Raw genomic sequence first — 57,671 nt, 5'->3', positions numbered from 1 at the left:
GACACGTTCTCGCCACCCGAGATGATCACGTCCTTCTTGCGGTCCGCGATCGTCAGGTACCCGTCCGAGAACGTCCCGCCGTCGCCCGTGTGGAACCAGTTGCCTTCCTGCACGCGCGAAGTCTCCGCGGGGTTCTCCCAATACCCGTCCAGGTTGTGGTTCGACTGCGCGAGCACCTCGCCGTCCGTGTCGACGGCGATCCGGACGCCCAGCGCCGGCGTTCCCGCGCGGCCCAGCAGCTTGGCCTGCTCGTGCGGGTCCAGGTCCGCCCACTCGCTGCGCATCCGGTTGACCGTCAGCAGCGGCGCCGTCTCGGTCAGCCCGTAGATCTGGATGAACTCCCAGCCCAGCTCCGCCCGCACCCGCTCGATCGTGCGCGTCGGCGGCGGGGCGCCGGCCACGACGATCCGGACGCGGTCGCGGCCCGGGATCTCGCCCTCCCAGGTCGCCGCGCCGTCCAGCGCCGCCGTGACCACCGCGGGCGCGGCACACAGGATGGTCACGCCGTGCTCCTCGATCCGGCGCAGGATCTCCGTGCCGTCGACCTTCCTCAGCACGATGTGCCGCCCGCCGAGGCCGGTCACCGCGTACGGCATGCCCCAGCCGTTGCAGTGGAACATCGGCAGCGTGTGCAGCAGGACGTCGTGGTCGCTCAACGTCGTGTGCAGGCCGAACACGGCCGCGTTCAGCCAGATGTTGCGCTGGGTGAGCTGCACGCCCTTCGGCCGCGCGGTGGTGCCCGAGGTGTAGTTGATCGTCGCCGTCGCGGACTCGTCGCCGGCCCACGGCTCCGGCGTGCCGTCCCCGCCCCAGATCGCCTCGTCGTCGCGGCCCAGGACGAAGACGTGCTTGGCCGTCACCGTGTCCAGCAGGTGCGCCAGCTCGGGGTCGACGATCAGCACCTCCGCCCCGGAGTGCTCCACGATGTACTTGACCTCGGCCGGGGCCAGCCGGAAGTTCACCGGCACCAGGACCCGCCCCCAGCCGGACACCCCGAAGAACGACACGAGCAGCCGCGCGGCGTTGTGCGACACCATCGCGACCCGCCCGCCGACCGGCACGCCCAGCTCGTCGAGGTGTGCGGCCTGCGCGCGGGCCCGTCGCGCGACCTCGCGGTAGGTCAGCGAACCCCAGCTCGGCGCCGGCTGGTCCGGCTCGTCGACCACCGCGACGCGGTCCGGATACACCGTTTCCGCGCGGTCGAGGAAGTCCCGGACACCCAGATCGAAGAACATGCCCCCGATGATGACTCTTCGCAGGGTGCTCGCACCAGTCCGATGTGGTTCGCTGGAGCGCGATGGACTTCGACACGGTGGCCGGCGAGCTCTACGGGGGTGACCTCGCGGAGTTCGTCAGCGCGCGCAACGCGGCGGCGAAGGCTGCGAAGGCCGAAGGGGACGCCGAGCTCGCGGCCCGGATCCGGGAGCTGCGGAAGCCGACCACGGCTGCGGCGATCGTCAACCGCCTGGCCCGGGAAGACGCCGCCGAGCTGCGGGAGCTGGCCGAACTCGGCGACGAGCTGCGCGACGCCCACACCCGCCTGGCCGGCGACGACCTGCGGGCCCTGACCCGGCGCCGCGGCGAGCTGGTCCGGCGGATCGTCCGCGGGCTGCCGTCGATGAGCGACACCGTCTCCCGCGAGGTCGAGGCGACCCTCGAGGCCGTCGCGGCCGACCCGGAGACCGCGCGGCTCGCCGTGGCCGGCCTCCTGACGTCGGTGGCGCACCAGGACACCGACCAGTGGTTCACCCTGGCCGCGACCGCCCCGCCGTCCACCGGCAAGCGTCCGGCGAAACTGGTGGACAAGGCCGAACCGGCGAAGCCCAAAAAGGACCATCGGCGCGAGGAGGAAGACCGCAAGGAACGCGAACGCGCGCGGGCCGAGCGCGAGCGCCTGCGCAAGGAAGCCGCCGAGCTGGCCAAGGAGCGCGCGGTGGCCGAGCGCGACCTGGTCCGCACCGAGCGCGCCGCCGAGCAGGCGACGGCCCGCGTCGAGGACCTGCGCACCCGCCTGGCGGAGGCCGAGGAACGGTCCGAGCGCGCGACGGCGGAGTTCGAGAAAGCGAAGGAAACCTACGAGCAGGCCGACGCGGCCGCCGAGGAAGCCCGAAAGGCCGCCGAAGCGCGCTGACTCCGTGCTATCGTGGCGATGCGCCCCGGATGGGCCTACGCACGGAGGTAGTGGCTACTCAGCCCCCTTGAATCGACACGTTCTGCCGACCCTGGCAGAAGTGTGCCCTCCGCGCGCCCGTTCCGTGTCGCTTCACGGCCTCCGGCGATCACTTTCCTCGCCGAAGGAGCAGCTTGATCCAGCTCACCACGACCGGTGCCCGCACGGGCCGGCCGCACCGCATTCCCTTGGGTGCCTTGGACATCGACGGCCGCCTGGTCGTCGTCGCTTCGGCGATGGGCTCGCCGAAGCACCCCGCCTGGTACCACAACATCCGCCACAACCCGTTGGTCACCGTGGAAACCGAAGCCGAGACGTTCGAAGCGATGGCCGCGCTCCCGCCCGATCGCGACGCGTTGTTCGCCGAGGTCGTCGCGCGCGAACCGGGGTTCGCGGACTACCAGGCGAAGACGACCCGGGTGCTGCCGGTCGTGGAGCTGCACCGCCTCGACGCCGTGCGCCGCATGGGCGACTGGCTCGTCGAGGTGCACGACTGGCTGCGCGCCGAGCTGCGGAACCTGCGTGACGGCGGATCGCACCGCCTGAGGACGCGCTGCTCCGGCTTCTGCGCCGCCCTCACCCGGCACCACTCCGGGGAGGGCGCCGCGATCTTCCCCATGCTGGCCACGCGGTTCCCGGCCCTCGCGCCCACGCTGGACAAGCTGGGCGAGGAGCACGTCGTCGTCGCGCGGTTGCAGGAGGAGATCCAGCGTCTCGTCGACGAGGAAACCGATCCCGCCCGGCTGCGGACGGAGTTCGACCGGCTGGCGTCCGCTTTGGACGACCACTTCGCCTACGAGGAACGCACGATCGTCACCGCGCTGAACGCCCTCCTGCCCGCGCCCGGCTGATCAGAGCAGCACTTCGGCCATCCGCCGGTGGTTCTCCGCCTCCACTTCGGCCGACCGGCCGATCACCTGGAGGGCCACGTGGTCGGCGCCCGCGTCCACATGGGACCGCAGACCCTTCGCGATCTCCTCGGGGGTCCCGTGCAGCGCGAGGTCGTCGATCAGCCGATCGCTGCCGCCGTCCGCGACGTCGGCGTCGGTGTACCCGTGGCGCAGCAGGTTGTTCACGTAGTTGCGCAGCCCGAGGTAGGGCTCGCGGATGAAGGCACGGCCGACTTCGCGAGCCTCCTCGGCGGTGCCGACGACGACTTTCTGCTCCGGGGCCAGGATCTTGCCCGCCCCCAGGACCGACCTCGCGTGCCGCGTGTGCGCGACCGGCACGAGGTAGGGGTGCGCGCCCGCCGTGCGGTCGCGGGCCAGGCGCAGCACCCGGTCGCCGAGCGCGGCGAGCACCCGGGCGTCGGCGGGCACCCCGGCCGCGTCGAGCCGGTCGAGGAAGCCGACGAGCGTGTCGTACGGGCTGTGGTAGCCGGTGACCGACTCGGGGTGGCCGACGCCGATCCCCAGCAGCAAGCGCTTTCCGTACCGCTGGGCCAGCCGGTGGTACGACTCGGCCAGCGGCTCCGGCTCGTCGGCCCAGACGTTCACGATCGCCGTCGCCACGGTGATCCGCTCGGTCGCGGCCAGGATGTCTTCGACCAGGGCGAGGTCGCTGATCGAGGCCCGCCCGGTGCCGAGCCAGGCCGTGCCGTAGCCCAGCTTGTCCGCCGCGATGGCGTGCTGCTTGCGGGTCGGGTCGTCGCGGTGCGGGGACAGGAACACGCCGTAGGTGCCGAGGTTCACTACATTTGCCATAGGGATCAATGTAGCAAATGTAGCGTCGTCAGTTCGAGAGGCGGTGCAGCCACTCCCGCAGCAGGTGCCGCTCGGTGGTGGTCAGCTCGTCGACGTCGTCCTCGAGCGCGGTCGACAAAGCGACCGCGAGCGCGCCGACGGACGAGCCCTCGGCCGGCCGCTCGGTGAGGAGCCCGGCCAGCACCGCCTCCCTGACCTGCGCGGACATCGCCAGGTCACGGCGCTCCTCGGGCTCGGCGATGAGGCTGAGCGTGACTCCGCTGTTCGCCGCCGCGAACTGCCGCGCCGCCTCCGCCGCTTCGACGCGCAACCGGCCGTCACGCGCGAGCGGCGTGAACAGCTCCAGCAGCATCGCTTCGGCACTCGAGGTGAGGTTGCACGGCACGCCCGGCTCGATCTGGCCGTAGAGCAGCACGTAGAACTGCGGGTTCTCCAGGCCGTACCCGACGTGGCGGTCCCAGCCCGCGCGGATCCGGTCCACCGGGTCGCCGCCCGGCTCGGGAGCCTGCACGTACTGCGTGAAGCCGTAGTTGACGACGGCGTCGAGCAGGCCCTGCTTGCTGCCGAAGTGGTGGTACAGCGTGGGGGCCTGGACGCCGGCGCGCTCGCAGATCGCCCGCGTCGACACCGGGCCGCCCTGCGCCTCGTGCAGGAGCTGCCCGGCGGCCAGCAGCAGGCGGTCGCGGGTGCTGGTGGCGTTGCTCGATCGTCCGGCCATGTAGCAATTGTAGCGCCGGTCTGTAGCGTCAAGCTCGCAGGCGCAGCTGGATCCGGCGGAGCCCGGCGAAGGCGTTCAGCACCACCGGGTCGGTCGTCGCCGCGTCCGGGCGCACCGACCGGTAGCCGTCCAGGAGCGCCTCCCGCAGCTCGTCCCGCTGCGGCAGGTGCTTCAGCTCGTCGAGCGCCACGGCGAGGTCGTACGCGTAGTGCCCGTACCCGCAGTCGTCGAAGTCGATCACCCGGACGCGGCCGCGGTGGAACAGGTAGTTCTCCTGGCGCAGGTCACCGTGGACCAGGCCGAAGACGTCGGCGCCGCACCCGAGGCCGGCCCGTACCGCGCGGACCCGCCCGGCGGCGGTGCGGACCCGTTCGTCGCCGCCGGCCTGCGCAACCGCCCGGTCGAGCACGGCGTCGGAGAAGCCGTCGACCTGCGAGCGGCCGAACTCGGTCAGGTCGTCGACGCGGCCGCGGTCGAGGCCGTTCATCCGCGCGCCGTGCAGGTGCAGCCGCGCGGTGAACTCGCCGACCGCGTAGAGCTGCGGCGCGCTGAGCCGTTCGTCGACGAACCGGCCGTCGACCCAGTGGCACAGCACGCAGGTGCGCGGCTCCGGCACCGCCGGGTCGGCGACGACGGTGACCAGGTCCCGCGTCCGCGTCGGCACCGGCCGCGGGACGACGAGGTCGGTTTCGCGGCCCAGCGCGGCGAGCCAGGCCATTTCGGCCCGCACCTGCGCGGCGCCCGGGCCGTCCGCGCGCTGCACCCGCAGCACGTACCGGTGGCCGTCGGCGCCGTCGACGCGGAACGTCGTGTTGAGCCCGCGGCCCAGCGGCGTCAACCGGGCCACCGGCACGTCGTAGTCGGTCAGGGCGGCTTCGGCGAGCCGGCGCAGGCGTCTGGTGCGGCCGGAGCGGTCGAGCCCGGCGAACGGCCGTTCGTTCGCCGTCGAGCCCGCCATGGCCCACGTGCTCAGCTGATCGACCGTTCCGGCTCGCGGGAGTGCGCGACGAGCTCGATCGTCGGCGTGTGGCGCCCGCCGCCACCCAGCCGCTCGACCCCGCGCAGTCCCTCGACCAGCCGCTCGACCTCGGTGTCCGGCCGCACCCCGAAGCGCATGAACTGGCTGGTCATGCCGATCTTGTTGCCGCACTGGCGCACCAGCAGGTGGTGTTCGGCGAGCAGGTAGTCGCACAGCTCGGCGCCGTCGACCGAGCCGGGCAGCTTGACGAGCAGGAAGTTCGCCTGCGACGGGAACACCGTCAGCTCGGGGAACTGGTTCAGCTGCGAGTTCATCATGAACCGGTCGAGGGCGAGCTTCTTGAGGCTGTCCTCGTACTCCGCGCGGCGCTCGGCGAGCATGAAGATGACGGTTTCGGCGAGCGAGTTCAGGTTCCACTTCGGCAGCGCGCCCGACAGCTTGCGCGTCAACGCCGGGTTCGAGACCTGGTAGCCGAAGCGGATCCCGTGCAGCCCGAAGTTCTTGCCGAGGCTCTTCAGCACGATGACGTTCGGCCGCACGACGGCTTCGGCGGCCACCGACGGGTTCATCTCGGCCTCGACGAAGTCGATGAACGACTCGTCGACCACCACGAGGTCGAGGTCTTCGAGGGCGTCCATGAACCGGATCACCTCGCGGCGCGGCAGGTACCCGCCGTCGGGGTTGTTCGGGTTGCACAGCACCGCGACCCGGGAGCCGCGGCGCTTGATGAAGTCGACGTACTCGTCCACGCGCAGCTCGAAGTTGTCGGACTCCTTGAGCAGGAACATGTCCACGCGCTTGCCGGTTTCGAGCGGCTGGTCCGTCCAGCGGCCGAACGTCGGGATCGGCACGGCGATGCTGGCGTCGACCAGCAGCCGGTCGATCCAGGTGATCAGCTCGGTCGAGCCGTTGGCCAGCGAGATCGTCGACGGGTTGAGCCGCAGCACGTGCGCCAGCTGCGCGGTGATCGCGCCCGCGTCGCTCGGGTAGAACTTGAGGATCGTGCGGAGGTTGCGCTCGAGTTCGCCGAACATCTCGTCGGTGGGGAAGTACGGGTTGCAGGGGATGCAGAAGTCCGCGAGGTCGTCGGCGTGCTGCCCCATCGCCCTGGCCACGGAGAAGAACGACGGGCTGTGGGCCGCACTCTGCTGGAAAAGGCCTCTGGTGGTCATACCGTGCCGCACGCGTGGTCTCCGTCCGCCGCTTTACCGGCCCCTTGCCTTCCCGATGGGGATACGTGTGAATCGGACGAACGGTTCACCGGCGGTCACGGCGTAGATCCCGGTGCCGGCCAGCGCGGCGCCGGCCAGCACGGACAGCGCCAGCAGGGGGAGCGGTGCGGTCAGCGGGTCGATGCCGGCGAAGGACTCGACGCCGATGACCGCGGTGAGCACGGCGTCGGCGACGACCGCGATGGTCACGACGCGCAGCCGGTGCGTTTCGGGCCAGCGGGTGAAGCGCAGGACCCACGCCAGCGCGGGGAGCACGAGGATCGCGTGCATGGCGACCGCGTGCAGCGGCTTGAGCGAGCCGGCGGTGGTGTACGCGCCCTGGGGGTTGCCGCCGCGGGCCTCGACCACGCCGCGGGCGATCATCACCGCGCCGGTGGCCAGTGCGACCAGGAGGACGACCAGGCCGGCGCGGACGGCCAGGCGCAGGCTCGCCGCCTCCGGCCCGGGCTCGACCAGTGCCGCGGCGGTGAAGCCGATGATCGTCAGGATGAGCACGCCGCCACCCGCGGCGAGCGTCATCGACACGACGTTGTCGAACGGCGTCTCGAAGTTGAAGTGCGACGGCACGCCGCGCCACGCCTGCATGCTGACCAGCACGACCTCGGCGACGCTCGCGGCCGTGAACGCGCCGAGGAGGATCGAGCGCAGCCGGGGCCGGACGGTGAGGAACGACGTCGCCCAGGCGACCGACGCGAGCGTCAGCCCGAACGACAGGCCGAACGTGACGGCCTTGCGCATCGACAGCGGGCCCAGCCACGAGCCGCCGGTGGCGAGGAGCACGATCGCGTGCCCGACGCCGCTCACGAACAGTGCCGCGCCGATCGCGTAGGCGATCCGCTCGGCGCGTCGGCCGTCGTGCCGGATCCGGGTCAGTGCGTTCATGGCGCCGAGTGTCGCGCCCCGGAGGCGGTCACCGCGTCGGCCCGGTGGCGGCACCGCGGCGTACGACGACGGGCGTACGGCAATCGCGGAGAAATGTCGAAAAGTGTTGGTAAAGGAATTGCGTTGTTCTTGACCGAAAAAGGGGAATCGCGTGTGCCGCGACACTCGCCAGGCGGATGCGCCGCGGCCGGAAGAGTTCTACCATCGAATCATGTACATCGCCCTGCTGACCTACACAGCGCCCGAAACAGAAGTGGACTACGCGCTTCCGGACCATTCGGACTGGTTGCGCAAGCAATTCACGAAGGGAGTCTTCCTCGTTTCCGGAAAGGGGAGCGGCACGGCCGACCACGTGATCCTGACGCGCTCGGTGCTGCGCGGCAGGCTCGACGCGATCCTCGCCAGTGATCCGTTCGTCGTCCGGCGCCTCGCCCGCTACGAGGTCATCGAGTTCACCGCCACGCGCACCGCGCAGGAGCTGCTGGCGATCAACGAGGCCATCGCCTCCTGAGGAGTTCCGCCACGGTCGGGTGGCCCGGCGACGAGGCCCCGCCACCTGCCGGCGAAGAGCCCCTGTTCAGGGGCTGCGCACTTTCCCTTGCGGCACAAGGAAAATAGCCTCCGCCATCTGAGTTCACCCGATTCAGCGATGATCTTTCGCACGCATGTTCGGTAGCTTCGGAGGCATGACCACCACTCTTTCCCCGCCCGTCCACCGAAGACCGTCGCCGCACCCGCGGCGATCACAGCAGCCGGCGAAAATGCTCCGCCATCTCGAGCCGCCCGGCTTCGTGTGGCGTGAGCCAAGCGAAGTCGTCGTGCTCTTCCGGGTTGAGCACGACCTCTCCGGTGCCGTCTTCTTCCACCCGGTAAACGCAAGCGTGGATCTCCATCGCGCGCCCGGCGACGTCCGGCCAGGAATCGCGAGCGAGCTCATCCGTGACCCGGACCCGCAATCCCGTTTCCTCCGCCACTTCCCGGACCGCGGTGGCTTCGAAGGCCTCGCCCGGCTCGACCGTCCCGCCGGGCAGTTCCCACCGCCCCGCGAGGAAGACCCCGGGCCCGCGCCGGAGGAACAGCACGCGGTCACCGCGGGCGATCCAGCAGTACGCCAGGTGCTTCTGCGCGATCTCCGTCATGTGCGCGATTCTCGCTCAGTTGGTCTTCGACGTCGGCAGGTGGGCGCCGAGATACCCGACGTACACCGTGCCCGTGCGGTCGGTGTCGTCGAGGAAGTGCAGCCGCGGCGCCGGCGACTTGAAGCGCTCCAGGGCGATGTGGGCGCCGAAGTAGTCGCGGCCGACCGGGTTGGTCCGCGGGTCGACGCGGAACGTCCGGGCCTGCCGGAGCCGTTCGTTCGTGGTCACGGTGTCCGACTCGGCCAGGGCGATGATGTTGGCGCTGATCAGCGAACCCGGCTGGCCGGTGCGGGCGAACGCGAGCACGTCCGAAAGCTCGGGTCCGGGATCCTGGCCCGCGTCGAGCAGCGTGGTCCGCGCGCACGCATAGGCGTCGAGGGTGCGGAGCGCGTCCCAGGCTTTGCGGCGCCAGGCGGCGGCTTTCGGGTGGTGGTCGAGGATCGCGGCCGGAGCCGGTTCGGCCGTGATCGCGAGGTGCTTGAGCGTCGCCGTCGCGACGGCGATCAGCTCGGCGAAACTCGGGAACTCCTCGGGCGGCCGCTCAGCGGCGGCGACCGCGTCGTCGGCGTCGTGGTACCGGGCGAGCGTGCCCGCCAGCAGCCCGTTCACGCGCCTGAGCTCGTCGCGTTCGGTCTCCGTCTCCTCGAACGCGCGCGCGTAGTCGTCCACCTCGCCCTGCAACTGCGCGAGCTGCGTCCGCAGGCACGCGACGTCGATCGCGGAGAGCTCTTCGAGCCGGTGGCGCAGCACCTTGGCCTCGCCGGCGTGCCGGTCCCGGTCCGCGGCGTCGGCCTTCGACTGCTTGCGCAGGATCGTGATCACGCCCCGCGCCTCCGCCAGCTCGCGCTCGGCGCGGTCCAGCTTCTCCGTCAGCTCCGCGTCCGGTTCGCGCTCCGGCGCGTCGAACGGATCCGCGGCGTACCAGGCTTTCACGCTCGGCACCTCCGCCCATTCCTCGGGCAGTGGCGTCCGGCCGCGCGTCTGGAGCAGCCGCGTGATCGCGCCCTGCAACGCCTCGCCGGACACCGGGCTGGCCGTCTCGACGAAGTCCGGGAGCTGGTCGCACAGCGGCGCGTACAGCCGCGCGCCCTGCGGCACCTCGTAGCCGAGGGGCACGTGCTGGTTGAGGGTGCGGCGGAAGCGGTCGTCGACGTCGAAGACGTTGACCAGGCCGGGCCAGCCGTCGACCGGGACCGTCGGCGGTTCGGTGAGCATCAGCACCGCCGACGTCCGCCACGGCGCCACCAGCGCTTCGCCGAGCAGTTCCGCGACGCGGTCGCACTCCTCGCGAGACCATCCGCGCATCGCGAGAACCGGTGCTTCGATCGGGATTTCGTCACTCCCGCTCGCGCCGAGCTCCTCCAGCCCGATCCGGTGCGCCGGCGCTTCGTGGCAGCTGCGCCAAGGCCGCGAGCACGCGGCGGCCAGCAACCACGCCACGCGGTCTTCGCCGGCGTGGTAGCACAGCGAAAGCAATACCTGAACGGAGTAGCGCCCCTCGCCGCCCGTCCACCCGAACTTCAGGTCGCAGCGGCGCGAACCGCCGTCGTCGGAGAAGCCGAGATCGGCGATCGTGTAGTCGTCGTGCTGCCGCTGGCGGGCGATCAGCCTGCCGCGCAAGGCGTCCAGGGGGCGTTTTCCCTCGGTGGGGACCAGTCCGTGGTGCCAGATCCGGTGCACCCCCACAGGACTCAACTCCGTTCGCCGGGAACAGGACCTCAAGCGAACATAGCGGATCCTGTGATCGGGCGAACGCGGGGCGTCACCTCAAGTGCGCGTCCAAAAGCAGAACGGGTGCCCGGCCGGATCGAAGCAGACGCGGACGTCCGCCTGCGGCTGGAAGTCCGCGACCACGCCACCCGCGGCGGTCGCGGCCGCCGTCGCCGCGTCGAGGTCGTCGACCTCGATGTCGAGGTGCATCTGCATCTGCTGGGCGCCGCCGGCGGGCGGCCACACCGGCGGGAGGTGGTCGGTCTCGAGCTGGAACGACAGCCCGGCACCGCCGTCGTCCGGGCGCAACGTCACCCAGTCCGGCTCGTCGGTCTTGATCGGCCAGCCGAGCAGTTTCGAGTAGAACTCGGCGAGGACACGCGGTTCCGGCGTGCCCAGCACCGTGGAGGTCAGCTTCATGATCCGGTGGTACCCGCCGGCGCGGGACTTCTACCGGGCCGGACCGGTCTGGGTGTCGAAGTAGGCGACGGGCGGGCCGACCTGCCGCCACGACGTCGTCGCGAACACCGCGGCCCCCGACAACGCGAGCAGCGCGGTGACGACGGCGAGCGTGGCGCCGATCCGGCCCGGACCGGGCCGGGTGCGCGCACCGGCGTGGACGCCGAAGACCAGCGCCAGCACGCTGATCGGCAGCAACGCGAACCACAGTGCGCCGAGGACCAGCACGAACGCCTGCGCGACCCAGGAGTACACCCACGCGGTCACGACCGGCGGCCGCACGATCAGCCAGGCCGCCCAGGTGGCGACGGCGAGCGTGAGCCCGGACGCGCCGATCGCGAGCGACGCGATCGCCAGGCCACGGCCGGGTCGCGTGGTTTCGGCCGGTTCGGCTTCGAACTCCGGTTCCCCCATGCCGGGAACATCTTGGCGAACTGCTTCGGCGTTACGTGGAATACCCCGCCGCTGCGTAGGTTGGTTCCAGGCACAGGCGAAAGATCACTGAGGGAGCCGCCATGTCGTCCGAGCACATCCAGGGGACCGTCGCCGACGGGTTCGAGTCCGTCCGAGAGGAGTTCGCCGCCGTCGCGACCGGTGAAGGCGGTGACTACGCCGCCCAGCTCGTGGCGCACGTCGACGGCGAGCGCGTCGTCGACCTGTGGACCGGCCCCGAGATCACCGCCGACTCGCTGACCGGCGTGTTCTCCTCGACGAAGGGCGCGGCGCACCTGGTGGTGGCGCTGCTCGTCCAGGACGGCGTGCTCGACCTCGACCAGCGGGTCAGCCACTACTGGCCGGAGTTCGGCGCGGCGGGCAAGGCCGCGATCACGCTGCGGGAGCTGCTCGCGCACCGCGCCGGCGTCGTGGGCGCGGACGCGGGCTTCACGGCCGACGAGATCGCCGACGACCGCGTGATCGCCGAGCGGCTCGCCCCGCAGCGGCCGTACTGGCGCCCCGGCACGCAGTTCGGCTACCACGCGCTGGTGATCGGCGCCCTGACCGGCGAGGTCGTGCGGAGGGTGACCGGCCGCAGCATCCAGGAGCACTACGAGGAGCGCATCCGGCAGCCGTTCGGCTTGGACTTCTACCTGGGGCTGCCGGACGAGCTGGAGCCGCGGTTCCTGACGACGCAGCCGATGCTGCCGACCCCGGAGCAGCTGGCCGAGCTGGAGGCGAACGCGACGGGCCCGGACAGCATCAGCGGCATCGCGTTCAACCGCAACCACCCGAAGGGACCGGAGCTCTGGGACCTCCCGAACCTCAAGGTGGTCCGCAGGCTGAGCCCGGCGTCGGTGGGCGGCGTGGCATCGGCCCGAGGCCTGGCAGGGATGTACGCGGCGGCGATCACGGGCCCCAACCGCCTCCTGAACCCGGAGACGGCGGCGGAGTTCGCCCAGATCCATTCGATCGGAGCGGACCTGTCGACCCGCAACCACAACGCATTCGGCCTGGGTTTCGCAGTCGTCTCGGACGACTACCCGGTCCTGGGGCAGGGAGCATTCGGCCACAGCGGCGCGGCAGGTTCCCAGGCATTCGCCGACCCCCGCAGCGGCTTGGCCTACGGCTACAACCGCCGCAGGTTCGCATTCCCAGGCGGAGCGGCCCCGGAGAACGTGAGGCTGGTAGCAGCAATCCACAAGGCGGTGACAGACCAGCGGGCGTGACGAGTAAGGGTCCACAAAGGACTCTCCCGGCCGGACGGCGAGGAGAGCACTGGTCTCGCCAGCAGGGATCGCCGAGCGCGAGGCCGGTGCGGACAGGCGAGACGCAGAGCCGGCAAGAAGCGCCGGTCGGCGAGGGGCAGCCCGGCGCGTAGTCGGAAGGGGAGGGGCTGGTCGGCGCGGGGCGGGTTGGTGCGGGTTGGTGCGGGGCGGTTAGGGGCGGGCGGGGCCGGAAGTGGAGCAGACCGCCCGCAACCGGCCGCCGCAATCGGGCGGCCGGCGGTGGAGCGGACCGACCGCAAGCGGGCGGCACAATCGAGTGCCCGAAGCAGGCGTGCGCAGGTTCGGCGACCGTCAGCCAGGGCCAGGGCCAGGGCCAGGGCCAGGGCCAGGGCCAAGGCCAAGGCCAAGGCAGGTCCGGCGCGTAGCCGGCACCGCCGGCCCCAGGCCATCTCCAGCCAACGCCGAGCAACCCGACCAAAGCCCACACCTCCGGCCGAACCAGACAGCCGCCGGCCGAGGGCAAGGGTCGCCGTGTGCACCCGGCTTAACCCCTCACCCCGGACGGCCCCGGCCCGCACTCGGCCACCCGGCGGGATGCACGTCCGCAATGGACGTCGTTACAGAGTTCACTCGTTAGGACGTTCCGGCCGAGACGTTTGGCCTGTTCACGCGGCCCGGGCTGACTTTCAGTAGCGAAAACTCTCCCGATCATTGCTCCGTTGTGGAACTATTGGCCCATTCGCGGGGAGAGGGCCCCGCGACGGGGACTCACCGTCACGGCGAGCGGCCCCATGCAGATCCCCAGGGGAGAGGAGATCGACCATGTCGACGCCCACGGACACCAAGCCGGAGGAAACCCCGGAGCCGGTCGAGAAGGCCGGACCGGTGGTCCCGCACCCGGAGGCCGACGAGCACGGCTGGGTGCACATCGACCACCCGCCGCTCAAGGACGGCCCGGTCGTGACTCCGAACTGCGGGTCGCCCTGCTACCAGGTCGCCCGCTGAGCTTCATCAAGCTGTGATCGCCCGCCTGCCGATCTTCGACCGGTAGGCGGGCGTCATTTCGTCACGAGCTGTGCTGTCATAGGGGAGTGCCTGTGACAAACCTGGACCCGCCCGGTGTCATCGACAGGGTCCGCGCCCTTCAGAAAGATGCCACCGATGCCTCGTGCGTGGGGCGCTATCGCGAGGGTGTCAGGCTGCTGCGCCGCGGGATGGGCATGCTGGACTCCATCCACCCGGTGCCGGACGAGCACCGCACCGACTGGCTGGTGACCCGCATCCGGCTCGCCAGCACGCTGGCCGCGATGTCGACCGAGATCACCGGGGACGTGCCGGCCGGGCTGGCCGGGCTGGATGACGTGCGCTTGCTGGTCAGCACCGTCTCCGAGCCGGTCCTGCGGGCCGAGCTCGACGGCTCGCTCAACCACAACTACGCCGTCAAGCTGATGACCGTCGGGCGCTACGAGGAGAGCATCGGGTACTTCGACGAGTCGATCACGCACCACGAGTACCGGCTGGAGCACGGCCCCGACCCGGAAGTGCGGATGGGCGCCTTCGTCCAGACCCTTTCCACCCGAGGGTGGTCGCACACGAAGCTCGGCAACGTCGCCCTGGCACGGGCGGATCTGACCCGATCCATCGAGCTCGCCGAAAAGTACGAGCTGGGTTCCGTCGCCGCGGATGTCCGGCGGACCCTCGGCGGGCTGGCCCATCGAACCGGTGACGTGCCGGAGGCACTGCGGCTGTACGAGGAGAGCGAGCGTACCTACCGCGCCCTGGACCGGGAAATTCCGCCGCTGCTGCGCCTCGAACAGGCGGAAGCGCTCCTGGCCGCGGGGCTGGCTGAGGAAGCCGCCGGCCACCTCGACGAAGTGCTCGAACTCATGCGGAACGAACAGGTCATCACTCGCGAGCTGGCGTTCGCGGAGCTCCACCGGGCGTCCGCCGCGCTGCTCAACGACGAACTCGAACTCGCCCGGCAGATGGCGTCCTCCGCGCGCCGGGGCATGCAGCGCGCGGGATGCCGCACGTGCACGGCCAACGCGACCGTCGTCGGCTTGCACGCGGACACCCGCGAAGCGTTGCGTGCGGACCACATCCCGGCCGCACTGCCGACCCGGGCGATCAACACGGCCGACAAGATGCCGACCCCCCAGCTCGCCGACCAGGCTGCCACCGCTCGAATGCTGGCCGTCCGGTTGGACATCCGGCGGGGCAACCTCAAACGCGCCGTCGAAACCCTCCGGAAAGTCCCGCGCCCCGGGCAGCTGACCCCCATCGACTACCGGATGCTGCGCCGCCTCTGCCGGGCCGAACTCGCCGTTGCCCAGGACAACCGGGCCAAGGCGCTCACCGAGATCCGGTCCGGGCTCACCGAGCTCGACGCCGTTCGCGACCGGATGGGCGGGCTCGACCTCGTCTCCGGGACCGCGCTCCACGGCCAGGAGCTCGCCGATCTCGCCGTCAAGCTCGTGCTCGAACGCAACGATGCCCGGCGCCTCTTCGTCTGGCTCGAACGGACCCGCGCGCAGACCTACCGCTACGAACCGCTCTCCGCCGGGACCGATCCCGAGCTCGCCGCGCGCGTGGCCGAGGTTCGGGGCCTCGGGCAGGCCATCCAGGAAGCCCAGCACGACGGCCACCCCATCGCCGGGCTGCGGGCCAAGTACACCGAACGCCTGCGCGAGGCCCAGCGGCTCGGCTGGCACACCGGGCGCTGGGGACGGCCGCGGCCGGTGGCCGGGCTCGGGGAGGTCGTCGCGCAGCTCGGGGAACGGGCTCTGGTCAGCTTCGCCGCCTCCGGGGACGAGCTCGTCGCCGTCGTCGTCGCCGGGGGTGAGTGCCGGCTCGTGCGGCTCGGGTCCGCCGAGGCCGCCGCCGAGTCCGCGCGCGTGCTCAACGTCGACCTCGACGCCCTCGCGCCCGACAACCTGCCCGAACGGCTCGCCGAGGTCGTCATGGCCTCCGCGCGCAAGCAGGCCGACAAGCTCGACGCCCAGCTCATCCAGCCGCTGGCGGACCTCCTGGGCGACCGCCGGCTGGTCATCGTCCCCACCGGGCCGCTCTACGCCGTGCCGTGGGGCGTCCTGCCCGGGCTGCGCGGGCGGCCCACCGTCGTCGCGCCGTCGGCGACCGCCTGGCTCGCCGCCGAGCTGACGAAGTCGCCGCGGGCCCGCAAGATCGTGCTCGTGCGCGGCCCCGGGCTCGCCGGTGCACGCGGTGAGCTGGAGAAGCTGACCACCCACTACCGCACCGCGACGACCATGACCGGCGCCAAGGCCACCGTGAAGTCCGTGCTGCGCGCGATGGACGGCGCCAAGCTCGCGCACTTCGCCGCCCACGGCGCGCACGAGCCCGAGAACGCGCTGTTCTCCCGGCTCGAACTCGCCGACGGCGCGCTCTTCGGGCACGAGATGGCCGGGCTGCGGCAACCGCCGCGCCAGGTCGTCTTCGCCGCCTGCGAGCTCGCGCTCAACCGGATCCGGCCGGGCGACGAAGCCCTCGGCTTCGCCAGTGCGCTGCTCGCCAGCGGCTCCCGCACGGTGATCGCGCCGCTGTCCCGCGTCGGCGACCTGGCCTCGGCGGCCGCGATGGACGACTACTACCGCGCGCTGGCCGTCCGGGACAGCCCCGCCCTGGCGCTGGCCGACGCGATCGCCGTCGACCCGTTCCGCCGGCCCTTCGTCTGCCTCGGCTCGGGCTAACGCCCCGAAAACGCCGGTGGGGACCACACCAGCCGCGGATCGGTCTGGACGAAGCTGCCGAGCAGCTGGTCGACCCGGGTCAGCACGTCGAGGTCCAGCCGGACACCGGCGGCCTTCGCGTTCTCCGTGACCTGCTCCGGCGTGCTCGCCCCCACCACCGTCGAGGCGACGGTCTCGTGCTGCAGCGTCCACGCCAGCGCGAGCTGCGCCATCGTCAGGCCCGCGTCGTCCGCGACGCCGCGCAGCAGCTCCACCCGTTCCAGCAGCTCCGGGATCAGCAGCGGCCGCGCGTGCGCCGGCCCGGCCCCGCGCGAGCCCGCCGGGACGCGCCCGTCCCGGTACTTGCCGGTCAGCACGCCCTGCGCCAGCGGCACCGACGCGAACTGCCCGACCCCGATCCGCTCGCCCACCGGCATCACCTGCGCTTCCGGTACCCGCCAGAGCATCGAATAGTGCGGCTGGTTGGCGACGAACGGCACGTCGTACCGGGCAGCCGCCTCGTGGGCCTGCAGCAGCTGCTCGGCTGTCCACTCCGCCGTGCCGACGTACCGGATCTTCCCCTGCCGCACCAGATCCGAGAGCGCGAGGAACGTCTCCGCGACCGGCGTGCGGTAGTCGAAGCGCAGCAGCTGGTAGACGTCGACGTGGTCGGTGCGCAGCCGCCGCAGCGAGCCTTCCAGCGACGCGAGCACGTGCTTGCGGCTCAGGCCGGCGTCGTTCGGCCCCGGGCCCTCGGGCCAGAACACCCCGGTGCACAGCACGATCTCGTCGCGGCGCACCCCGGAGAACGCCTCGCCGAAGGACGCTTCCGCCGCGCCGCCGTCCCACGCCGCCGCGGTGTGGAACGTCGTGACGCCGGCGTCGAGCGCCGCCGCGACGCAGCCGGGCCGGGAACCGTTCTGCCAGTTGCCGTAAGCGATCTCGCTCACGGCGAGCCCGCTCGCGCCGAGCCTGCGGTACTCCACGTCAGCCTCCCTGGACGGCCATCTCGTCGATCCACGCGTCGACCGCGCCCGCCTTGCGCACGAACGACTCCCGCACGCAGGCGTGCGGCAGGATCAGGAACTCTTCGGTGCCGAGGCCGCGCACGACCGCGTCGGCGACGTCCTCGGGCTCGAGCAGCGGCGCCGCCGCGGCGATCGCCAGCGCGGCCGGGTGGCCGGCGGCGATGCCGGGTTCGAGCAGCGCCGTCCGGACACCGAGCGGGCACAGTGCGCTGACCCGCACCCCGCGCGGCCGGTAGGTGATCGCCAGCCACTCGGCGAGGCCGACGGCCGCGTGCTTGGTGACCGAGTACGGCGCGTCGCCGGGGGTGCCGAGCAGCCCGGCGCCCGACGCCGTGATCAGCAGGTACCCTTCGCCGCGCGCGAGCATCGCGGGCAGCACGACCTGCGCGGCGTGGACGTGCTGCATGACGTTGATCTCCCACGACTTCGCCCACTGCTCGTCCGCCGCGTGGACGCCGGTGCCGAACGCCGCGCCCGCGTTGGCGCAGAACAGGTCCACCTCGCCGAACTCGGCGCGAGCGGCCGCGACCAGCGTCTTCAGGTCCTTTTTGGACGTCGCGTCGGCGGTCACGGCGACGGCGCGCCCGCCCGCGTCGGCGATCTCGTCCGCCACCCGCCCGGCGCCCGCGGCGTCGACGTCGGACACGACCACCCCGGCCGCGCCCTCGGCGGCGAAGCGCCGCGCCATGGCGGCCCCGATTCCGTGTGCGGCGCCGGTCAGCACGACGACCCGTCCGGTCAGTTCCACGCGGGCTCCAGTAATTCGGGGTGGCATTGTCATCCACGTGCGAAAAATGTATTTCCCGATTGCTATGCAAGTGATAAAAGTGCTGGTCAGGACGCTAACTGCGCGCTGTCTGACACTTTCGCAGCCTAGCACGAGTATTGCTTTCCACGGGCTCGGTACGTTATTCCTGGAAACGGTTCGGTGAAGATCACCCACCCCGCTCACAGGAGGTCAGCCGATGGCCGAACTCGTCCCGCCGTCGCACGCCCGACGGCTGCGGTGCCTGGGCTTCGGCGACCCCGGCGTGGTCGCCGCGGTCGCGCGCGGCGGCGGCCTCGGGGTGCTCGACGGTGCCGATCCGGCCGCGCTGCGGCGGGTCGCGGCCGGGGTCCGGGTGCCGTACGGGGTGCGAACGGACGGTTCGCTGCCCGAGGGCGTGGCGTTCGCCGTCCGCACGAGAGCGCCGTGGACCGGGGCGCTCGCCGAGGTCGCGGACGTCGTCACGGCGGCCGAAGCGGTGAACGGCGGTGCGCTCGGGCTGGTCGCGCGCGGTGGTGAGCTGAGTGATTTCGTTCTGCTGCAACAGCTCTTGACCGCCTTCGACGTTCCGGTGTGGGGAACCGCCGCCGGGCCGCGCACCGCGGTCGGTGCGCTCGCCGGCGGTGCGGCGGGCGTGGTGCTGCCGTCCGCGACGGAAACCGGCGTGCGCCGGGTCGTCGGTGCCGAAGTTCCCGCGGCCGGGCCGGCGACGCGGTTGTGCCGGACCCTGGGCAGCGCGCTCCCGGTCGTCCAGGGGCCGATGACGCGGGTCAGCGACCAGCCGGGGTTCGCGGCCGCGGTCGCCGAAGCGGGCGGGTTCCCGTTCGTCGCGGTGGCCACGGCGAACGGCACGCGCACCACCGAGTTGCTCACGCGCACCGCCGAACGCCTCGGCGACCGGCCGTGGGGCGCGGGCATCCTCGGGTTCGTGTCCGACGCCCTGCGCGTCGAACAGCTCGCCGCGATCCACGCCGCGCGGCCGCGGTGCGTGCTCGTCGCAGGCGGGAAACCGGGGCAGGTCAAGGCTTTGGAGGCCGAGGGGATCGCGACGTTCGTGCACGTCCCGTCGCCGATCCTGCTCGGCCAGTACCTCGACGCCGGGGTCCGCCGGTTCGTCTTCGAGGGCGCCGAATGCGGTGGGCACGTCGGCCCGCTGGCGAGTTTCGAGCTGTGGGAGGAACAACTGGCCGTCCTGGGCGCGGCCGAGGACGTCGAGGTGCTGTTCGCCGGCGGGATCCACGACGCCCGGTCGGCCGCGATGGTCACGGCGATGGCGGCGCCGCTCGACGCCGTCGGCGTCCTGATGGGCACCGCGTACCTCTTCACCGAAGAGGCGGTGACGCACGGCGCGATCACCGGCCTGTTCCAGGAACGCGCACTGGCCGCCGAGGCGACCGTCACGCTCGAGACCGCGCCGGGGCATCGCACGCGGTGCCTGCCGAGCCCGTACACGGCCGAGTTCGAGCAGGTCAAAGCCGGTTTGCGCGACGTGCCCGCGCAGGAAGCGTGGCAGCGGCTGGAAGAGCTGAACACCGGACGGCTGCGCGTCGCGAGCAAGGGCGTCCGGCGTGACGGCGAGCGGCTCGACGACGCCACCCAGCTCGCCGAGGGGATGTACATGGCCGGTCAGGTCGCCGTGCTGCGCGACCGCCGGACGACGATCGCCGGCCTGCACGCCGACGTCACGTCCGGGAAAACCTTTGCCCGCGCTTCGGAAGCCGCTTCGGAACCGGACATAAAAGACATCGCCGTGATCGGCATGGCCTGCACCTTCCCGGGTGCGCCCGACCTCGAAGCGTTCTGGTCGAACGTCCTGCGTGGGGAGGACGCGGTCACCGAGGTCCAGCCGGAACGCTGGGACCCGGCGGTCTACTTCGGACAGTCGACATCGAAGTGGGGCGGGTTCCTGCCGCCGCTGGAGGTCGATCCGCTCGACCACGGCATCCCGCCGTCGGCGATGGGCCGCATCGATCCCGCGCAGCTCGTGTCGCTGGAGACCGCGCACCGGGCGCTGGCCGACGCCGGCTACGCCGAGCGTGACTTCGACCGCGAGACCACGAGCGTCGTGTTCGGCGCGGAGGCGGGCGGCGACTTCGCCAACGCGGGCACGCTGCGGTCGCTGCTCGACGGCTACCTCGACGAGGTGCCGCCGGAGCTGCTCGCCCAGCTGCCCGCACCGACGGAGGACACGTTCCCCGGCACGCTGGCCAACGTCATCTCCGGCCGGATCGCCAACCGGCTCGACCTCGGCGGCGCGAACTACACGGTGGACGCCGCGTGCGGGTCGTCGCTGGCCGCGCTCGACCTCGCGGCGAAGGAGCTGCGGGCGGGGACGAGTTCGCTGGTGCTGTGCGGCGCGGTCGACCTGCACAACGGCATCCACGACTACCTGATGTTCACCTCGGCGGGGGCGTTGTCCCCGACGGGCCGCTGCCGCCCGTTCGACGCGGCGGCCGATGGAATCGCGCTGGGCGAGGGCGTCGCGTGCCTGGTGCTGAAGCGCCTGTCCGACGCCGAGCGCGACGGAGACCGGATCTACGCGGTGGTCAAGGGCGTGGGTGCGGCGAGCGACGGCAAGGCGCTGGGGTTGACCGCACCACGGCCGGAGGGGCAGCACCGGGCACTGGAGCGGGCGTACCGGGACGCCGGAGTGTCCCCCGTGGACGTCGGATTGGTGGAGGCGCACGGAACCGGGACGGTGGTCGGCGACGCGACCGAGCTGCGGACGTTGACGGGGTTCTTCGCCGCGGCCGGTGCTTCGCCGGGTTCGTGCGTGCTCGGGTCGGTGAAGAGCCAGATCGGCCACACGAAGTGCGCGGCGGGGTTGGCGGGGCTGATCAAGGCGGCGCTGGCGCTGTGGCACGAGGTGGTGCCGCCGACGTTGCACGTGAGCCAGCCGAACGCGGCTTGGGATCCGGAGACGAGCCCGTTCACGTTCACGACGGCGGCCCGGCCATGGGCGAATCCGGCCCGGCTGGCGGGGGTAAGCGCGTTCGGCTTCGGCGGGACGAACTTCCACGCGGTACTGGGGGCGGGACCGGTGGCCCCGGACCGCCGGCACGGACTGCGGGACTGGGCTCCGGAAGCGGAGGAAGTGCTTGCCGAGATCGGCCGCGGGGCCGTGCACGCGGGCCCGGGCCAGGCCGGCGCAAGCGGCGTCGGTGTGCGCAAGGCCGATCCGGGCAAAGTTGCCTTTCTCTTCCCCGGCCAAGGCAGCCAGCGCACCGGCATGCTCGCCGAGCTCTTCGTGCACTTCCCCGAACTCGCCGATCTCCTCAAGCTCGCCCCCGACGTCGCCGCGAAAGCGTTTCCCCCCAACGCCTTCGACGCCGACACCGCCGAAGCGCAAGAACGAGCCCTCACCGACACCCGCGTCGCCCAGCCCGCGCTGGGGCTCGTCGAGACCGCCGTCGCGAGGCTGCTGCAGCAAGTCGGCGTCGAGCCGGACTTCCTGGCCGGGCACAGCTACGGTGAGCTCGTCGCCCTCTCCGTCGCCGGTTCCTTCGATACCGAGACCCTCCTGCGGCTGAGCCGGGCCCGCGCGAACGCCATCGCCGACACCGCCCGGCCCGGGACCATGGCGGCGGTCAAAGCCCACCGTGACCTGCTCACCCCGACTCTCCTCGGCCCCGACGTCGTGATCGCCAACCACAACGCGCCCGAACAGGTCGTCCTTTCCGGACCGATTCCAGCCATCGAACGCGCGATCCGGCGGCTGCGCGAGACCGGTGTCGCGGCCCAGCGGATCCCCGTCGCCTGCGCCTTCCACAGCCCGCTCGTCGCCCGGGCGGGAGACGTCTTCGCACGAGAACTCGCCCAAGAGCCCATCGGGGACCCACAGCGAACCGTCTGGGCCAACCGCACCGCGAAGCCCTACGAAAGCGTCAGAGAAGAACTCGCCGCCCAGATCGGCGCCCCCGTCCGGTTCCTCGACCAGATCGAAGCCATGTACGCCGCCGGCGCCCGGACGTTCGTCGAGGTCGGCCCGGGCCGGGTGCTCACCCGGCTGGTCGGGGAGATCCTCGGCGACCGGCCGCACACCGCCGTCGCCTGCGGTCCCGACCTCACCGCCTTCCTGACCGCTCTGCGCACCCTCGCGCGAGCCGGTGTCGACGTCCGCACCGAACGCCTGCAACGGGCCGAACCTCCCGCGCCGTCCCCGACCGCCTGGGCCGTCGACGGGCGGTCCGCCCGCGCGCCCGGCGCCGAGACCCCGTCCCTGCCCCCGGCCCGACGAATCCGGAGTTCCGCCATGACCCAGCCCGCTCCCGGCCGCGACCAGGCGGTCGTCGACTTCCTGCGCACCACCCGCGAGCTCGTCGCCGCCCAGCGGGAGGTCATGCTCGGCTACCTCGGCAGCGCGCCCGCCCCCGCACCCGTCGTGATCCACGAGCCCGAACCACGACCGGAACCGGAACCGCAGCCCGAGCCGGCCGAAGCCGACGTCCGCGCCGCGGTGATCGGCGTGATCAGTGAACGCACCGGCTACCCGGCCGAGATGATCGCCGGCGACCTCGACCTCGAAGCCGACCTCTCGATCGACTCGATCAAGCGCACCGAGATCGCGGGCACGCTGCTCGCCCGGCTGGGGCTCCCGGCCGACGACCGCACCGACCAGCTCAGCCGCGACCGCACCGCCGACGCGCTGGCCGCGCACCTGGAGGCCTGGCTGAACCCCGTCCCGGCGGCCGTCGCGCCCACCCGGTACCGGCTCGACCGGGTGCCCGTCCCGCTGGACCCGGATCCCGGGCGGCTGCGAGGGAAGACCGTCGCGGTGCCGGACGACGCCGTGGGAGCCGCGTTCGCCGCGGCCGGGGCGGAGGTCGTCACCGGGGACGCCGACCTCACCGTGCTGTTCGCCCGGGATCTGACGGACGTGTTCACCCAGCTCAAGGCGGTGCGGGGGACCGTGCTCGTGGCGGCGGAACCGGACGCCGTGCCCGGGCTGCGTGGCCTGGTGCGCTCGGCCGCGCTGGAACGCGACGGTGTCACCCGGCTCGTCGAAGCCACCCAAGACGTCGCGAAGGTGCTGGTCGACGAAGCCCTCAGCGACGGCCCGGCGGTGGTCGGCCACGACGACGCCGGCCGCTTCACGATCGAGCCGCGGCCCGCGGACCTCGGGTCGATCGCGTACTCGGGTGCCGGGCCGGGCGGGGGTGAGCTGGCCGCACTCGGCCTCGGCCCGGACTCCGTCGTCCTGCTGGTCGGCGGGGCCCGCGGGATCACCGCGCACACGGCCGTCGCGCTCGCCGCGTCCGGCTGCCGGATCGAGCTGGCCGGCCGCACGGCGTGGCCCGGCGAGCCGGACGACCTGCCCGAAGACCCCACCGCGATGCGCGCGGTGCTGGCCGGGCGCGGCGGCCCGGTCGCCGGCATCGAACGCCGTGTGCGGACCGTGCTGGCCCAGCGCGAAATCGGGCGCACCCTCGACGAGATCCGCGCTGCGGGCGGGAAGGCGGGGTACACGTCACTCGACGTGCGCGACCCGGACGCCGTGTGCCGCCTCGTCAAGAACCTGCCGAGCCGGCTCGACGGGGTCGTCTTCGCGGCCGGCGTGATCGACGACAAGCTCATGGCCGATAAGGACGAAGAGTCGTTCCGGACCGTCTACGAGACCAAAGTGGACGGTGCGCGAGCCCTGCTCGACGCGCTCGAAGCCGAACCCGGGTTCGTCGTGTTCTTCGGCAGCATCGCCGCCGTGCTCGGCAACCGCGGCCAGACCGACTACGCCGCCGCGAACGACGCCCTGGAGGCACTGGCGGCGAGCCGGCCCGGCCGGGCCGTGACCGTCCACTGGGGACCGTGGGCACCCGCGGACGACCACAGCGGCATGGTGTCGCCGGAGCTCGCGCGCGAGTACGAGCGCCGTGCCGTCGGCCTGCTCGACCCGGCCGAGGGCACCGCCGCCCTGCTGCGCGAACTCGCCTACGGCACCGACCGCGCGGTCCTGTACACGGCGTCGCTGTGGTGACCCAGGAGCGGGTCGCGATCGTCGGCATGGGCGTGTTCCTGCCCGGCGCGTCCACAGTGGACCAGTACTGGCGGAACCTCGCCGAGGGCGTCGACGCCGTCACCGAGATCCCGCCGCACCGGCGCGACCCGGCGTTCCACGGCCACGACGCCACCGCGCCGGACCGGACCCACGGCCGCCGCGGCGGGTTCGCCCCGGACACGCTCGAGTTCGACCCGGTCGCCCACGGGGTCCCTCCGACGTCGCTCGAAGGCACCGAGCCGGACCAGCTGACGGCGCTGGCCGTCGCCGTGGCCGCGGTCGACGACGCGGGTGGTCTCGGCCGGCTCGGCGACCCCGAACGCATCGGCGTGGTGCTCGGCCGCGGCGGCTACCTCTCGCCCGGGTTGCGGGGCTTCGACCAGCGCGTCCGCACTGTCCGGCAGATCACCCGCACGGTCGGCGAGCTCCTGCCGTCGGCCGGGCCGGACGTCCTCGACCGGCTGCGGACGGCGCTGCTGGAGCCCCTCGGCGAGTTCCGGCCGGAGACCGCCGCCGGGCTGGTACCGAACCTGGCCGCGGCCCGCGTCGCGAACCGGCTCGACCTCGGCGGCCCGGCGTACACAGTGGACGCCGCCTGCGCGTCTTCGCTGGTCGCGGTCGACCAGGCGATCGGCGAGCTGATCCGGCACCGCTGCGACGTCGTGCTGGCCGGGGGCACCCACCAGACGCACGACGACACGCTCTGGTCGCTGTTCACCCAGCTCGGCGCGCTGTCGCCGAGCCAGCGGATCAGCCCGCTTTCGCGCGCGGCCGACGGCATGCTCATCGGCGAGGGCACCGCGCTCGTCGTGCTCAAGCGCCTGGCCGACGCGCGGCGTGACGGCGACCGCGTGTACGCCGTGGTCCGCGGCAGCGGCACGTCGAGCGACGGGCGCGGCGCGGGCCTGCTCAGCCCGTCCGTCGCCGGGCAGACCCTCGCGCTGCGGCGGGCCTGGGCCGGCCTCGACCCGGCGGAGATCGGCCTGCTCGAAGCGCACGGCACCGCCACACCCGCCGGGGACGCCGCCGAGCTGACCACCGTCGCCGACGTCTTCGGCCAGGCCGACGGGCCGCGCTCGGTGATCGGCTCGGTCAAGTCGATGATCGGGCACACGCTGCCGACGGCCGGCGTCGCCGGGCTGGTCAAGGTGGCGCTCGCACTGCACCACGGGGTGCTGCCGCCGACGCTCCACTGCGCCGACCCGAACCCGCTGCTCGACAAGACCCGGTTCCGGGTGCTGGCCGAGGCCGAGCCGTGGGGCACGCTCCCGCGCGTCGGCGCGGTCAACGCGTTCGGCTTCGGCGGCGTGAACGCGCACGTCGTGCTGGCGGCCGGGGATCCGGCGCCGAAGCGGCGCGTGCGCGTCGACGAGCCGGAACGCGTGCTGCGGCTGGCCGCGAACACCCCCGGCGAACTCCTGGACCGGCTCGACCGGCCGGAGGAAGGCGACGGCCCTTGCCGGATCGGGATCGTCGGCCCGGACGAGCGCAAGCTGGCCACGGCCCGGAAGGTGCTCGCCAAGGTGGCCGCCGAAGGCCGGTCGTGGCACGGCGGCGGCGACGTGTGGTGCTCGGTCGATCCCTTGCTGCCGGACGGGAAGATCGCGTTCGTCCACCCGGGACTGGAGGCCGGCGCCGAACCGCGCATCGACGACATCGCGAAGCACTTCGGGCTCGACCGTCCACAGTGGTCCACGGCGAGCGTGCTCGACCGCGCGGCGAGCGTGTCGGCGGCCGGGCTGGTGCTCGACGAAGCCCTGCGGCGGCTGGCGATCCGGCCCGACGCGCTGGCCGGGCACAGCGTCGGCGAGTGGACCGCGATGCAGGCCGCCGGGATGTACCGGGCGGAGCCGGGCCTGCTCGAGCGCTACTGGCCCGACGGGTTCGAACTGCCCGACGCGGACTACCTGGTGCTGGGCTGCCCGGTCGCCCGGATCGCCGACGTGCTCCCGGGAGACCTTGTCGTATCCCACGAGAACGCGGCGAAGCAGACGATCGTGTGCGGCCCGCCCGACGCCGTCGCGAAGTTCGCCGACATCTGCCGTGGCCGGGGGATCGTGGCCCGGACGCTGCCGTTCCGGTCCGGCTTCCACACCCCGCTGATGCGGCCGCACCTCGCGCCGTTCGCCCGGCTCGCCGCGGACCTGGACCTGCGCGAGCCCACGTTGCCGGTGTGGTCGGCGACGACCGCGCGGCCCTACCCGGCCGAGCCGGACGCGGTCCGCGAGCTCTACCTCGTGCACCTGATCCGCCCGGTCCGGTTCCGGGAGCTGACCGAAGCCCTGCACGACGCCGGGTTCCGCGCGTTCGTCCAGGTCGGCGCCGGGCAGCTCGGCTCGTACGTCACCGACACGCTGGGCGAGCGGCGGCACCTCGTCGTCGCGGCGGCGTCCGGCACCCGGTCCGGGCTCGCCCAGCTGCGCCGCGTCGCGACCGCGTTGTGGACCGAAGGCGGGAACCCGGACTTCGCGGCCCTGGAGCCGCGGCAGATCCGGCTCGCCACCGGGAACTCCCTGCTGTCGCTGGGAGAGTCGGCTCGTGGGTTGCTCGACGACCACGCGCTGCCCGCCGGGGTGCCGGACGCGATCGTCGCCGAGTTCACCGCGCTGCTCACCGAGACCCGCCGGACCGCGGCGGACGTCATCGCGGCGGCCGCGAGCCGGCGCGTCGAGTCCACTGTGGACGTGTCGCTGACCGCGATGCCGTACCTGCGGGACCACCGGTTCTTCCGGCAACGTGAAGACTGGCCCGACGAGTCCGACTTCCGGCCGGTGGTGCCGGCGACGACACTGGTGGACCTCGCCTGCCGGGCCGCCGAACGCACGTGGCCGGGCACGTCGGCGGTCGCGGTGCGCGACGCCGTGTTCTCCCGATGGCTGATCGCCTCGCCGGCGCAGCGGGTGCCGCTGTCGATGAGCCGCGAGGGCGACCGCGTGAGTGTAGAGATCGGACCGTACGCGCTGCTCACCGTCGAGCTGGGAACGTTCGCCCCGCCGCCGTCGCCGGCCGGGGTGCCCGGCCCGGAGACGACACCACCGCTGACCGCGGAGGAGATCTACGCGCAGCGCGAAATGTTCCACGGCCCGGCTTACCGGGGTCTGTCCCGGCTGATCGGCCTGGGCGAACAGCACATCCGCGGCGAACTCGTCGTCCCGGAAGCGCCCGGCGGGCTGCTCGACAACGTCGGCCAGCTGCTCGGCTGCTGGTTGATGGCCGCGCGCTCCGACGGCCTGCTCGCCTTCCCGCGGTCGATCGGCCGCCTCACCTGGCACGGGCCGGAACCCGCGCCCGGCACCCGGGTCTCCTGCCTGATCCGCGTCCGGCTGCCTCGTCCGGACGTGCTCGAGATGGACGCCGAGCTGGTGCGCGACGGCCGGGTGCTGGCGAGCATCGAGGGCTGGCGGGACGTCCGGTTCCCCTGCGACCGCGCGGCTCACCGCGTGTACGCGTTCCCGGACCGCCACCAGCTCGCGGAACGGCGGGACGACGGCTCGGTCGCCGTCACCGACCGCTGGCCCACGGTCGCCGCGCGGGACATCTATGCCGGCATCTACCTCAGCGCCGAGGAACGTGCCGAGTTCGCCGCCGTGCCCCCGCGCCGGCAGCGCGGCTGGCTGCTGGAGCGCATCGCGGCGAAGGACGCCGTCCGGGTCCGGCTCGCCGAACCCGTCTACCCGGCGGAGATCCGCGTCCACACCAATGGCCGGGTGTCGGGCCGCGGCCGCGCACTCCCGGACTTCGCCGTCACGGTCGAGCTGACCGGCGACACCGCCATCGCACACGTCAGGAGCACGTCATGACCATCGACCACGCGTCCGCGACCTTCGACGTCGTCGCCGAGCTGCTCACCGAGCTCGTCGGCGACGTGCTCGGCATCGAGATCACGCCCGAGACGACGTTCCACGAGGACCTGCAGCTGGAGAGCATCGACCTGGTGACCTTCGCGAGCATCCTCTCCGAGCACTTCGGCGCCGAGGTCAACCTCGCCGAATACCTGGCGGAGCAGGACCTCGACGACGTCATCGGGCTGACCGTCGGCGACATCGCCCGGTTCGTGGGGGAGCGCACGTGCCCACGATGACCGTGAACGGGCTGCGCACCAACGTGCAGCTCGTGCCCGCCGGCGGCACCGAGACCGTGGTGTTCCTGCACGGCATGGGCACCGACAGCCTGGCGAGCTTCTACCTCACCCTGGCCCCGCCGGTGGCCGCCGCCGGCATCGACGTGATCAGCTACGACCTGCGCGGGCACGGCAAGACCGAGCGGCCGGTGCGCGGGTACACGCTCGGGGACTTCGTCGCCGACCTCGACGACCTGCTGACGCAGCTCGGCGTGGACCGGCCGGTGCACCTGGTGGGCAACAGCTTCGGGGGGACGCTCGCTTACAGCTACGCGGTGGCGAACCCCGATCGTGTGCGGAGCATCGTGTGCATCGAATCCGAGCCCGCGACCGAGGTGTGGGCGGGCAAGATGGCGGAGATCCTCGCGCACACCGTGAAGTTCCTCCAGGTGGAGGAGAGCTTCGACTGGATCGAGGCGAACTTCAGCGCCCACCACCGGCGGCTCGCGCGAATGGCGGCCGAGCGGATCACGTCGACGAAGATGGCCGAAGAGGTGCCGCTCGGGCCGTTGCTGACGTGGGAGCAGGTGGCGGCGATCGGCTGCCCGGTGCTGTCCATTTTGGGCAGTCACGGCTACCAGGCCGACGACCTCGAAGCCTTGACGTCGGTGCTGCCGAACGGCGAGCTGCACGTGTTCGAAGGGCAGGGGCACTCGGTGCTGGTGGAGCAGCACCGAGAGGTGCGCGAACTGGTGCTGCGCTGGATCGAACGGCACGCGGCGTGAGGTTCCTGCTGGTCGTGCCGCCGCTGGCCGGGCACGTGGCACCGTTGCGAGGGGTGGCTTCGGTGCTCGAGGCGCGGGGTCATTCCGTAGCCTGGTGCGGCCCCGAGCCGGAAGTGTCCACTTTGGTCTCCGGCCGCGTGTTCCCGGGTGGGGACTCTTCGCCGTTTTCGCTTTCCCGGCGGCCACCGGACTTGCGGGGCTTCGCCGCGTTGAAGTACCTGTGGGAGGAGTACCTGGTTCCGCTGGCGGACGCGATGGTTCCCGGAGTTCTGAAGGCCGTATCGTCGTTCGCGCCCGATGTCGTCGTGGTGGACCAGCAGGCGATGGCGGGTGCGCTGGTGGCCGAGCGGTGCGGGCTGCCGTGGGCGACGTCGGCGTCGACGTCCACCGAACTGGCGGATCCGCTGCGGGCCCTGCCGAAGATCGCGTCCTGGGTGGACGAGCTGCAGGCAGGACTGCGCGCTCGCCACGGCGTCCTGCTCGGTGACCTGCGGTTCTCACCGCACCTGGTGCTGGCGTTCACGACACGGGCGCTGGCCGGTCCGTCTCGCCTCGCGGCTCCGGTGGCCTACGTCGGTCCTGCGCTGCCGGCCGCTTCGGGAGAGTGGTCTCTTGTGGACGATCGGCCGCTGGTGGTGGTGACGCTGGGGACGTCGAACGCTTCGGCGGGGTCGCGGTTCCTCGCCGAGAGCGTGGACGCGCTGGCCGGGATGCCGTCCGTGCGGGGGCTCGTCGTGGACCCGGCCGGTCAGCTGATCAGCGAAAGTGTCGGGCTGGCCCGGCGGATCCCGCAGGTGGCGGTGTTCGCGCGCGCGTCGGTGGTGGTCTGCCACGGCGGGCACAACACGGTGTGCGAGGCACTGGCGGCCGGGGTGCCGCTGGTGGTGGCCCCGATCCGGGACGACCAGTCGATGCTGGCCCAGCAGGTGACGGCGGCGGGGGCCGGCGTCCGGATCCGGTTCGACCGCGCGAAGGCGGCGGACATCCGCAAGGCGATCGAGTCGGTGGAGCCGTGCCGCGAAGGCGCGGCCCGCATCCGCGAGTCCTTCGAGGCGGCGGGCGGCGCGGAAGAGGCGGCGTCCCACCTGGAATCGCTCGGCTAAGCGCGCGTGCGGAAGGTCCGGGCCGCCAGCGAAGAGCCCGCCACCGCCGCCACTGCGGCGATCGCCAGTGCTGCTGCCACGGACCAGCCGATCGGGCGGGCCAAGGCCAGCGCGCGGGTCGCGTCGATCGCGTACGTCAGGGGATTCACCGCCGAGACCGCGCGGACCCACGCCGGCATCGTGTCCAGGGGCATGTACGCGCTGGAGGAGAACATCAGCGGGAACATCACCACGAACGACGCCGCCTGGAGCGTCTCGGCCTTGCGCAGCCACGTCGTGATCGCGACGAACACCCAGCTCAGGCACCAGCCGACCACCATCGTCAGCAGCAACGCGAGCGCGAGCCCCGGCACCCCGCCCGCCGGCCGGAAGCCGAGGAAGACCACGCTGGCCAGGGCCGTCACCACCAGCTGGACGCCCAGCCGGGCCGAGTCGGCCAGGGTCCGGGCCACCAGCACCGAAAACAGCGAGATCGGCAGGCACCGCAGCCGGCCGGTGAAGCCGCCGTAGATCTCCGCCAGCAGGCCCGCGCCCGAGCTCATCGCCGTCGTCATCGCGATGGTGACGAGCGTCGCCGGCACCAGGAAGTTCACGTAACCCTGGTACGCCGCGACCCCCGGCAGCGCCCCGACACCGCTGAACACCTGGCTGAACAACAGAAGCAGCACCACCGGCTGCAGAAGTCCGAAGAAGACCAGCCGCCGGTCGCCGAACGCCGTGCGCAGCGATCGGGCCGCCAGCACGCGGACCTGTGTCCAGAAACCGGATTCGGGCCAGGCCGCCGGGTCCGCGAGGGCGGCCACCGCCGCGCGGTGCCGGGCCTGCGTCACGACGCCACCGCCGTCCGGTGCAGCGAAAGGTAGACGTCGTCGAGGGTCGGCTCGGTCACCGTCAGGTCCCGCAGGGGCGCGCCGGCCGCGTCGAGCGCGCGCACCAGCACCGGGATGTCGCCCGGCCCGCTCAGCGGCACCGAAAGCACCAGCCCGGTGCGGCCGGCGGCGAGCCCGAGGCGGGAGAGGGCGTCCACCGCACGCCGCAACGCCAGTTCGGTGCCGAACGTCAGCGTGGCCGTCCGGTTGCCGAGCCGCGCCTTGAGCTGCGACGGCGTCCCCGACACGGTGATGTGCCCGAAGCCGAGGACGACGACGTGGTCGGCCAGCCTGTCGGCTTCCTCGAGGTACTGCGTGGTCAGCACGACGGTCGTGCCCCGCGCCGCGAGGCCTTCGACGACCGACCACAGCCCGGACCGGCTGACCGGGTCGAGCCCGGTGGTGGGCTCGTCGAGGAACAGCACCTGCGGTGCGCCGACCAGGCCCGCGGCCAGGTCCAGCCGCCGTCGCATCCCGCCGGAGTAGGTGCCTGCCGGGCGGTCCGCCGCGTCCTCCAGGCCGAACGACGCGATCAGCTCGGCCGCCCGCGCTTGCGCCTGCCGCGGCTTCGCGCCCAGCAGCCGCGCGATCAGCACGAGGTTCCCGCGGCCGGACAGGGCGTCGTCGACCGCGGTGAACTGGCCGGTCACCCCGATCCGCCGCCGGACCGCGCGGCCGCGCTGCACGACGTCGTAGCCGCAGACGCGGGCGGTGCCGGCGCTCGGCCGGACGCGCGTGCTGAGGATGTCGATCAGCGTCGTCTTCCCGGCGCCGTTGTGGCCGAGGACCGCCAGCACCGCGCCGCGGGCGACGCTGAGGCTGATCCCGGCGAGCGCGGTGACTTCGCCGTACTGCTTCGCGAGGTCGGTCACGGCGATGACCGGCTGGTTCATGGCCGCTCCTTTCCCTGCCCGGAAAAAAGGTATCCGGACCCGGTGGTGACGGGCAAGAAGATGGCCGCCATTCGCCGTGCGCGTGACAATTTTCGCGGTCGCGAACCGTCCGCAAGTGACAACCGCTGACCTGCGTGACCCTTCGCGAAGGGGGCGATCCCCTGCACGTGACAAAGAATTCGGGTCTGCTTGTTAACCCGGTTTTACGGAGGTACTTTTCGCTGAAATTCCCCCATTCCCCGAGGTGACGCGCCGTGAAGTTTCCGTGGAAGTCGAGAAAGCCCGCCTACGGCCTTGCGGTCGCGACCGTCGCGGGCATCGCGGCGACCGTCGCGCTGGTCGGGGCGGGGCCGACCCAGGCCGCACCGGTGAGCCTGACGCTGAACTACAACTGCCCGTTCCCGTTGATCGGCGACCAGGTCCTGGCGGTCAAGATCGACACGAACCTGCCGGACGACGCCGTCGCGGGCTCGTCGTCGACGCCGATCACGTTCGACGTCGACGTCACCGTGCCGGAGACCGCGACCGAGGGCCTGGCGCTGGTCGGCTCCACGTCACTGGACGGGTCGGCGAAGGCCGCGGCCCAGCTCAAGTACCCGGTCGACAAGACGCTGAACTTGAACCTGCCCCTGACGATCGCGTCGACGCCGGTGCCGCCGTCGGGCGCGTTCCACGTCAAGAGCAGCGGCAAGGCACCGGCGGTGACGTTCCCGAGCCCGGGCACCGCGTCGGTGACGGTCGGGAACTTCAGCACCACGATGACCCCGCGCACCGCGGACGGCCAGCCGACCGACCTCGGCACGTTCACCTCGGACTGCGTCGCCGTCCCGGGCCAGAACCAGCTGCTGGGCACGTTCGAGGTCAAGCCGGCGGGCGGCACGACGACGCCGACCACGCCGACGACCCCGACCACACCCACCACGCCGTCGACACCCACCACGCCGACGACGGAGCCCACCACTCCCACGACCGAGCCCACGACTCCGACCACGGAGCCGACGACCCCGACGACGGAGCCCACGACTCCGACCACGGAGCCGACGACTCCCACCACAGAGCCGACGACCCCGACGACCGAGCCCACGACTCCCACCACGGAACCGACGACCCCGACCACCGAGCCGACAACACCCACGACCGAGCCCACCACTCCCACGACGGAGCCGACCACCCCGACCACGGAGCCCACGACCCCGACCACGGAACCGACGACGCCGACCACCGAGCCCACGACACCCACCACGGAGCCGACGACCCAGCCGACCACGCCCCCGGGCGGCATCGACGTCAAGTACTCGGTCAAGGGCAAGTCGACCCTCAAGCAGCTGCACGCCACGCTGCCGCTCGGCCCGGGCAGCCTCGACGCCAAGCTCGACGCGGCGTCCGGCAAGTTCGGCGCCCGGCTCGCGCTGCCGAAGTCCGATGTGGACTTCCGCGTGCTCGGCTTCATCCCGGCGTCCGCGACGGTGAAGCTCGTCCAGGTCGGCGCGATCGACGGCACGCTCACCGGCGGGGCGGTCAAGGCGAACGCGCAGGTGGACGTCCAGCTCACCAAGGTCCGCGTGTTCGGGTTCCCGATCCTGTCGTCGACCTCCTGCCACACCGTGAAGCCGGCCGACGTCCCGCTCGCCTCGGCGGCCGGGTTCGACCCGCTCAAGGGCGGCAAGCTGACCGCGACGTACGGCATCCCGCAGTTCACCGGCTGCGGGTTCCTCACCGGCCTGATCACCGCCATCACCTCCGGCCCCGGCAACAAGCTGGAGGTCACGCTCACCAAGAAGTGAAGTCGTGGCGCGGAAACGCAGACCCGCGTGACAAGAATACGAAAACCCTTGTGTGGCAACGAGAACCGTCAGTAGCGTCGGAAAGGATCGCCTTCGATGAGGAAGTCCGCATGTCGCTGCTGACCCGGTTCTCGCTGCCACTCGTGCTGGTGCTGATCGCGTTCTCGCTGGGTGCGGCGGAAGCCGCGCCCGGCGAGAACGCCGTCCCGGCACAGGCCGCGGCGACGCAAATTCCGTTCGGCTTCACCCTCGGGGACGCCCAGCAGCCGACCACGAGCCACGTCGCCAAGCTCGGCTCCGACATCGCCTTCCCGCCGGGTACCTTCGACGGCGCACTGGGCGGCCTCACGAACACCGTGCCCATCACCGGAAAGCTGAGCATCCCGCCGGCCGACGGGTACTTCGTGGCGTTCCGGTTCATGGCCACCACCGGCCGGGTCGAGATCATCCCGGACGGCGACGCCACCGGAACGGCGACGGTCCACACGGGCAAGGACAAGGACTGCAAGGCCACGCAGACGAACATCTGCGCCGACACGGACGTGACCGCGAAGGTGTTCATCAAGCTCTCGGACGCCAAAGTGGACGGTAAGACCCTCGACGTCGGGCCGGACTGCCGGACGGCCCAGCCCGCCGCGGTGACGATCAAGGCGCTGGTGCCGATCTCGCTGCCGGCTCCGCCGGTGAAGGTGACCTCCACGTTCACCGCGCCCCCGTTCGCCGGGTGCACCGGGCACGAGGACTTGAGCCGGTTGCTCACCGGACTCGTTTCCGGGCCGGGCAACACGTTCGTCTCGAACCTGACCTTGCGGTGCTTCAGCACCGGGTGCAAGGCATGACGATCCAGGTGCAGAAACGGGCCGCGAACGGCCTGCGCGAGTTCGGCCGCATGTGCGCGATGGGCCTCGACATCATCCTCGCGATGGTCCGCCGGCCGTACCAGGTGCGCGAGTTCGTCCAGCAGTTCTGGTTCATCGCCAGCGTGTCCATCGCACCGGCGATCCTCGTCTCGATCCCGTTCGGCGCGGTCATCTCCCTGCAGCTCGGCTCGCTCACCAGCCAGATCGGCGCCCAGCAGTTCAACGGCGCCGCGAGCGTCCTGGCCGTCGTGCAGCAGGCGAGCCCGATCGTGACGACGCTGATCATCGCCGGCGCAGGCGGCAGCGCGATCTGCGCCGATCTCGGCGCGCGCAGCATCCGCGAGGAGATCGACGCGATGGAGGTGCTCGGCGTCTCGGCGATCCAGCGCCTGGTCGTGCCGCGGGTGCAGGCCGCCGTCTGCGCGTCCGTGCTGCTCAACGGCCTGGTCAGCGTGGTCGGCGTGCTCGGCGGCTACTTCTTCAACGTCATCATCCAGGGCGGCACGCCGGGCGCCTACCTGGCCAGCTTCAACGCCCTCGCACAGCTGCCGGACCTTGTCGTCAGCTCGGTGAAGGCCGTGATCTTCGGCTACCTCGCCGGGGTCGTCGCGTCCTATCGCGGCCTGAACCCCAAGGGCGGGCCGAAGGGCGTGGGCGACGTCGTCAACCAGTCCGTCGTCATCACGTTCCTGCTGCTGTTCTTCGTCAACACCGTGCTCACCGCCCTGTACCTGCAACTCGTTCCGGCGAAGGGGACCTGAGTGGCCATCCTCGGCAAACCCGGCGACCGGCTGTTCGACCTCGGCGACCAGCTGCTGTTCTACGTCCGCGCGCTCGCCGCCGTCCCCCTCGCGGTGACCCGCTACTTCCGCGAGGTCGTCCGGCTGCTGGCCGAGGTGACGTTCGGCAGCGGTGCGCTCGCCGTGATCGGCGGCACGATCGGCGTGATGGTCGGGCTGTGCGTGTTCACCGGTGTCACCGTCGGGCTGCAGGGCTTCAGCGCGTTGAACCAGATCAACATCTCCGCGATGACGGGGTTCCTCACCGCGTACTTCAACACCCGTGAGATCGCGCCGCTCGTCGCCGGGCTCGCGCTTTCGTCCACTGTGGGCAGTGGGTTCACCGCGCAGCTGGGTGCGATGCGGATCTCCGAGGAGATCGACGCGCTCGAGGTGATGGCCGTGCGGAGCATGCCGTACCTGGTCACCACCCGGATCATCGCCGGGTTCATCGCGATCGTCCCGCTCTACGTCATCGGACTGCTGATCTCCTACCTCGGCTCCCGGGTGACGACGGTTGTCTTCTTCGGACAGTCCGGTGGCACCTACGACCACTACTTCACGCTGTTCCTGCCGCCGGGTGACGTGCTCTGGTCGTTCGGCAAGGTGCTCGTCTTCAGCGTCGGCGTGATTTTGACGCACTGTTTCTACGGGTATCGCGCCAGTGGTGGCCCGGCCGGGGTCGGCGTGGCGGTGGGCCGGGCCGTGCGGACGTCGATCGTGCTGATCAGCGTGCTCGACCTCTTCCTGTCGCTGGCCATCTGGGGCGCGACGACCACGGTGAAGGTGTCGGGATGAGCCGGTTCGGCACGCAGCTCGCCGGGGTCGCGTTCCTCGGCGTGCTCGTCCTGCTCGGCTACCTCGCGGTCGCCATCTACGACAAGGACTTCGACGACTCCGAAGTGGTGACGCTGCGAGCGGATCGCGTCGGCAACCAGCTCGCGCCGACCGCCGAGGTGAAGGTCAAGGGCGTGCCGTTCGGCGAGGTCCGGGCGGTGCGCAGCACGCGCACCGGCGCCGAGATCGACCTCGCGCTCGACCCGGCGAAGATCGGGACGCTGCCCGAGAACGTCTCCGCGCGGCTCCTGCCGAAGACGGTGTTCGGCGAGCGGTACGTCAACCTCGTCCTGCCGGACCGTCCACAAGGGAAGCTCGGCGCGGGGGACGTCATCGCGCAGGACCACTCGTCGAGTGCGATCGAGCTGGAACGCGTCCTCGGCGACCTGCTGCCGCTGCTACGGGCGGTCCAGCCGCAGAAGCTGAACAGCTCGCTCGGCGCGATCTCCCAGGCCCTCGACCACCGCGGCCAGCCGATCGGCGACAGCATCGTCAAGCTGCAGGACCTGCTGGCCCAGGTGAACCCGCTGATGCCGCAGTTCAAGGCGGACATCACCGGGCTCGCGAACGCGGCCGACGTCTACACGGGTGCCGCGCCGGACATCCTGCAGGCGCTGACCGACCTTTCGACGACCGCGAAGACCATTGTGGACACCCGCGCGGACCTCGACAACCTCTACTCGAGCGTCACCAGCGCGACCGGGCACCTGAACGACTTCCTGCGGAAGAACAAGGACAACATCATCGGCGTCTCGGTGGAGAGCCGCCCGTCGCTGGAGCTGCTTTCCCGGTACTCGCCGGAGTTCCCGTGTCTGTTCGACGCAGTCAACCGGCTCAAGCCGCTGATGGAGAAGGCGCTCGGCAAGGGCACGAACGAGCCGGGCCTGCACGTGACGCTCACCGTGCAGGACCCGCGCGAGAAGTACGTGCCCGGGCGCGACACCCCGCGGTTCGACGCCACCGGCGGGCCGAAGTGCTACGGCGGTGGCGGCGCGGCGGCCTCGGGCGCCACCGACGGCGACCTCGGCCCGGCGAACTCGCCGGGTGAGCGGCAGCTCGTCGCCGAAATCCTGAGGCCCACGCTGGGCGATGTGCCGGACTGGAGCAGTGTCCTGATCGGACCCGCGCTGCGCGGGACGGAGGTGACCGTCCGATGAGGAGCGTCGCCGGGCCCGCGATCAAAGGCCTGATCTTCTTCCTGGTCACCGCGGCCGCCACCGGGATCCTCGCGATCACCATCGCCAACTCGAGCGTCGGCGCCACTATCGGCTACACGGCCCGGTTCACCGACGCGACGTCGGTCAACCCCGGCGACGAGGTCCGCATGGCCGGCGTCCGGATCGGCCAGGTCGACGAGGTGCACGTCGTCGAACACCGGCTGGCCGACGTCGCGTTCTCCGTCGACCGAACGCACCGGCTGACGGCCTCGGCCTCGATCACCATCCGCTACCGCAACCTCGTCGGGCAGCGGTACCTCTCGGTCGACCCGGGCGCCACCGACACTTCGCCGACGCTCGCCGAAGGCGCACAGATCCCCCTGGAACGGACCAAAGCCGGCGCTCGACCTCACCGCGTTGTTCAACGGCTTCAAACCGCTCTTCCAGGCGCTGTCGCCGAACGACGTCAACCAGCTGTCGTTCGAAATCATCCAGGTCCTGCAAGGCGAGGGAAGCACGATCGAAAGCCTGTTGCAGCACACGGCGTCGCTGACATCCACATTGGCCGGAAAGGATGCCGTGATCGGGCAGGTGATCGGCAACCTCAACACCGTGCTCGACACCGTCAACGCCCAGGGCGACCAGTTCGACGCGCTCGTCGACACGACCGCGCAGCTGGTCACCGGCCTGGCCGCGGACGCCAAGCCGATCGGCCAGGCGATCGGCGGGCTCGGCGAGCTGACCACCGCCACCGCCGGGCTGCTGGAGCAAGGACGGCAGCCGCTCAAGGACAGCATCACCGCGCTCGGCGACCTCTCGAAGAACCTGGCCGACAACACCCCGGTGTTCCAGCAGTTCCTCGACAACCTGCCGAAGAAGCTCGACCGCATCGGCACGCTCTTCTCCTACGGCTCGTGGGCGAACTTCTACCTCTGCTCGGTCGAGACCGACGCGAAGCCCGCGCCGGGCGGACAAGTTCCAGGCATCCCCGTGACCGCTGAGAGGTGCCGGTGAAACCGCCCCGGATCAAGCCGTTCCGCAGCCGCAACCCGATCGTCGTCGGCGCGGTGACCGCGCTCGTCATGGCGCTGGCCGGCACTGCGACGTTCTTCTCCGACGACCTGCCGCTCATCGGCGGCGGCACGACCTACCGGGCCGAATTCCACGAGGCCGCCGGGCTCAAGCCGAACGACGAGGTCCGCGTCGCCGGGGTGAAGGTCGGCGAGGTCACCGACGTGCGGCTGGCCGGCGACCACGTCGAGGTGCTGTTCCGGGTCAAGGACACCTGGATCGGCAACCGGACCACGGCGGCGATCAAGATCAAGACCCTCCTCGGCCAGAAGAACCTCGTGCTCGACCCGGTCGGCAACGCCGAGCTGAACCCGGACCAGCCCATCCCGCCCGAGCGGACCAGTTCGCCCTACGACGTCACCGAGGTGTTCAACGACCTGGCGAGCACGGTCGGGGCGATCGACACGAACCAGCTCGCGCAGGCGTTCCGCGTCCTGTCCGACACGCTCGGCGCGTCGGCGCCGCAGGACGTGCGCACCGCGTTCGACGGCATCGCCGCCTTGTCGCAAACGCTTGCGTCCCGTGACGACGAGCTGGTCAAGCTGTTCCAGAACACCAACCAGGTGTCCAAGACGCTCGGCGAGCGGTCCGACCAGATCCAGGCGCTGATCCGCGACGGCAACACCCTGCTCACCGAGCTGAACGCCCGCAAGGACGCGATCGCGTCGCTGTTCAGCGGCGTCAAGAACCTCTCGATCCAGCTGCGCGGGCTCGTCGCGGACAACCAGAAGACCCTCGGCCCGGCGCTCGACCAGCTCGACCGCGTCGCCACCGTGCTGCAGCAGAACCAGGGGAAGCTCGAGGACAGCCTGCGTCTCGCCGGCCCGTTCTACCGGCTGCTCGGCAACGCCGTCGGCAACGGCCGGTGGATCGACACCTACATCTGCGGGCTCATCCCCACCGGCACCACGCCGGGCAGCTGCCTGCCGCCCAAGAACGGGGGACGCTGATGGCACACCAGCTCATCGACCTCGGAGCCCAGGCTCGCCGTCGCGGCCGGCTCCAGGCGCTCACGCTCGGCGTCGTGCTCGCGCTGGTGGTCTCGGCGGTGTGGCCGCTCGCGACCGCCCCGGCCGAACGCACGCTGACCGCGTACTTCGCCGCCGCCGTCGGGGTGTACCCGAACTCGGACGTCCGCGTCCTCGGCGTCGCCATCGGCTCGGTGTCCAAAGTGGAGCCGAACGGAACCGACGTCAAGGTGACCATGACGCTGCATCCGGATGTCCGGCTGCCCGCGGACGCCGGGGCCGTCGTCATCACGCCGAGCCTCGTCGCCGACCGGTACGTACAGATCACGCCCGTCTACCGGGGTGGGCCGCAGCTGGCCGACGGTGCATCGATCCCGCGCGAACGCACGGCCACCCCGGTCGAGGTCGACGACCTGCTGCACAGCCTCAACCAGCTCATGACGGCGCTCGGCCCGCAGGGTGCCAACAAGGACGGCGCGGTCAGCGAGGTGCTGACCAAGTCGGCCGAGTACCTGGACGGCAACGGGCAGACCATCGGCACGGCGATCAAGAACCTCGGCGAGTTCGCCCGCGCGGCGAGCGATTCGAAGGACGACCTGTTCGGATCCGTCGACAACATCAGCAAGTTCACCGCGATGCTCGCCGCCAACGACGGCCAGGTGAAGCAGGCCATCTCGCAGATCGCGTCGCTCAGCAAGGTCCTGGCCGACCAGCGCGACCAGTTCTCCGGCGCGCTGACCGAGCTGACCCAGGCGTTGGGCGTCGTGCAGGGGTTCATCAAGGACAACCGCGGCAAGGTGCAGTCCGATGTGGACAAGCTCGCCGACGTCACGAAGGTGCTGGTGGACCAAAAGGATTCGCTCGCCGAAGCTCTCCAAGCCGCCCCGAACGCCCTGACGAACCTGCTGGGTGCCTACGACAAGGCCAACGGGACCATCGACGGCCGCGGCAACCTCCTCGAGTTCCCGGAGCCGAAATGAAGTCCCTGGTCAAGGTCGCCGCGGTCGTGACGCTCGCGCTGGTCACCACCGGCTGCGGGCGCGGGGTCAGCGTCTACGACATCCCGCTCCCCGGCGGCGCCGCGCTCGGCGACCACCCGATCCACGTCACCGCGAGCTTCACGAACGTCCTCGACCTGGTGCCGCAGTCCGGGGTCAAGGTCAACGACGTGCCGGTCGGCCAGGTCGTCAAGGTCGAACTGGCGCGGGACGGGCACAGCGCGCTCGTCGACCTGCTGGTCAACGGTGACGTCGACCTGCCGGGCAACGCCGTCGCGCGGCTGCGGCAGGCCAGCATCCTCGGCGAGAAGTTCGTCGAGCTGGCCCCGCCGGACGACGCGACGCCGTCGGGCCGGCTCCTCGACGGCGCGGCGATCCCGCTGGACCGGTCCACTTTGACACCCGAGATCGAAGAGGTCTTCGGCGCGTTGTCGCTGCTGCTCAACGGGGGCGGGGTCGCGCAGATCCAGAACATCAGCCACCAGCTCAACGAAGCCCTCGGCGGCCGCGAAACCGCGGCGCGCAGCCTGCTGTCCAGTTTGGACGAGTTCGTGCGCGGGCTCGACGAACACCGCACCGAGATCACGCGGGCCATCGAGAGTGTCAACAAGCTGGCGGAGACGCTCAACGCGCACACCGACCAGATCACCACGACGCTCAACGGCCTGACACCCGGCATCGGCGTCCTCAACCAGCAACGGGAAGCGCTGGTCGGGATGCTCAAGTCCCTGGACGGCCTGACTTCGGTGGCCGTCGACACGGTGAACAAGAGCAAGGACGACCTCGTCGCCGACCTCAAGGCCCTCGAACCGCTGCTGCGGCGACTCGCCGACTCCGGCGACAAGCTGCCGAAGGCGATGGAGATGATCTTCACCTTCCCGTTCCCGGACGCCGCGCTCGATGCGATCCGCGGCGATTACCTCAACGGGTTCCTCAAGGTGGGCCACTGATGCTGACCCGGTTCGTGCGCGTCCAGGTGACCCTGTTCGTCGTCATCGCCGTGCTCGGCGTCGCCTACGTCGGGGCCACCTACGCGGGCCTCGACAAGGTGTTCTTCGACCGCGGGTACACCGTGAAAGCGCAGTTCCCGACCGGCGGTGGCATCTTCACCAACGCCGAGGTCACGTACCGCGGGGTGCCGATCGGCCGCGTCGGCGAGCTGCGGCTGACCCCGGCCGGGATGGAGGCGGACCTCGAGATCGACGCCGGCACCGCGCCGGTCCCGGTCGACACCGAAGCCGTCGTCGCCGACCGGTCGGCCATCGGCGAGCAGTACGTCGACCTGCGGCCGCGTACCGACGGCGGGCCGAAGCTGCGGGACGGGTCGGTGATCACCCAAGCCGACACGAAGATCCCGCTGCCGGTCGACGTCGTCTTGTCGACAGTGGACTCGTTCGCGAACTCGGTCCCGCAGCCGGCGCTGCGCACGGTCGTCGACGAGCTGTACAACGCGACGTCCGACGCCGGCCCGGCGCTCGACCAGCTCGTCGGCCGCGGCATCGAGTTCGTGCAGGCGGCGAGCGCGCACGTGGCGCCGCTGACGCGGTTCGTCACCGACGCGCACGTCGTGCTCGACACCCAGGTGCAGCAGGCCGACGCGATCCGCAGCTTCGGTGCCAACGCGAAGCTCCTGGCCTCGACGTTGAAGCAGGCCGACGGAGACCTGCGCACGCTCATCCCGGCGGTGCCCGCGGCGGCGAACGAGGTCGGCGCGTTGATCCGAGATTCCGGACCGCAGCTGGGCGTGTTGCTCGCCAACTTGCTGACCACCGCGGACGTCCTCGAAGCGCGGCAGGACGGGCTGCGGCAGCTGCTGATCACCGCACCGGAGGCGGTCGCCGCGGGGAGCGCGGTCGTCCGGCCGGACGGCGCGCACTTCGGGCTGTCGCTGACCTTCTTCGACCCGCCACCGTGCACCAGCGGGTATCCGACGCCGTATCACGACGGCCTCGACACGGCGACCCGTCCGCTGAACACGGCCGCGCGGTGTGCGCTGCCGAAGGGCGACCCGACGAACGTGCGGGGTTCGCAGAACGCACCGGGAGGACGGCCGTGAGGATCTTCGCGTGGGTGGCCGCGGTCTTGGCGACTGTGGCGGCCGGGTGGTCGGGGTTCACGTGGTGGCAGGCGGCGCACGACGACGGCGTCGCGCGGGCGGTCGTCCGGGAGGACGCGCTGCAGGCGGGCCGGACCGCCGTCACCGGACTGACCACTTTGGACTACCGGCAGGCAGCGCCGGGGTACCAGCACTGGCTGGACCTTTCCGGGGGCGCGCTGCACGACGAGCTGGCCGCCGACCGCCAGGGCAGTCTCGACCGGATCGCGCAGGCGAAGACCGTCACCACCGGCAAGGTGACCGACGCGGCGGTGACCGAAGTGGACACCGGCGCGGGCACAGCGAAGCTGATCGCGTCGGTCGAGCTGGTGGTGGCGCCCGCAGGCGGCGACGCCGTGACGAAACGCAACCGGTTCCAGGCCGACCTGACGCGCGGGCCCGAAGGCTGGCGGGTCACCGGGCTGGGCCAGGTCCCGACGGGGGAGGCGCCATGACCACGCCGACGAAGAAGCGCGCGGTGAAGGTCGCCGGCCGGCACCACGACCCGGCACCCGAGCCCGAGACGCCGGTCGGGGAACCTCGCCGCCGGCCGCCGTGGGTGCTCGCCGCAGTGGCGGTCGTGATGGCGGTGCTGGCCGGGTGGTGCACGCTCGAAGCGAAGAGCACGAACGCCGTCGTCGCGCACAACACCGCGCTTTCCGATGTCGCCGGTACCGCGGACGCCGGGAAACAGATCAGCGCCGCGCTCGGCACGCTGTTCTCCTACCGCTACGACGACCCGGGCAGGAACGAACAGGCGGCGAAGGAACTCCTCACCGGCCCCGCGCTCGCGCAGTACGGGCAGCTCTTCGGGGAGGTCCGGAAGCTCGCGGCCGACCAGAAACTCGTGGTCACGTCGACCGCGGTCGCGTCCGGGGTGAAGCTCCTCGACGGCGACCGCGCGGCGCTGCTGGTGTTCCTCGACCAGACCGGAACCCGAGGCGACGGGCAGCACAGCACCGGCGCCGCTCAGCTGAGCGTCACGGCCGAGCGTGTGGACGGGAAGTGGCGGGTCACCGGGATGTCCGCCGCGTGACTGTCACGCTGACAACAGGCGTTGCCCGTGACGCAGTGAACGGAGTGACAAAGTATTTCCGCGCATTCCCGGTTCGTTGACAGGGATTCAACGGGGGAAATACGGTGAATCACCGGTCCGCCGCGAGAAATGCGCGAGGAATCCATGCTCACGAGTGCTGAACGGCTGTCTGCTTCGGACCCGAGTGGATACGCAGTACCGGCCGTCGATATCGTCGATGACCCCGGCGGCGTGCGATGACCGACCCCGGTGAGCTGCGCCGCCGGCTCACCGAGCGGATCGCCGCGCTCACCGGTCTCGCGCCGGAGTCGGTCGACGCGCACGTTCCGCTGGCCGAGCCGGAAACCCGGCCCCGGGCCGGTGAGCCCGTCGCGGTGCTCGGCGTCGGCTGCCGGCTGCCGGGTGGCATCGAGTCGGCGGACCAGCTGTGGCGGGCGCTGCTGAGCGGCGCCGATTTCACGGGCGCCGTGCCTGCCGACCGCCGTCCGTGGTTCGAAGATGATTTCCGCGGCGCGTTCCTGGCCGACGTCGCCGGGTTCGACGCCGCTTTCTTCGGGATCGACCCGGCCGACGCCGCGGCGATGGACCCCAGGCAGCGGATCCTCCTGGAGACGACGTGGGCGGCGCTCGAGCACGCGGGCATCGCGCCCGGCACGCTCCGGGGCAGCCGGACCGGCGTGTTCGCCGGCGTCTCCGCGGCGGACTTCGCGCTGTTCACCGACACCGGTTCGGCCGCGTCGATGATCGCGAACCGGGTGTCGGAGCGGTTCGACCTGCGCGGGCCGAGCGTGGTCGTGGACACGGCGGGTTCGTCGGCGCTGGTCGCGGTCCACCACGCGGTTCGGGCGCTGGCCGCGGGGGAGGCCGACCTGGCGCTGGCCGCGGGTGTCCACGTGCTGTTCGCGCCGCCGGCCGCCGGCACGGTGTGCGGCGAGGGCTGCGGAGTGGTGGTGCTGAAGAGGCTCACCGACGCCCGCCGGGACGGCGACCGGGTACTGGCGGTGATCCGCGGCAGCGCGATCGGCTGGTCCGCACAGGAGCAGATCCTGGCCGACGCGCATGCGGTCGCCGGCTCGGACTTGTCCACAGTGGACTATGTGGAGCAGCAGGGTGGTTCGCTCGAGGCTGTCCTCGACCGGAACCGCGATCCACGCCGGCCACTGCTGCTCGGTTCGACGGCGGGCTTCGGCCACCTCGACGCCGCGTCGGGGATCCTCGGGCTGGTCAAGGTGGTACTGGCCCTCTGGCACGGCCGGATCCCCCTGTCACCGGACAAGACCACCGACTGGCCGCGGTACGCCGGCACCGCGCGCGCCGGTGTCTCGGCCCTCGGTGCCGGTGGCACGGGGGCGCACGTCGTGGTCGAGGAATGGCCGAGACCGCTCGAACCCGCAGCCCCGGGTTCCCGGTGGAACGGGCGGCCGCAGATCTTCACGGTCTCGGCCCGCTCGGAACCCGCCCTGCGCCGCCGGGCCGGCGACCTGGCGGACTGGCTCGCCGGACCCGGCCGCGGGACTGCGCCGGGTGACTTGGTGGATTGGCTCGCCGGATCCGGCCGCGGGAGTGCATCGGGTGACTTGGTGGATTGGCTCGCCGGACCCGGCCGTGGGACCGCACCCGGCGACTTGGCGGACTGGCTCGCCGGACCTGGCCGTGGGACCGCATCGGGCGACTTGGCGGATTGGCTCGCCGGACCTGGCCGTGGGACCGTGCCGGGTGACTTGGCGGATTGGCTCGCCGGACCTGGCCGTGGGACCGCACCCGGCGACTTGGCGGACTGGCTTGCCGGGCCCGGGCGCGGGACTGCACCCGGCGACCTGGCCGCCGCACTCGCCCGGCGCCGGGAGCACCTGCCGCTGCGGGCCGCCGTCGTCACGGCGTCGCGGGCCGCGCTGGTCGCGGGACTCCGGGCTCTCGCCGACGGCAGCGCCACGGCAGATGTCGTCCGGGGGACGGCCGGGCGGGAGCCGCGTCCGGTTTTCGTGTTCTCGGGGGCGGGGGCGCAGTGGCCCGCGATGGGACGGCGGATGCTCGGCGCCGAGCCGGAGTTCCGGGCCGCGGTGGCCGCGCTGGAACCGTTGTTCCTGGCCAAGGCGGGATTCTCGCTGCGGGGCGCCCTGCGCCGGCCGCTCGGTGACCCCGCCGTCGTGCCGCCGCTCCTGTTCGGCCTGCAAGTCGCCTTGGCAGAGTGGTGGCGGGCGCACGGCGTCGAGCCCGCCGCCGTGCTCGGTCACTCGGCCGGTGAGATCGCGGCGGCCGTCGTCGCGGGTGCGCTGGACGCCGGGGCGGGGCTTGACATCGTCGTCAGCCGGGCGAACCTGCTCTCGGAGCTGCCCGCCGGCACGATGGCCGTCGTCGAGCTGTCCGCCGCCGAGGTGCGCGAGCTGGGGTTCCCGGGCATCACGGTCGTCGACCACGCGTCGCCGGCGCAGTGCACGGTTGCCGGCAGCCCCAAGCACCTCGCCGCGTTGATGTCCTATGTGGACAATTCTGGCCGGTTGGCACGCCGGCTGGCCGGAACCGCGAACTCGGCCGCCGTCGAACCGGTTCTGGGCCGGTTCCGGTCCGGGCTGGGGAATCTGCGGTCAGGGCCACTCGCGACGACCTACTACTCCAGCGTGCTCGACGACCCGCGTGCGGCGCCGGCGTTCGACGCCGGTTACTGGACGGCCAACCTCCGCCGTCCGGTCCGGTTCACTCAGGCGGTCGCCGCCGCCGTCGCCGACGGGCACCGCTGGTTCGTCGAGATCTCGCCCCACCCGATCGCGCTGCCCGCCGTCGAACAGACCGCCGCCGATGTCCGGACGCTGCCCACCCTGAGCCGGCGCGACGGCGAAGAAAACGTTTTCGCGCGCTCGCTGGCCGAGCTGCACGCCGCCGGGCACCCGGCGGTGCTCGGCCGGCGGTACCCGGAGGCGCCCGTGCTCGACCTGCCCCCGCCCCCGTGGGACCACCGGACGTTCCCGCCGCCCCGGCGGGCAGCCGGTCATCCGCTGCTCGGCACCCGCGTCGAGGTACCGGACGAGGGGCGGCACCTGTGGCAGTCGACGATCGCGCCGGAAACGCTGGCCGAGCACCGCGTGCACGACGTCCCGGTCTTCCCGGCGGCCGGTTTCCTGGAGCTGTTCCTGGCGGGCGCCCGGCAGCTGTTCGACACCGCGCGCGTCCGGGTCGACGGCCTCGAAGTCCACCGGATGCTCGCGGTGACCGGGGAGACCTTGCTCAGCACGGAGATTCGAGCTGACGGCACCGCCGTGGTGCGGGCGAAAGCCGGAGCGAGCTGGGTGCGCCACGCAACGGCGTGGGTCGCACCGGACACCGAACCCGCGCCGGCACCGACGTCCGAAGTGGACTACGGCCCGGTTCGCGGACTCCGCGCGGCCCTCACCGCGACGGTGCCCGAAGACGCGGTGCCGACCGGATTCGGCCGCGTCCGGGTGTTCGGCGACCCGGGCCGGGGCGTGCGGTGCATGGCCGACGGCAACGGTACGGTGCAACTCGTCACCGAGGACGGCGAGATCGTCGCCGACGTCGGCGACATCCGTGTCCAGGCCTCCGCCGGTGTTCCGCTCGCCGCCCGCGCGTTCGGGATCGAGTGGCCGCGAGCACCGCTGCCCTCGGCCTCGCCGGAGGGACGGCGTTCTTGGCTGCTGCTCACCGACGAGCATCCGGCCGCGCTCGCCCGGGCCGTCGCGCTCGCCCTGGCGCTGGCCGCGGCCGGCGACGAAGCGCTTTCACTGCCCCAGGACGACCTCGACGAGCTGCCGGCCTTCCTCGCCGAACGCCCGGTGCGCGGCGTCGTGTTCCTGACCGGGGCGCCGCACGCCTACCGCGATCCCGAAGACGCCCAGGATCTGTTGCGCACTGTCCTTTCGGTACTCGCCCGTCTCGGGTCCGGTGTCCGGTTCCACCTGGTCACGCAGTCGAGTGGCGAGCCGGGGCTGGTGTTCCTGCGCGGCCTGGTGCGGGCGCTCGCCTTCGACCGGCCGGGACTGCGGGCGACGCTCGTCGACTGCGACGCACGGTCCCATGTGGACGTTCTCGCGCGCGAGCTGCGCGCGGACGCGCCCGACGACGAAGTCCGCTGGCGCCGCGACGTCCGGTACGCGGCCCGGCTGCATCGCGTGCCGCTCGTCGACGGCGTGTCGACGGGACCTGGCGCGTACGTGGTCACCGGCGAGCCGGGAGCGGCCACCGCGCGCTGGCTGGCGGGCAATGGTGCCACCAGAATCGTCCTTTGCGGACTGTCCATTGAGGATATGCCTGGAGTGGACGTCGTGATTGTCGACGACGACATCGCGGAACCCGGTGTCGCGGAACGGCTCGTCGCCATGGCCACCGCGGATGGCCTGCCGCTGCGGGGAATCGTGCACGCCCCCGGCAGCGACCTCACAGCCGTGTGGCGCTCCAAGGTGCTCGGCGCGCGACGGCTGCACGAGGCGACCGCCGACACCCCGCCCGACTGGTGGCTGCTGTATTCGTCGTCGGCCGCGCTGGTCGGCGCGCCCGATCGGACGGCCGTCGCGACCGCGGACGCGTGGCTGGACGCGTTCGCCGCCTGGCGGCGCTCACGGGGACTGCCCGCGACGACGGTGAACTGGGGCTCGGATCCGGTGCTGGAGCGGCTGCCGGTGGCCGAAGAACTCGACGCACTGCCCGCGGTGCTCGCGGCCGACCGGCCGTCGGTCGGGATCGCGCGGCTCGACGCGGCCCGCGTCGCCGGGCGGTTCCCGGACCTCGTCCGGCGGCCGTTCTTCTCGGCCGTGCTGACGGCCGTCCCGGCGACGGCGCACGAGCGGCTCGCGGCCATCGTCGCGGGACTCATCGGGGGCGCGGTGCCGCGGGACGTGCCGCTGGTCGAGCTGGGCCTGGACTCCCTGACGGCGATGCGGGCGCGGGCCGCGGCCGAGCGCGAGTTCGGCGTCACGCTGCCGGTGCCGCTGCTGCTGGGCGGCGCGAGCCTCGACGACCTCGCCGAGCACGTGACGAGCCCGCCGGCACCCGTCCCCGGCCGGCCGCCGTGGCTCGGGGGCGCGCCGCTGGTGCTGTTCGGCGAGGCCGTCGTGTACCGGCCGCTCCTGGACCGGCTCGGCGGCGTCCCGTGCCACCGCGTCGAAGCGTCCGATGTGGAGGGTTGCGTCGCGTCGCTGCGGGAGGTGCAGCCGGCCGGGCCGTACCGGCTGGGCGGCTGGGCGGCCGGCGGCGTGCTGGCGTTCGAGACCGCGCGGCGGCTGACCGGTGCGGGTGAGCGGGTGGACGTCGTGGTGCTCTTCGACTCCGAAGCACCGCCCGGGGCGGAGCCGTACGCGGGCCGTGTCGTGCTGTACCAGGCGGGCGACGCGGCGGCGCCGGGCTGGGCGGAGTGCTGCGCCGACCTGCACGTCGAGCTGGTGCCGGGCGACCACCGGACGATGCTCGACCCGCCGCACGTCGCGGTGCCGGCCCGGCACCTCGCCGCCGAGCTGGCGGGCCGCACAAGCCCCGGCACCCCGGTCTGAACGGTCGACTCGCGTACCCAGGGAGTCGGCTCGCGTACCCGGAGGGTCGGCTCACCAACCGACCCTCCAGGTACGCGAGCCGACCGTCCAGGTACGCGAGTCGACTGTCCGGGTACGCGAGTCGACCCTTCAATCACGCGTGATGCCCCTCTGATCACGCGTGATGCCTTTTGCCGCGCGCCGGCCCGCCGCGCGGAAAGGGGCATCGAGCGTGATTGGGCAGGCATCACGCGTGATCAGAGGGTCGACACGGCTAGGTCAGGGTGGCGCGGAGGGCGAGGATCATCTCGAAGCGGTCGTCCGGATCCCTCAGGTGGTCCGCGAACAACGTCTCCAGCTCCTGGGCCCGCGCGCGGACCGTCTGCGGGTGGATCGCGAGGCGGTCCGCGACCTCGCGGACGTTGCCGCACGTCTCCAGCCACGCCAGCAGCGTCCCCGCCAGGCGGTTGTACTGCTTCGGGGTCAACGCCGTCAGCGGGGCCAGCCGGCGCCGGGACACCTCCGTCGCGAGGAACGGCTCCTTGCGCAACCACAGGGTCGCCAGGTGGTCTTCGCACCAGGTCAGCGGCTCGTCCGGGAGGACGTCGGCCGCCGCCAGGCGCAATGCCTCCTGCGCCGTCGCCAGGGAACTCGCGGCCTGGCGTGGCGGCACCGGCGGCCCGACCGCCGCCCGGTGGCCCGCCAGTGCGGCGACCAGCGAAGAACGGTCCGCGGGTGTCGGCAGCAGCAGCCGCGGTGTCCCGTCTTCGAAGTCCTCCAGCGCGTCCAGCCCGGCGATGTCGGCCGGCCCGTCCAGCGCCACCGCGACCAGCCGGTGCGGCAACGGCCAGTCCGCCGCCGTCGCCGCTTCCTGGACCGTCCGCGACGGCGACGGCGGGTCCGCCAGCAGCAGGTCCAGCAGCCGGCGGCGACGGCGTTCCAACGCTCCCGCCGCCCGCGCCTGCGCTGCCGCGTGCCCTTCGATCGACAACGCCGACAGCTCGTCGATGTAGGCGAAGATCGCCTCGGCCAGCACGCACAGCGTCGCCGACGGCACGCCCGCCCGCGTCCCCACCTCGGCCATCCGCCGCCAGGTGACGCGCGCGCCGACGCGGTAGGCCGCCTGCAGGACGTCGAGGTTGCGGCCCTGCGCGAGCTCGTGCACGCCGAGCCCGACGAACACCCGCCGTCGCTCGTCCGAGACGGTGCCTGCCGCCGCGATCCGGTCGATGAACTGCAGGATCGCCGCCTGCACGCCCGCCCGCAGCGCCTTGCCGAAAGCGCCGTCGAGCGGGCGCGCGTAGTCCGGGATGGTCCGCTGGATCTCGCGCAGCACCTCGTCGGCGACGTCGAGCAGCCGCGGCCGGAACACCGCGGCCAGCTCCCGGGGGAGCATGGCCCACAGCTGTCCCGGCCGCCCGTCGCCGCTCAGCATCGGCCCGAACGTCGTTTCGCCCGATGGTCCCGTCACGAAAACCCACCTCGCCCTTGAAGCGGTTCAGGAGCCGAGCAGGGCCTCCGCCCGCAGCGCGATCTCCATGTCGAGCCGGTCGTCGGCGTTGTTGAGCCGGTCGCCGAACAGGTCGATCAGCTGGTGCATGCGGTAGCGCACGGTCTGCGGGTGCACCTTGAGCTTCTTCGCGATCTCGGGTGCGCTGCCGCGCGACTGCAGCCAGATCAGCAGGGTCTCGCCGAGGCGCGCCCGCTGCTTCGGGGTGAGGTCCCGGAACGGCTCCAGGCTGCGGGAACACAGCTCGCGGACCAGGAACTCGTCGGCGAGCAGCCACAGCGTGGACAGGTGGTCCGTGCAGCGCGTGACCGGCGCGTCCGGCAGGACGCCGCGCTGGACGAGCTTCAGCGTCCGGCGCGCCCACAGCAGCGACCTCGGCGCGTCGGTGAGCCGCACGGTCGGGCCGATCACCGCGCGCCAGCCGCCCAGCCGCTCGGTGAGGTTCTTCAGGTGCTTCTCCGCGTCGCCGGTGACCAGGCACGGCTCGCCGCCCTCGAGGTCGACGAGGACGTCGGAGTGCAGGTCCGGCGCAGCGAGGCTGTGCTGGTCGGCGCGGGGTTCGAGGGCGACGACCGTGACCTCGGCGGGCAGCGCCCACTGCGCGGTCGCGGCCTGCGCGCTGATCGTCTGCGGCGCCGACGGCGGGTCGGCGAGCAGCAGTTCGAGCAGCCGTCTCCGGCGGCGCGCCCGGGTGCCGGCGGCGCGGGTCTGCGCCGCCGTGTAGCCCTCGATCGAGAGCGCGGAAATCTCGTCGACGTAGGCGAAGATGGCCTCGGCGCTGGTGCACAGCGTGTCCGCGGCGAGGCCGCTGGCCTGCCCGAACTCCGAGATGTGCCGCCACGCGACGCGCCCGCCGACCCGGTAGGCCGTCTGCAGGCAGTCGAGGCTGCGGCCTTCGTTGAACTCGATCTTGCCCAGGTTGCGGAACACGGTCGTCCACGTCTCGAGCGGCACGGCACCGGGGGTGCCGACACTGTCGAGGCACTGGATGATCGCCTGCCGGACACCCTGGGTGATGATGTGCCCGAACGCGCCCTCGAGGGGCTGGCGGTACTCGGGCACCGCCCGCTGCACCTCCTGGAGGACGGCGCGGGCCAGCGGGTCGACCCGCGGCTTGAAGCGGATCGCCAGCTCGCGGGGCAGGGACGCCCACAGCCCGATGGCGCCGGAAGCGCGCACGGGCCGGGGTTCCCCCGCGGTCCGCTGGGCCGGGGGGTAGGTGGTCCGGGGCCGGTCGGCCGACACGGACTGCTGCCGGTACGCCGGTCCGGAAGAGCGCTCGCCGGGGTTCGGCCGGCCTGCCCGCACGGCGGGGGCGGCGAACCCGGTGTCCACGTCGGTCATGTTTTATCCTTGCTGGCAACAAAACCGGCCTCTTCGTCGTCGAAGCCGGTCCGGATTTGTGGCTCAGGCAACATAATTTCGCGCGAACGGCACTGTCAACGGGTTCTCCGCTGACTTTGCGGTAACCCGTCCGGACTACACCCGAACGGGTGGAACGGCGCGATGTGAGGTGACACTTCCGCTTCGGGCGGATGGTGCGCGGGTGACAACTTTTCAGGCGGGTGTTTTCGGCCCCGCGGCGGCCGTGAGCCGGGCGACGACGTCATCGAGCGTCAGCCGCGCGGGTTCGGTGTCCCGGACGAACTCGTTCAGCAGCAGGCAGAACCCGTCCGGATCGGACACATGTGGAAAGTGTTTCGCGTTTTCCCGCACGGTCAATCGGCCGTTCGGCAGCAGCCCGGCCGTCCGGCGGCCGTGCGCGACCGGGATGAGCGAGTCCCGCGCGCCCCAGACCAGCAGCGTCGGCACGGCTTCAGCCAGGTAGAGCTTCTCCGCGGCGCTCGCGCGCTGGCCGCGCAGGTCGATGAGGCTGCGGGCGATGAAGAGGAACGCCCGCCGCCGCGCGGGGTCGGCCAGCGAGCCGAAATGCCGGGCCAGCTCTCGTGTTTCAGCTTTCAACGATCCGCCGAACCGGCGCCCTAATCCAGCGGCGGCCCGCGCGATGGCGAGCGTCACGCGGTTGACCGCCAGGGCCAGCACGGCCGGTGCGCCCGGCAACGCCGTGGCACGCAGCACCGGGCTCACCTCCGGGCCCAGCCCGGCGCTGCCGACCAGCACCAGCCGATCGCACATTTCCGGGAACTGGTAGGCGAACTGCATCGCGACACCGCCGCCGAGCGAGTGGCCGACGACGGTCGCGTGCCGCACGCCCGACACCGCCAGCACGTCCCGCACGGTGCTCGCCAGCGCGCCGAGGCCGTAATCCGCGCGCGGTGCCTCCGATTCGCCGTGGCCGGGCAGGTCGGGTGCCAGCACCCGCCGGCCGAGCGCCGCGCACCGCGCCAGCACCGGTGCCCAGGTCTCGGCGCTGCCCGCGATCCCGTGCAGCAGCACGATCGCTTCGTCACCGGCACCTGAGCGCGACGGGTGCTCGTGCAGCCGGATCCGGCGGCCGTGCAGGGTCAGGGAGTACGTCTCGATGGTCATCGGCAGCCTTTCTCGCGAACCTGAAAATAGGGCATCCGACTACTTGCGTCCGGTGTGGCGAACACCACTTACGCCGAATGCGGGTGTGCGTGACAACAACGGGACCGAAAAGGCGATCGAGGGTGCGGGTTCTCCCGGATTCACCGGTAATGCGTATCGACATTCCGCGGGTATCCGCGTATTCCTCGAAGGTATGGTCGCAATGACGCACCGGACGCGCTGATGTCCTGCCGCGCGAGTTTTCCGTCACCCCAGCGGCAGCTCCGGCCGGCGCGGCCGGGGTGCCGCCCGTGGCGGCGCGTGCTGCCGATGCCGGTGCGCGCGCTCGACCGCGCCGTCAGCGTTCCCGCTCACCCTCCGGCCGGTGCGCGCGCATGAGCAGCTGAGCACGCAGGGCGAGCTGCATGCCGAGGCGGTCGTCGGCGTCCTTGAGGCGGTCGCCGAACAGCTCCTCGAGCTGCCGCAGCCGGTTGCGCACGGTCTGCGGGTGGACGCCGAGGCGCTGCGCGATCTCCGGTGCCCCGCCGCGCGTCTCCAGCCAGGCCAGCAGCGTCTCGCTGAGCCGGTCGCGCTGCTTCTCGCTGAGGGAGGCGAACGGGTCGAGGCTCTGGCGGGCCAGCTCGGCGGCCAGGAAGTCCTCCGCGAGCAGCCAGAGCGTGGCGAGGTGGTCGCGGCACCAGATGATCGGGCCGGGGATGTCGGGGCCGGACAGCAGCAGCGCGCGGCGGGCGGTGCGCAGCGCGGCCGGGGCGTCGGCCAGGGGCACGGTCGGGGACACCGCGGCCCGCCAGCCGTCGAGCTTGGCTTCCAGCGGCGCGAGGTCGGCGTCGGGATCGCGGGTGAGCAGGTGCGGCTCGGGGCCGTCGAGGTCGGCCAGGACGCCGTCGCCGAGCAGGTCGGCGGGGAAGCCGGCGGCGTCGGGGCCGCGTTCGAGGGCGACCATCGCGGCGGCCTCCGGCAGCGGCCAGCCCGCGCCGCCGGCCAGCTCGGCGATGCTGCTCGCCGCGCCTTCGGGGGCTTGGACGATGAGCTCGAGCAGGCGCCGCCGCCGGACCGGGACGGCGCCCTCGGCCTCGGCCTGCGCCTGCTGGTAGCCCTCGATCGCGGTGGCACACAGCTCGTCGACGTAGGCGAAGATGGCCTCCGCCGCGACCGAGATGACGGCCGGGTCGACCCCCGCGGCGACGACGCCGGGGTGCATCGCCCGCCAGGCCACCCGGGCCCCGATGGTGGCGCTGTCCTGCAGCGCGTCGAGGTTGCGGCCTTCGGTGAACTCGATCCGGCCGCGGCCGCGGTAGAAGTCGGTCCAGTGCTCGTGGGACAGCTCCGGCTCACCCATCGAGTCGACGCAGTGCTGCACGGCGTACTCGACGCTCTTGACCAGGACCTTGCCGAACACGCCCTTGAGCGGCAGGCCGTAGGCGGGGACCGTGCGCTGGACCTCCTGGATCATCGAGGCCGCGGCGTGCCCGACGTGCGGGCGCAGGCCCGCGCCCAGCGCGCGCGGCAGCGAGGCCAGCAGGCGGAAGCTGCGGTACTCGACCACGAATCCCCCTTCGAGTGCGTCCGGGCGGAGCAGAGCGTATCCGACGGTTGTGTCACTGAAAAATCAACGAGGTGTTCCCGGAAAAGGTGACGCGATGACGTCCTTTTGACACGGACGGGTGGGCGATCTACGCTCCGTGTCAGATGGCGGGTCTATTTCGAGGCGCCAATTCCCCAGTGGAGGACCGAATTTCCATGCGCGGTTCCGCTGCCTCGGACGGTTCGGTGTGGGCCCGGCTGCCCCACGAGCTCGGCGACGCGGTGCGGCCGCGGATCCCGGAGATCGCGCGGGCCTGCATCGACGGCATCGCCGCCGAGATTCCGGAATATTCCGGTACTTTCGGCCGCGGTCCGACGCGGACCGCGGCGATCGAGCAGGCGCGGCGCGGGATCGAGCGGGACATCGACCGCGTCGGCACGCCCGCGATGTGGCAGGCCGACCGGCTGGCCGAGTTCCGCGGGCACGGGCGCGAGGCGTTCCACAGTGGTCTGAGCCGCGAGTCGGTGCAGGCGGCCGTGCGCGTGTCGAGCCGGGTGACGTGGCGGTGGATCGCCGACATCGCCCGGGATGCCGGCCTGTCCGGCGACGTCCTGTACGGCGCGGCCGAGGGGATGTTCTCCGACGTCGAGACGTCGATGGCGGCGGTCGCCGAGGGCTACCGCGCGGCGGAAGCGGCGATGTCCGGCACGGGCGAGCGCCACCGCCGGCTGCTGCACGCCCTGATCGGCGGCCGCGCACCGGCCGAAGTGGACGGTCTGCTCGCGGCGTCCGGGCTGCCGGTGCCCGCGCGCGTGGCGGCGGTGGCGTTCCGGGCGTTGCCGGGCGCGCCGGAGTTCCCGCCGGGGCTGCTGCCCGAGCACGTCCCGGCCGACCCGCTCGGGAGCCCGCCCGCGGCGCTGACACCGGCCCCGGACACGGACCTGGCGGGGCTGGCGTCGTTGCCGGCCGGCTGGATGGCGGCGGTCGGCCCGCTGGTGCCCCCGGTCGAGGCCCCGGAGTCGTTCCGGGTGGCCCGCCGCGCGCTGGACCTGGCGGCGCGGGGCTTGCTGGACGCACCGGGCCCGGTGGTGTGGTGCCGTGACCACTTGACGACGCTGCTGCTGCTCGCTGACGAGTTCCTGGTGGCCCAGCTGGCGGAGACGACGTTGGCGCCGTTGGCGGGGGTGTCCGGGCGGCGGCGGGAGCAGCTGGCGGAGACGTTGCTGGCGTTGGTTCAGACCCGGGGGAGCGCGCCGGAGCTGGGACGGCTGCTGGACCTGCACCCGCAGACGATCCGGGCGCGGTTGAAGAAGCTTTCCGAGTTGTTCGGGGCGAGGTTGGACGATCCCGGGGAGCGGCTGCGGCTGGAGCTGGCGTTGCTGGCGGAGCGGGCCCTGCCGGGCGAGGAGTGAGCCGGGCGGCCCGCTCGGGTCGGGCTGGCTTGGCGCCCGAACGTCACATTGGGCGCTGGGCCCGAGCCGAGTCCGGCGCTGCCGGGCGGGGAGTGAGCCGGGCCGGCAGCCGCTCAGAGCGCCCCGCCCTTCCCTGGGGGGGCGTGCCCTGGTCCAGCTTATCGGCGGGGCATGACGAAAACCGGGGATCGGCGGGCGAGCGCGTGAACCATCCACATCCGGGCCGGGCTGTGGACAACTGAAGTGGCCCGGTCCGGCGGGCTCGTATTGGCCGGCCGCGCTCGCCGAACGGCAACGCGGCGACGGCCGGACCGTCGTCGTGGAAGATCCCTTCCGAACGCTCGATCTCAGCGGGATCGGGATGACCGCGGCGCAGCTGCCCGTCATGGTCCGTGAACCCGCGGAGGTCCGAGAAGAACACACCGTCACCCGCGTGACCACCCTCGACGGCCTGCGGAAGGCCGAGGACATCATCGTCCGCGGCTTCCCGCTCGAGGAGTACCAGCCGCTCGAAGCCGGGACGGTCTTCCCGGCCGGGGTGCCAGGCCAAGACTTCTTCGGAAAAGACGGTGAGGGTGCCTGCCTCACCATGGCCGACGCGCACGTCGGCGGCGTCTACTGGGTCGCCACCCTGCCCGAACACCGGTCGAAAGGCGTCGGGCGCGCCCTCATGCACGCCGTTCTACGGCACTTCCACGACCGTCCCGTCACGCTGACCGCCTCGCGGTCCGGGAAGCCCCTCTACGACAAGCTCGGCTTCACCACTCTGGGCGACGCCGACTGGTGGCGTTGAGCCCGGGAACACCCACCGCCGGTAGCCGTACCAGCGGAACGCCGTGCCCAGCCCGGTCCCCAGCACCATCCCCGCCACGAAGTCCGCGACCTCCTGCGCCAGGTAGCTCACGTGCGGTACCGCCAGCCCCAGCGCGTACCGCGAGACCAGCGGCGGCACCAGGTTCACCGCCACCGCCCCCGCGTTGACCACGAAGAACAACGCCGCCTCGCGCAGCCGGTGGTGGCCGCCGCGGCCCGCGAACGACCAGCGCCGGGACAGCAGGTACGCGAACGCCGTCGAGGCCACCGTCGCGCAGAAAAGCGCGGTTACCGGTTTCTCACGGAACACGGTGAGCTTCAGGCTGTAGTCGCCCAGTAGGGTGACCCCGTACGCGGCCAGGCCGACGACGGCGAAGCGGAGCAGCTCTCGCGGCTCGGGCATGGTTCCTCCAGGTGACGCCGACAGGGTGGAGGTCTTTCGATGGCACGCACGGGCGGTGAGGGTGAGCTCCCCTCGGTCGCCGAACTGGTGAACCTTTCGCAGACGAAACCGCTGATGATCCGCGGTGACCTCGATGCGATGCTCGCCGCGGCGTCCGCGCCCGAACCGGAGCCCGAGACCAAGCCCGACCCCCTGGCCATCCTCGACGCCGAGCTCGCGGCGCCGGAACCCGAGGACGAGCGCCCGCTGGACGCGCCGCCCGCCGAGCCCCGCCGGACCAAGCCGTACGTCCTCGCCGCCGGTGCCGCCGTCGCGCTCGGGCTGGCCGCCGTCGTGCTCTTCCAGCCGCACCAGGTCGGCGGGACGGCCACGCCGCCGCCGGGAGCGACCGTCCCCGCCGCGCCGCCGCCTTCGAGCGACGCGGTGGAGACGATGAGCGCTTCGGCGGAGCCGCCGCCGCTCACCGCGCAGGTGCACGATTCGCCGGTCCGCACCACGAGCGCCCCGGCCGCCGCGGGACGCAAGCCCGCGCGCCCCACGCCGCCCGCGCCGCCGCCGGCCCAGGACACCTGGCAGCAGTACGTGAGCTCGGTGATCAGCTCGTGGCAGCAGCAGCAC

45 protein-coding genes and 1 pseudogene (2 of these 46 cut by a window edge) are annotated in these 57,671 nt (G+C 72.1%); 27 read left to right on the top strand and 19 right to left on the bottom strand.

Annotation, left to right across the window (positions count from 1 at the left end; genetic code table 11):
• Nucleotides 1-1,235, bottom strand: the 5' portion of a protein-coding gene (locus tag QSK39_RS02810; protein ID WP_285476091.1) for an AMP-binding protein. The gene continues 289 nt to the left of window position 1, outside the view; 1,235 of the gene's 1,524 nt are visible here — the first part of the coding sequence; it begins with the start codon at nucleotides 1,233-1,235; the stop codon falls past the left edge of the window.
• A 62-nt stretch (nucleotides 1,236-1,297) separates the two neighbouring features.
• Here QSK39_RS02810 and QSK39_RS02805 point away from each other — a divergent pair, with 62 nt between their 5' ends.
• Nucleotides 1,298-2,131 (top strand): hypothetical protein, encoded by an 834-nt coding sequence (locus QSK39_RS02805; protein WP_285476090.1) that lies wholly within the window; start codon nucleotides 1,298-1,300, stop codon nucleotides 2,129-2,131.
• A gap of 173 nt (nucleotides 2,132-2,304) precedes the next feature.
• The gene (locus tag QSK39_RS02800; protein WP_285476089.1) at nucleotides 2,305-3,021 is read left to right on the top strand and encodes a nitroreductase/quinone reductase family protein; all 717 of its coding nucleotides are present in this window, start codon (nucleotides 2,305-2,307) and stop codon (nucleotides 3,019-3,021) included.
• Here the strand turns inward: QSK39_RS02800 and QSK39_RS02795 are convergent, their stop codons facing one another.
• The 5 genes from QSK39_RS02795 to QSK39_RS02775 are packed head-to-tail and all read right to left on the bottom strand — an operon-like array spanning nucleotide 3,022 to nucleotide 7,684.
• A complete protein-coding gene (locus tag QSK39_RS02795) occupies nucleotides 3,022-3,873 on the bottom strand; it encodes a TIGR03620 family F420-dependent LLM class oxidoreductase (RefSeq protein ID WP_285476088.1) in 852 nt (283 codons plus the stop codon).
• 28 nt (nucleotides 3,874-3,901) lie between these two features.
• Nucleotides 3,902-4,591: a TetR/AcrR family transcriptional regulator gene (locus tag QSK39_RS02790; protein ID WP_285476087.1), complete on the bottom strand. Its 690-nt coding sequence runs from the start codon at nucleotides 4,589-4,591 to the stop codon at nucleotides 3,902-3,904.
• 28 nt (nucleotides 4,592-4,619) lie between these two features.
• The gene (locus tag QSK39_RS02785; RefSeq protein ID WP_285476086.1) at nucleotides 4,620-5,549 is read right to left on the bottom strand and encodes a phosphotransferase enzyme family protein; all 930 of its coding nucleotides are present in this window, start codon (nucleotides 5,547-5,549) and stop codon (nucleotides 4,620-4,622) included.
• 11 nt (nucleotides 5,550-5,560) lie between these two features.
• Complete coding sequence (locus QSK39_RS02780; RefSeq protein WP_285476085.1) at nucleotides 5,561-6,742, bottom strand: pyridoxal phosphate-dependent aminotransferase; 1,182 nt, start codon at nucleotides 6,740-6,742, stop codon at nucleotides 5,561-5,563.
• Nucleotides 6,743-6,775: 33 nt separating this feature from the next.
• On the bottom strand, nucleotides 6,776-7,684 hold the full coding sequence (locus tag QSK39_RS02775) for a hypothetical protein (protein WP_285476084.1): 909 nt from the start codon (nucleotides 7,682-7,684) through the stop codon (nucleotides 6,776-6,778).
• A gap of 211 nt (nucleotides 7,685-7,895) precedes the next feature.
• Here QSK39_RS02775 and QSK39_RS02770 point away from each other — a divergent pair, with 211 nt between their 5' ends.
• Complete coding sequence (locus tag QSK39_RS02770) at nucleotides 7,896-8,195, top strand: YciI family protein (protein ID WP_285477913.1); 300 nt, start codon at nucleotides 7,896-7,898, stop codon at nucleotides 8,193-8,195.
• Between the two features lie 232 nt (nucleotides 8,196-8,427).
• Here QSK39_RS02770 and QSK39_RS02765 read toward each other — a convergent pair whose 3' ends face one another.
• The 4 genes from QSK39_RS02765 to QSK39_RS02750 all read right to left on the bottom strand — a co-directional run bounded on the left by QSK39_RS02765 (nucleotide 8,428) and on the right by QSK39_RS02750 (nucleotide 11,406).
• Nucleotides 8,428-8,823, bottom strand: coding sequence for an NUDIX domain-containing protein (locus QSK39_RS02765; protein ID WP_285476083.1), 396 nt, complete (start codon nucleotides 8,821-8,823; stop codon nucleotides 8,428-8,430).
• A gap of 15 nt (nucleotides 8,824-8,838) precedes the next feature.
• The gene (locus tag QSK39_RS02760) at nucleotides 8,839-10,509 is read right to left on the bottom strand and encodes a hypothetical protein (RefSeq protein ID WP_285476082.1); all 1,671 of its coding nucleotides are present in this window, start codon (nucleotides 10,507-10,509) and stop codon (nucleotides 8,839-8,841) included.
• 81 nt (nucleotides 10,510-10,590) lie between these two features.
• On the bottom strand, nucleotides 10,591-10,953 hold the full coding sequence (locus tag QSK39_RS02755) for a VOC family protein (RefSeq protein WP_285476081.1): 363 nt from the start codon (nucleotides 10,951-10,953) through the stop codon (nucleotides 10,591-10,593).
• 30 nt (nucleotides 10,954-10,983) lie between these two features.
• Entirely contained in the window at nucleotides 10,984-11,406 is a 423-nt protein-coding gene (locus QSK39_RS02750; protein ID WP_285476080.1) for a hypothetical protein, read from the bottom strand.
• 101 nt (nucleotides 11,407-11,507) lie between these two features.
• On the opposite strand from QSK39_RS02750, the gene QSK39_RS02745 reads away from it, so the two are divergent.
• From QSK39_RS02745 to QSK39_RS02735, 3 genes are all read left to right on the top strand, one after another.
• Nucleotides 11,508-12,656 carry a serine hydrolase domain-containing protein gene (locus tag QSK39_RS02745; protein WP_285476079.1) on the top strand — a complete coding sequence of 383 codons (1,149 nt, stop codon included), beginning with the start codon at nucleotides 11,508-11,510 and terminating at the stop codon, nucleotides 12,654-12,656.
• A gap of 822 nt (nucleotides 12,657-13,478) precedes the next feature.
• On the top strand, nucleotides 13,479-13,661 hold the full coding sequence (locus QSK39_RS02740; protein ID WP_285476078.1) for a hypothetical protein: 183 nt from the start codon (nucleotides 13,479-13,481) through the stop codon (nucleotides 13,659-13,661).
• Nucleotides 13,662-13,753: 92 nt separating this feature from the next.
• Entirely contained in the window at nucleotides 13,754-16,363 is a 2,610-nt protein-coding gene (locus tag QSK39_RS02735; RefSeq protein ID WP_285476077.1) for a CHAT domain-containing protein, read from the top strand.
• Here the strand turns inward: QSK39_RS02735 and QSK39_RS02730 are convergent.
• Together QSK39_RS02730 and QSK39_RS02725 are read right to left on the bottom strand one after the other, a co-directional pair.
• Nucleotides 16,360-17,328 carry an aldo/keto reductase gene (locus tag QSK39_RS02730; protein WP_285476076.1) on the bottom strand — a complete coding sequence of 323 codons (969 nt, stop codon included), beginning with the start codon at nucleotides 17,326-17,328 and terminating at the stop codon, nucleotides 16,360-16,362. The genes QSK39_RS02735 and QSK39_RS02730 overlap by 4 nt on opposite strands.
• Nucleotide 17,329: 1 nt before the next feature.
• Nucleotides 17,330-18,118 carry an SDR family oxidoreductase gene (locus QSK39_RS02725; RefSeq protein WP_284745794.1) on the bottom strand — a complete coding sequence of 263 codons (789 nt, stop codon included), beginning with the start codon at nucleotides 18,116-18,118 and terminating at the stop codon, nucleotides 17,330-17,332.
• 217 nt (nucleotides 18,119-18,335) lie between these two features.
• Here QSK39_RS02725 and QSK39_RS02720 point away from each other — a divergent pair, with 217 nt between their 5' ends.
• The 5 genes from QSK39_RS02720 to QSK39_RS02700 are packed head-to-tail and all read left to right on the top strand — an operon-like array spanning nucleotide 18,336 to nucleotide 30,076.
• Nucleotides 18,336-24,107: a type I polyketide synthase gene (locus tag QSK39_RS02720; RefSeq protein ID WP_285476075.1), complete on the top strand. Its 5,772-nt coding sequence runs from the start codon at nucleotides 18,336-18,338 to the stop codon at nucleotides 24,105-24,107.
• Nucleotides 24,101-27,928 (top strand): beta-ketoacyl synthase N-terminal-like domain-containing protein, encoded by a 3,828-nt coding sequence (locus QSK39_RS02715; RefSeq protein WP_502873235.1) that lies wholly within the window; start codon nucleotides 24,101-24,103, stop codon nucleotides 27,926-27,928. Before QSK39_RS02720 ends, QSK39_RS02715 begins: the two co-directional genes overlap by 7 nt.
• Nucleotides 27,925-28,209, top strand: coding sequence for an acyl carrier protein (locus QSK39_RS02710; RefSeq protein ID WP_285476073.1), 285 nt, complete (start codon nucleotides 27,925-27,927; stop codon nucleotides 28,207-28,209). The genes QSK39_RS02715 and QSK39_RS02710 overlap by 4 nt, the downstream gene beginning before the upstream one ends.
• The gene (locus QSK39_RS02705; protein WP_285476072.1) at nucleotides 28,197-28,973 is read left to right on the top strand and encodes an alpha/beta fold hydrolase; all 777 of its coding nucleotides are present in this window, start codon (nucleotides 28,197-28,199) and stop codon (nucleotides 28,971-28,973) included. Before QSK39_RS02710 ends, QSK39_RS02705 begins: the two co-directional genes overlap by 13 nt.
• On the top strand, nucleotides 28,970-30,076 hold the full coding sequence (locus QSK39_RS02700) for a glycosyltransferase (RefSeq protein WP_285476071.1): 1,107 nt from the start codon (nucleotides 28,970-28,972) through the stop codon (nucleotides 30,074-30,076). Before QSK39_RS02705 ends, QSK39_RS02700 begins: the two co-directional genes overlap by 4 nt.
• On the opposite strand, the gene QSK39_RS02695 is transcribed toward QSK39_RS02700, so the two are convergent.
• Together QSK39_RS02695 and QSK39_RS02690 are read right to left on the bottom strand one after the other, a co-directional pair.
• Nucleotides 30,073-30,906 (bottom strand): ABC transporter permease, encoded by an 834-nt coding sequence (locus QSK39_RS02695; protein ID WP_285476070.1) that lies wholly within the window; start codon nucleotides 30,904-30,906, stop codon nucleotides 30,073-30,075. The genes QSK39_RS02700 and QSK39_RS02695 overlap by 4 nt on opposite strands.
• Nucleotides 30,903-31,838, bottom strand: coding sequence for an ATP-binding cassette domain-containing protein (locus QSK39_RS02690; RefSeq protein ID WP_285476069.1), 936 nt, complete (start codon nucleotides 31,836-31,838; stop codon nucleotides 30,903-30,905). The genes QSK39_RS02695 and QSK39_RS02690 overlap by 4 nt, the downstream gene beginning before the upstream one ends.
• Before the next feature lie 254 nt (nucleotides 31,839-32,092).
• Between QSK39_RS02690 and QSK39_RS02685 the strand changes: the two genes are divergently transcribed.
• From QSK39_RS02685 to QSK39_RS02625, 13 genes and pseudogenes are all read left to right on the top strand, one after another.
• Nucleotides 32,093-33,622: a DUF6801 domain-containing protein gene (locus tag QSK39_RS02685; protein ID WP_285476068.1), complete on the top strand. Its 1,530-nt coding sequence runs from the start codon at nucleotides 32,093-32,095 to the stop codon at nucleotides 33,620-33,622.
• Between the two features lie 110 nt (nucleotides 33,623-33,732).
• Entirely contained in the window at nucleotides 33,733-34,461 is a 729-nt protein-coding gene (locus tag QSK39_RS02680; protein ID WP_285476067.1) for a hypothetical protein, read from the top strand.
• Nucleotides 34,458-35,243 carry an MlaE family ABC transporter permease gene (locus QSK39_RS02675; RefSeq protein ID WP_285476066.1) on the top strand — a complete coding sequence of 262 codons (786 nt, stop codon included), beginning with the start codon at nucleotides 34,458-34,460 and terminating at the stop codon, nucleotides 35,241-35,243. Before QSK39_RS02680 ends, QSK39_RS02675 begins: the two co-directional genes overlap by 4 nt.
• The gene (locus tag QSK39_RS02670; protein WP_285476065.1) at nucleotides 35,244-36,059 is read left to right on the top strand and encodes an MlaE family ABC transporter permease; all 816 of its coding nucleotides are present in this window, start codon (nucleotides 35,244-35,246) and stop codon (nucleotides 36,057-36,059) included. It begins immediately after the preceding gene.
• A complete protein-coding gene (locus QSK39_RS02665; RefSeq protein WP_285476064.1) occupies nucleotides 36,056-37,255 on the top strand; it encodes an MCE family protein in 1,200 nt (399 codons plus the stop codon). Before QSK39_RS02670 ends, QSK39_RS02665 begins: the two co-directional genes overlap by 4 nt.
• A pseudogene (locus QSK39_RS02660) lies at nucleotides 37,252-38,269 on the top strand (MCE family protein). Before QSK39_RS02665 ends, QSK39_RS02660 begins: the two are co-directional and overlap by 4 nt.
• The gene (locus tag QSK39_RS02655; RefSeq protein WP_285476063.1) at nucleotides 38,266-39,276 is read left to right on the top strand and encodes an MCE family protein; all 1,011 of its coding nucleotides are present in this window, start codon (nucleotides 38,266-38,268) and stop codon (nucleotides 39,274-39,276) included. The pseudogene QSK39_RS02660 and the gene QSK39_RS02655 overlap by 4 nt, the downstream one beginning before the upstream one ends.
• A complete protein-coding gene (locus QSK39_RS02650) occupies nucleotides 39,276-40,274 on the top strand; it encodes an MCE family protein (RefSeq protein ID WP_285476062.1) in 999 nt (332 codons plus the stop codon). Before QSK39_RS02655 ends, QSK39_RS02650 begins: the two co-directional genes overlap by 1 nt.
• Nucleotides 40,271-41,242, top strand: coding sequence for an MCE family protein (locus tag QSK39_RS02645; protein ID WP_285476061.1), 972 nt, complete (start codon nucleotides 40,271-40,273; stop codon nucleotides 41,240-41,242). The genes QSK39_RS02650 and QSK39_RS02645 overlap by 4 nt, the downstream gene beginning before the upstream one ends.
• Complete coding sequence (locus tag QSK39_RS02640) at nucleotides 41,242-42,348, top strand: MlaD family protein (protein ID WP_285476060.1); 1,107 nt, start codon at nucleotides 41,242-41,244, stop codon at nucleotides 42,346-42,348. Before QSK39_RS02645 ends, QSK39_RS02640 begins: the two co-directional genes overlap by 1 nt.
• Nucleotides 42,345-42,842, top strand: a complete 498-nt coding sequence (locus QSK39_RS02635) for an Rv1363c family protein (protein ID WP_285476059.1) — start codon at nucleotides 42,345-42,347, stop codon at nucleotides 42,840-42,842. Before QSK39_RS02640 ends, QSK39_RS02635 begins: the two co-directional genes overlap by 4 nt.
• On the top strand, nucleotides 42,839-43,423 hold the full coding sequence (locus QSK39_RS02630; protein WP_285476058.1) for a hypothetical protein: 585 nt from the start codon (nucleotides 42,839-42,841) through the stop codon (nucleotides 43,421-43,423). The genes QSK39_RS02635 and QSK39_RS02630 overlap by 4 nt, the downstream gene beginning before the upstream one ends.
• Before the next feature lie 236 nt (nucleotides 43,424-43,659).
• A complete protein-coding gene (locus QSK39_RS02625) occupies nucleotides 43,660-48,921 on the top strand; it encodes a type I polyketide synthase (protein ID WP_285476057.1) in 5,262 nt (1,753 codons plus the stop codon).
• Between the two features lie 253 nt (nucleotides 48,922-49,174).
• Here the strand turns inward: QSK39_RS02625 and QSK39_RS02620 are convergent, their stop codons facing one another.
• From QSK39_RS02620 to QSK39_RS02605, 4 genes are all read right to left on the bottom strand, one after another.
• Nucleotides 49,175-50,371, bottom strand: coding sequence for a PucR-like N-terminal domain-containing protein (locus tag QSK39_RS02620; protein WP_285476056.1), 1,197 nt, complete (start codon nucleotides 50,369-50,371; stop codon nucleotides 49,175-49,177).
• Nucleotides 50,372-50,398: 27 nt separating this feature from the next.
• Nucleotides 50,399-51,589 (bottom strand): PucR-like N-terminal domain-containing protein, encoded by a 1,191-nt coding sequence (locus tag QSK39_RS02615; protein WP_285477912.1) that lies wholly within the window; start codon nucleotides 51,587-51,589, stop codon nucleotides 50,399-50,401.
• A gap of 378 nt (nucleotides 51,590-51,967) precedes the next feature.
• Nucleotides 51,968-52,900, bottom strand: coding sequence for an alpha/beta fold hydrolase (locus QSK39_RS02610; protein ID WP_285476055.1), 933 nt, complete (start codon nucleotides 52,898-52,900; stop codon nucleotides 51,968-51,970).
• A 337-nt stretch (nucleotides 52,901-53,237) separates the two neighbouring features.
• A complete protein-coding gene (locus QSK39_RS02605) occupies nucleotides 53,238-54,446 on the bottom strand; it encodes a PucR family transcriptional regulator (RefSeq protein ID WP_284745855.1) in 1,209 nt (402 codons plus the stop codon).
• Between the two features lie 194 nt (nucleotides 54,447-54,640).
• Here QSK39_RS02605 and QSK39_RS02600 point away from each other — a divergent pair, with 194 nt between their 5' ends.
• The gene (locus tag QSK39_RS02600) at nucleotides 54,641-55,837 is read left to right on the top strand and encodes a PucR-like N-terminal domain-containing protein (RefSeq protein ID WP_285476054.1); all 1,197 of its coding nucleotides are present in this window, start codon (nucleotides 54,641-54,643) and stop codon (nucleotides 55,835-55,837) included.
• A gap of 319 nt (nucleotides 55,838-56,156) precedes the next feature.
• On the top strand, nucleotides 56,157-56,630 hold the full coding sequence (locus QSK39_RS02595) for a GNAT family N-acetyltransferase (RefSeq protein ID WP_285476053.1): 474 nt from the start codon (nucleotides 56,157-56,159) through the stop codon (nucleotides 56,628-56,630).
• Here the strand turns inward: QSK39_RS02595 and QSK39_RS02590 are convergent.
• Nucleotides 56,520-57,053 carry a GtrA family protein gene (locus QSK39_RS02590; RefSeq protein ID WP_285476052.1) on the bottom strand — a complete coding sequence of 178 codons (534 nt, stop codon included), beginning with the start codon at nucleotides 57,051-57,053 and terminating at the stop codon, nucleotides 56,520-56,522. The genes QSK39_RS02595 and QSK39_RS02590 overlap by 111 nt on opposite strands.
• 39 nt (nucleotides 57,054-57,092) lie before the next feature.
• Here QSK39_RS02590 and QSK39_RS02585 point away from each other — a divergent pair, with 39 nt between their 5' ends.
• On the top strand, nucleotides 57,093-57,671 hold the 5' portion of the coding sequence (locus QSK39_RS02585; RefSeq protein WP_285476051.1) for a hypothetical protein. The gene runs 24 nt beyond the window's last position; only the first 579 of its 603 coding nucleotides appear in the window; the start codon lies at nucleotides 57,093-57,095; the stop codon falls past the right edge of the window.

Origin of the sequence: Amycolatopsis sp. NBRC 101858, assembly GCF_030269325.1 — a bacterium.
In the GTDB taxonomy this organism is placed as follows: Bacteria; Actinomycetota; Actinomycetes; order Mycobacteriales; family Pseudonocardiaceae; genus Amycolatopsis; species Amycolatopsis ponsaeliensis.
This window is presented reverse-complemented; position numbering and strand designations above follow the sequence as displayed.

Bases quoted from the DNA above. Each gene is read 5' to 3' on its own strand.
- QSK39_RS02805 (WP_285476090.1), top strand. From the start codon at position 1,298: ATGGACTTCGACACGGTGGCCGGCGAGCTCTACGGGGGTGACCTCGCG.
- QSK39_RS02775 (WP_285476084.1), bottom strand. From the start codon at position 7,684: ATGAACGCACTGACCCGGATCCGGCACGACGGCCGACGCGCCGAGCGG.
- QSK39_RS02675 (WP_285476066.1), top strand. From the start codon at position 34,458: ATGACGATCCAGGTGCAGAAACGGGCCGCGAACGGCCTGCGCGAGTTC.
- QSK39_RS02625 (WP_285476057.1), top strand. From the start codon at position 43,660: ATGACCGACCCCGGTGAGCTGCGCCGCCGGCTCACCGAGCGGATCGCC.
- QSK39_RS02745 (WP_285476079.1), top strand. From the start codon at position 11,508: ATGTCGTCCGAGCACATCCAGGGGACCGTCGCCGACGGGTTCGAGTCC.
- QSK39_RS02790 (WP_285476087.1), bottom strand. From the start codon at position 4,591: ATGGCCGGACGATCGAGCAACGCCACCAGCACCCGCGACCGCCTGCTG.
- QSK39_RS02720 (WP_285476075.1), top strand. From the start codon at position 18,336: ATGGCCGAACTCGTCCCGCCGTCGCACGCCCGACGGCTGCGGTGCCTG.
- QSK39_RS02610 (WP_285476055.1), bottom strand. From the start codon at position 52,900: ATGACCATCGAGACGTACTCCCTGACCCTGCACGGCCGCCGGATCCGG.
- QSK39_RS02650 (WP_285476062.1), top strand. From the start codon at position 39,276: ATGGCACACCAGCTCATCGACCTCGGAGCCCAGGCTCGCCGTCGCGGC.
- QSK39_RS02665 (WP_285476064.1), top strand. From the start codon at position 36,056: ATGAGCCGGTTCGGCACGCAGCTCGCCGGGGTCGCGTTCCTCGGCGTG.
- QSK39_RS02795 (WP_285476088.1), bottom strand. From the start codon at position 3,873: ATGGCAAATGTAGTGAACCTCGGCACCTACGGCGTGTTCCTGTCCCCG.
- QSK39_RS02780 (WP_285476085.1), bottom strand. From the start codon at position 6,742: ATGACCACCAGAGGCCTTTTCCAGCAGAGTGCGGCCCACAGCCCGTCG.
- QSK39_RS02590 (WP_285476052.1), bottom strand. From the start codon at position 57,053: ATGCCCGAGCCGCGAGAGCTGCTCCGCTTCGCCGTCGTCGGCCTGGCC.
- QSK39_RS02600 (WP_285476054.1), top strand. From the start codon at position 54,641: ATGCGCGGTTCCGCTGCCTCGGACGGTTCGGTGTGGGCCCGGCTGCCC.
- QSK39_RS02645 (WP_285476061.1), top strand. From the start codon at position 40,271: ATGAAGTCCCTGGTCAAGGTCGCCGCGGTCGTGACGCTCGCGCTGGTC.
- QSK39_RS02680 (WP_285476067.1), top strand. From the start codon at position 33,733: ATGTCGCTGCTGACCCGGTTCTCGCTGCCACTCGTGCTGGTGCTGATC.
- QSK39_RS02765 (WP_285476083.1), bottom strand. From the start codon at position 8,823: ATGACGGAGATCGCGCAGAAGCACCTGGCGTACTGCTGGATCGCCCGC.
- QSK39_RS02785 (WP_285476086.1), bottom strand. From the start codon at position 5,549: ATGGCGGGCTCGACGGCGAACGAACGGCCGTTCGCCGGGCTCGACCGC.
- QSK39_RS02690 (WP_285476069.1), bottom strand. From the start codon at position 31,838: ATGAACCAGCCGGTCATCGCCGTGACCGACCTCGCGAAGCAGTACGGC.
- QSK39_RS02770 (WP_285477913.1), top strand. From the start codon at position 7,896: ATGTACATCGCCCTGCTGACCTACACAGCGCCCGAAACAGAAGTGGAC.
- QSK39_RS02755 (WP_285476081.1), bottom strand. From the start codon at position 10,953: ATGAAGCTGACCTCCACGGTGCTGGGCACGCCGGAACCGCGTGTCCTC.
- QSK39_RS02640 (WP_285476060.1), top strand. From the start codon at position 41,242: ATGCTGACCCGGTTCGTGCGCGTCCAGGTGACCCTGTTCGTCGTCATC.
- QSK39_RS02630 (WP_285476058.1), top strand. From the start codon at position 42,839: ATGACCACGCCGACGAAGAAGCGCGCGGTGAAGGTCGCCGGCCGGCAC.
- QSK39_RS02740 (WP_285476078.1), top strand. From the start codon at position 13,479: ATGTCGACGCCCACGGACACCAAGCCGGAGGAAACCCCGGAGCCGGTC.
- QSK39_RS02710 (WP_285476073.1), top strand. From the start codon at position 27,925: ATGACCATCGACCACGCGTCCGCGACCTTCGACGTCGTCGCCGAGCTG.
- QSK39_RS02750 (WP_285476080.1), bottom strand. From the start codon at position 11,406: ATGGGGGAACCGGAGTTCGAAGCCGAACCGGCCGAAACCACGCGACCC.